Below are 50730 nucleotides of genomic sequence, written 5' to 3' on the forward strand. Positions count from 1 at the left end.
CGGTTGCGGGTGTCGCATGCGTTTCATTCGTTGTTGATGGAGCCGATGCTCGAGGAGTTCGCGCAGGTGTGTGCGGGGGTCGAGTTCGGTGTTCCCCGTGTCGGTTTGGTGTCGAATGTGACCGGCGGTCTGGTGTCGGGGGAGGTGTGTGAGCCGGGGTATTGGGTGGGGCATGTGCGGGAGGCCGTGCGTTTCGGTGATGGTGTCGCGACCCTCGTGGCAGAGGGCGTGACGGGATTTCTGGAGGTGGGACCGGGGGGTGTGCTCACTGCCTTGGTGCCGGAGAATGCCGGCGAAGCACTCGCGGTGTCCGCACTGCGATCGGACCGGCCGGAGCTCGACACGATGCTCTCTGCGCTCGGCCGACTGCACACCCATGGCTTGCACGTGGCGTGGACCGCGCTTTTCCCGGCCGGGCACCGACGGCGGGTAGACCTGCCGACCTATCCGTTCCAGCACCGTCGTTACTGGCCGTCACAAGCGCCGCTACCCGCGGCCGGATCGCCCTCGAATGGCCATCCGCTCCTCGGCGCGACAGTCACTCTCGCCGAACCCGACACGCTGATCATGTCCGGCCGGTGGACCAGGCGGACGCACGCCTGGCTGGCCGACCACGAAATCTCGGGCACAGTGGTCGTGCCGGGTGCCGTGCAGGTCGAGCTGGCGCTCGCCGCGGGTGCTCGGGTCGGGTGCCCGCGGGTTGCCGAATTGACGATGGCGGCCCCGATGCTGCTTCCGGAGACAGGCGGTCTCGAGGTGCAGCTGGTGGTCGATCCGCCGACCGGCACCGGGGACCGCGGTCTGAGCCTCTACTCCCGTCGTGATGATGATTCACCCTGGACCCGGCATGCCACCGGTCTGCTGAGCGGTGACACCCGGTCCGGGGCCGACGCGGGCGAGATGTGGCCGCCCGCCGGCGCCGCCGCCCTGGCGGTGGATGAGCTGTACGCCGGATTCGCCGTGGCCGGTCTGCACTACGGCCCGTCGTTCCGTGGTGTCCGGGCAGCCTGGACTCAGGGTGGCGAGGTCTTCGCCGAGGTGGAGATCCCGGACGAGTTGGTCGATGCGGCAGGACGTTTCGCTCTGCACCCGGCACTGCTCGACGCGGCGCTGCACGGAGCCGGCGCGGCCGACCTCGGATCACTGGCTGAGGGCACCTGGCTTCCCTTCGCGTGGAACGGGGTGTCGTTGTTCGCTGTCGGCGCCGAGCGGCTGCGGGTGCGGATCACTGCGACCGGCACCGGCACACTGACCATCGCTGCTACGGATCCGGACGGACAGCCTGTGTTCCGGGTGGACACGCTCATGCTTCGCCCGGTCGACCGTCGGCAGCTGAGCACGACCGGCGATTCGCTGTTCGGTGTCGAATGGGCCCGTACGGCTGTGCCGATGGCAGCCGGGCTGCCGCGCCACTCCGGGTTGTCGGTGTTGTTCGATGACATCGATACGGGAGGCCGGATCCCGGCCCGGTTCGCCGTCGACTTCGCCTGCGCGCCCGCCGATGCCGACCTTTCGAGGTCGATCGTCGCGGCCACGCATCGTGCGCTGACAGCGATACAGCAGTGGCTCGCCGACGAGCGGCTCAGCGATTCCGAAATGGTCATCGTGACCAGCGGCGCAGCACTTGTCGGCGATGATCACAGCATCGATCCGGCCGCTGCCGCGGTGTGGGGGTTGGTGCGCTCGGCGCAGGCAGAGAATCCGGGCCGATTCCGGCTGGTCGACACCCGCGACGACCTCGTCGTAGTGCCGGAGGCGGACGAACCGCAGTGCGCGGTGCGCGCCGACGGCATCTACGTCCCACGACTCGTCCGGGTCCCCGCCTCCGAAGCGAGCCCGCTCGAACTGGACCCCGCCGGAACCGTGTTGATCACGGGTGGCACCGGCATCCTGGGTGCGGCGCTCGCGCGGCATCTGGTGCGCGCCTACGGCGTCGGCAATCTCGTGCTGACCAGCAGGCGCGGCCCGGATGCTGCGGGCGCGGCCGAGCTGGTGGCCGAGCTGGCCTCGCTCGGCGCCCTCGTTCGAGTTGTGGCGTGCGACGTGGCGGACCGCGACGAGCTCGCGGAGGTCCTGGCTTCGATTCCGACCGCGCACCCGCTGACCGCGGTCGTACACACCGCCGGTGTGCTCGATGACGGTGTGGTCACCGCGCTGACTCCGGACCGGCTCGACGCAGTGCTCGCACCGAAGATCACGGCCGCGGTCAATCTGCACGAGCTGACCGTCGATCATGATCTCGCCGCGTTCGTGCTGTTCTCGTCCGCGGCGGGCATCGTGGGTAACCCCGGCCAGGCCAACTACGCGGCCGCCAATGCGGCTCTCGACGCACTCGCGCACTATCGCGAACGCCGCGGCTCCTCGGCGAAATCACTGGCCTGGGGCCCGTGGGACGGCGGGATGGCGCTGGGACTCGACGCGTCGGCGAAGACCCGCCATGCCCGTTCCGGGGTCTTCGCGCTGACCGAGTCCGAGGGCCTCGCACTGTTCGACATCGCCCTCGCCCTCGACGACGCGGTGCTCATGCCCGCTCGCCTCGACCTCGCGGCGATGCGTGCCCAGCCGCAGGTTCCGGCTTTGCTGCGCAAGCTGGTGCCCGTGAGTAACCGGCGGGTCGCCACCGCCGGCGAAGGCGGCCGGGCGTTCGTAGGCCGGCTGTCCGGCCTACGGCCCGCCGAGCAGTCGGATGCGCTGTTCGAGCTGATCCGGGAGCACGCCGCGGCGGTGCTCGGGCACGATGGCATGCACTCGATCGAACGCGATGCGTCGTTCGCCGATCTCGGTTTCGACTCGCTGATCTCGGTGGAGTTCCGTAATCGGATGGGCGCCGCGACCGGTCTGCGCCTTCCCGCGACTCTGGTGTTCGACTACCCGGCGGTCGCCTCGCTGGCCCGGTATCTCCAGGGTGAGCTGTTCGAACGCCCGGCAGAGGGTGCGGTGCGCGCCGAATCACCCGCCGATCCCGCCGCCGAGCTCGGCGAACCGATCGCCATTGTCGGAATGGCCTGCCGCTATCCCGGTGGAGTGAGTTCACCCGAGGAGCTGTGGCAGCTGGTCCTGGACGGCACCGACGCGGTCGCACCGTTCCCCGACGATCGTGGCTGGCGGATCGCGTCGGGCCCGGACACGGTTCGCCACGGCGGATTCCTGTACGACGTAGCCGATTTCGATGCCGGCTTCTTCGGCATATCGCCGCGGGAGGCGCTGGCGATGGACCCGCAGCAGCGACTGCTGCTGGAGACCACCTGGGAGACGTTCGAGCGCGCCGGAATCGATCCGGCCACGCTGCAGGGCAGTCGCACCGGGGTTTTCACCGGCGTGATGTACCACGACTACACCGGTTTGGTGCAGGACGACGACGACCTCGTCGGCTACCTCGGTACCGGCGGCTCGGCGAGCGTGGCATCGGGCCGGATCGCGTACACGTTCGGTCTGGAGGGGCCTGCGGTCACGATCGACACGGCGTGTTCGTCCTCGCTCGTTGCGATGCATCTCGCCGCACAGGCATTGCGTTCCGGAGAGTGCACGCTGGCGCTGGCCGGTGGTGTGACGGTCATGGCCACTCCGGGTGCGTTCACGGAATTCTCGCGCCAGAGTGGTCTCGCGGCCGACGGCCGATGCCGGGCGTTCGCGGCGAGTGCTGATGGAACCGGATGGTCCGAAGGCGTCGGGGTGCTGCTCCTGGAGCGGCTGTCCGATGCCCGCCGCAACGGGCATCCGGTGCTGGCCGTGGTCCGTGGTTCGGCGACCAATCAGGACGGAGCCTCGAACGGGCTCACCGCGCCGAACGGTCCGGCGCAGCAACGCGTCATCCGTCAGGCCCTCGCCAACGCCGGACTGTCCACTGCCGACGTGGATCTGGTCGAGGCGCACGGAACCGGCACCACGCTGGGCGATCCCATCGAGGCGCAAGCCCTGCTGGCCACCTACGGCAGCGCGCGGCCGCACGACCGGCCGCTCCAGCTGGGTTCCCTGAAGTCGAATATCGGTCACACCCAGGCGGCTGCCGGTGTGGCAGGGGTGATCAAGATGGTGCAGGCGATGCGACACGGCATCATGCCGCGCACGCTGCACATCGACGAACCGACACCGCATGTCGATTGGTCGGCGGGCACGGTGGAGTTGCTCACCGAAGCCCGGACGTGGCCGGAATCGGCTCGCCCGCGCCGTGCCGCGGTGTCGTCCTTCGGTTTCAGCGGAACCAACGCGCATGTGATTCTGGAGCAGGTGGTCGCGACCCCGGTCGGCGAGCCCGCCGAACCCGAGGGGTTGCCGTCGGCCGTCGCCGTGCCGGTCTCCGGGCGATCGCCTGAATCACTACGCGCACAGGCCGATCGACTCGCGGCACTGCTCCGACACGATGCCTCGGTCGGTGCGGTCGAGCTGGCGCACGCTGCGGCCACCACCCGGTCTGTGTTCGACCACCGGGCCGTCGTCGTCGGCGATACGCGCTCCGAGATCGTCGCGGGCCTGTCGGATCTGGCGGCCGGTGAATCCGCGCCGGGGCTCGTCCTCGGCCGGGGGTGCGTTCGTGACGGCAAGACCGTGTTCGTCTTCCCCGGCCAGGGGTCGCAGTGGGCCGGCATGGGGCAGGAACTGCTCGAGCACTCACCGGTCTTCGCTGCGCGCATGGCCGAATGCGCTGCGGCGATGGACCCGATCTCCGGTTGGTCGCTGCTCGATGTGGTGCGCGGCGTCGACGGCGCGCCGCCGCTGGAGCGCACCGACATTCTGCAGCCGGTGTGGTTCGCGATGCTCGTCTCTCTCGCGCAGGTGTGGCGAGAACACGGAGTCGAGCCCGATGCCGTCGTCGGGCACTCGCAGGGCGAGCTCGCCGCGGCGTGTTTCGCGGGGGCGCTGAGCCTGCCCGACGCCGCCCGAATCGCCGTGCTGCGCAGCAAGCTGATCGCGGACCGGCTGTCCGGGCACAGCGGCATGGTGTCGGTCGCGCTGTCGGTCGACCAGACGCGGCGCCTGCTCGAATCCATCGGGTCCGTGCTGGATATCGGTGGGGTGAACGGCCCCGAGACGACGTCGGTCTCCGGTGGTACCGCCGCGCTCGACGAGCTGGTCGAAGCATGTGCGGAGCGGGGGATCCGTACTCGCTGGATCGGGATCGACTACGCCTCGCACTCGCGCCACGTGGAGCCGCTCGAGGCCGACCTTGCGGGACTGCTCGCGGGGATTTCGGCCCGGCCCAGCACGATCACGGTGTTCTCCACGGTGACAGGTGAGGTGATCGACGGCGCGGAGTTCGGCGCCGACTACTGGTATCGCAATCTCCGGCAGACCGTGCTGTTCGAGCCGGTGCTGCGCGCGCTCGTCGATTCCGGGTTCCGGTTCTTCGTGGAGGTCAGCCCGCATCCACTGTTGATCGCGGGAATCGAGCAGCTCGACGCGGATCTGATCACGGTCGGAACGCTTCGCCGTGATGACGGTGGCATGCGCAGACTGCTGACCTCACTCGCGCAGCTGCAGGTCGGCGGCAGGTCGGTCGATTGGCGGCCGGCATTACCGGAGACGGCCCGGCCGGTGTCGCTGCCCACGTACGCGTTCCAGCGCAGCAGGTATTGGCCGAAGGGCGGGCCGCGGCTCACCGATGCCGCGGGGTACGGCGTCAGCGCAACGGCCCACCCGGTGCTGTCCGCCGCGGTGGCCCTGCCGGATTCCGGTGCGGTGCTGTTCACCGGTCGTCTCTCACTCGAGGGTCAGCCATGGCTCGGGGATCACCGGGTGGGCGGCCTGGTGGTGGTGCCCGGCGCCGTGTTCGTCGAATTCGTGGTGCGTGCCGCGGATGAGGTCGGTTGTGCCCTGCTCGAGGAACTGATGCTCGAAGCTCCCCTGGTACTGACCGACGCGGTCCAGCTCCGGGTGTCCGTCGGCGAGCCGGCGGAATCCGGTCGGCGGGTGATCACCGTGCACTCCCGGCCGGAGGATGCCCTCGCCGACGAATCATGGACTCGGCACGTCACCGCTTCGGCGCGATCAGGTGGTGGCGAACCCGGCTCGGTGCTCACGGAGTGGCCGCCTGCCGAAGCGACGGTGCTGGATGTGGCGGAGCTGTACCGAAATCTGACGGCAGCGGGCCTGGAATACGGTCCCGCGTTCCGTGGGCTGCGGGCGGCGTGGCGGCGTGGCGGCGATGTTTTCGCCGAGGTGGTGCTGCCCGATGATCTCGCGGCGGACGCTTTCACCCTGCATCCGGCGTTGCTGGATGCCGCGCTGCACGGCGCGGCGCTGGGAGTGGACGCACTGCAGACGGCGGGCGTTCACGTTCCGTTCTCGTGGAGCGGAGTATCGCTGCACGCGGCCCGCGCGCGGGTGATGCGAGTGGGGATCACCCAGGTCGGCAACGGATTCTCGGTGCACATGGCCGACCCATCGGGAGCTCCGGTGGCGACAGTGGACCGAGTGACCCTGCGTCCTATCGCCACCGAGCAGCTCGCACCCCGGGGCCGCGCGGTCGATTCGATGTACCGGCTCGACTGGACCGAGATGACCGTGTCCCCCGCTGCGGGGCAGAGCCGTTCCTGGCTGGTGCTCGGTGACGACAGCCATGCGGCGAACGACGCGCTACGCCGCGACGGTGACGCAGTGCGCTGTGTCGCAGCTCTTTCCGATATGGACGTGGTGCCGGATACGGTACTGGTCACGGTCGCTGACACGGCCGATCCGGTGGTGGGTACACACGAGTCCGTCGGGCGGATCTGCGAGCTCGTTCGTGCGTGGGTAACCGATCCCCGCTACGCGCGGTCTCGCCTGGTGGTGCTCACCGAGTCCGGCAGCCTGTCCGGAGCGGCGGTGCTCGGCTTCCTGCGGTCTGTGCAGGCCGAACATCCGGGCCGGTTCACGCTGGTGGACTGGGATCGGCTCACCGGCGCGACGCTGTCCGCGGCGATCCGCACGGGCCAGCCGCAGACGAGGGTCCGCGGTGATCTGCTGCACACGCCTCGGTTGCTGCCCGCGACATCGGGTGAGAGACCCGAATTCTCGTGGGACCCGACAGGTACGGTGCTCGTCACGGGTGCCACCGGTGCGCTGGGGGCGGAGGTCGCCCGGCATCTGGTCACCGTTCACGGTGTCCGGGACCTGCTGTTGACGAGCAGGCGGGGCGCCGACGCCACGGGGGCCGCTGAACTGTCCGACGAATTGACCGGGCTCGGCGCATCGGTCCGATTCGCGGCATGTGACCTGTCGGATCGGTCGGCTGTCCGCGACCTGCTCGACGGCGTGCGACTCACCGGCCTCGTGCACGCGGCGGGCGTGCTGGATGACGGTGTGGTCACCGCGATGACACCGGACCGGATCTCGAAGGTATTGCGCCCCAAGGTCGATGCCGCATGGAACCTGCACGAGCTGACCGCGGGTATGCCGCTGACCGCCTTCGTGCTGTTCTCCTCTGCCGCGGGTGTTTTCGGCACACCGGGACAGTCGAACTACGCTGCCGCCAACGCGTTCCTCGATGAGCTCGCGAACCGGCGAGTGGCCGAAGGACTGCCCGCGGTGTCGTTGGCCTGGGGCCGTTGGGGTGCCGGAATGTGGGCCGGCGGTGCGGGCGACGCGGCGAACTCGTTGTCGGTGGCCGAGGGGCTGCGTCTTTTCGACGACGCGGCATCGATCGATGCGGCCCTGCTGGTGCCGATGCGTCTGCCCGTCATCGAGGGCCCGGTCCCGGCACTGCTGCGTGCGGTCGTGCAGGGTTCGGGCAGACGGGTGGCGGCCGGCGACGGCGAGCACTCGGATTCGCTGGTGCGCAGGTTGGCCCGGATGACCCCGGAACGCAGGCTCGAGGAGCTCGGCAGAGCAGTACGAGCCGAAGTGGCTGCGGTACTGGGACATTCGACGCCGGACGCGGTGGAGGCCGGACAGTCGTTCCGCGACTTGGGATTCGATTCCCTCGCCGCGGTGGATCTACGCAACCGGATCGCGATCCGCACCGGGCTCACTCTGCCCCCGACCCTGGTCTTCGACCATCCGAACACCACAACGCTGGCTGCCCATCTCGACCGCGAACTGGGGCTCGGCGCCGATGTGGGCACCGAACTCAGCGCGCATCTGGATCTGATCGAAGAGCTGCTGCGGGAACAGCAGTCGGCCGGATCGGATCATTCGAAGATCCGCGTGCGCCTGCGTGCGCTCGCGAATGCGGGCGGTGACGACGCGGTTGCGTCGCCCGAAGCCGCCGATCTCACCGCTGCTAGCGATGACGAGCTGTTCGACCTGCTCGACAACAACCTGGGGACAGTCTGATGGGGGATGGTATGGACGGCGACGACAAGCTGCGCACCTACCTTCGGCGCGCCACCACCGAAATGCTGCAGGCCAAGCAGCAGCTCGCCGAGTTCGAGGCGGCGACACGGGAGCCCATCGCGATCGTCGCGATGAGTTGCCGGTATCCGGGGGCCGTCGAATCTCCCAGCGATCTCTGGGATCTGGTTGACGAAGGCCGTGACGCTGTCACGGGGTTTCCAGCGGATCGTGGCTGGTCGGCTTTCACCGGCTCGCGTGATGGCGCGGGCGGTTTCATCGACGGTGCGGGCGACTTCGATCCGGAACTGTTCGGTATCTCGCCGCGCGAGGCCTTGGCGATGGATCCCCAGCAGCGACTACTGCTCGAGCTGTCGTGGGAAGTGTTCGAGCGGGCGGGAATCGATCCACTGTCGTTGCGTGGCAGCCGGACCGGTGTCTTCGCCGGGGTGATGTACCACGACTACGCGGCCGGTGCGGCGACTGTTCCGGACGAGGCTGCCGCCTTTCTGGCAACCGGCACCTCCGGCAGTGTGGCGTCGGGCCGAGTGGCCTATACCTTCGGGCTGGAGGGCCCTGCGGTCACCATCGACACCGCCTGTTCGTCCTCGCTGGTGAGCCTGCATCTCGCGGCGAATGCGCTGCGCAACCGGGAATGCGGGCTTGCCCTGGCAGCCGGGGTGACTGTGCTCGCCACCCCGAGCGTGTTCACCGAGTTCTCGCGGCAGGACGGCATCTCCCGCGACGCGCGGTGCAGGCCGTTCGCCGCGGGCGCGAACGGCACGGTGTTCGGTGAGGGAGCCGGAATGCTGTTGCTGGAACGGCTCTCGGACGCGCTGCGCAATGAGCACCCGGTATTGGCAGTGGTGCGTGGCAGCGCGGTCAATCAGGACGGTGCGTCGAATGGATTGACCGCCCCCAACGGGCCTTCCCAACAGCGGGTCATCTGGCAGGCCCTCGACAGTGCGGGGCTGTCCGCCGCCGACGTCGACGCGGTGGAGGCACACGGTACCGGCACCACCCTGGGCGATCCGATCGAGGCCCAGGCGTTGTTGGCGACCTACGGCCAGGACCGGGCGCATCCGCTCCAGCTGGGTTCGATCAAGTCCAATATCGGTCACACCCAGGCGGCCGCGGGTGTCGCCGGCGTGATCAAGATGGTCGAGGCGATCCGGCGCGGGGTGCTGCCGAGGACGTTGCACGTGGATTCGCCTACCCCGCAGGTGGATTGGTCCAGCGGTGGGGTGGAGCTGCTCACGGAGTCGCGTGCGTGGCCCGAGCTGGGTAGACCACGGCGGGCCGGGGTGTCGTCTTTCGGCGTTTCGGGCACGAACGCACACGTGATTCTGGAACAGGCCCAAACTCCCGCACCGCCTGCTGTCGATCGCCCCGATGCCGTGGTGGTACCGGTTCTGGTGTCCGCGCGGTCGAGGACCGTGCTGGCGGCGCAGGCCGCACGGTTGTCGGCGTTCCTCGACGGGTCGCAAAGCCGGACGGCGGATGTGGCGCATTCGCTGGCTGTGACACGCGCGAATCTGCCACATCGTGCGGTGGTGATCGGACGAGAGGTTGCCGAGCTGCGTTCGGGTCTGGCGTCGGTCACCGACCACGCCGGTGCGCCGAATGTCGTCACGGGTGTGTCTCGTCCAGGCCGGGTGGTATTCGTTTTCCCTGGGCAGGGCGCCCAGTGGGTCGGTATGGGGCGGGAACTACTCGGCTTCTCGGAGGTTTTCGCGGCGCGGATGGCCGAGTGCGCCGCGGTCATGGATGCGATGACCGGATGGTCCCTGCTCGAGGTGATCACGGCCGGCGACGAGGCATCGCTCGACCTCGTGGATGTCGTTCAGCCCGTGTCGTTCGCGGTGATGGTGTCGCTCGCGGCGGTGTGGGAGTCCTTCGGTGTGGTCCCCGAAGCGGTGGTGGGCCACTCGCAGGGCGAGATCGCCGCGGCATACGTGTCCGGAGCCCTGTCGCTCGACGATGCCGTGCGAGTGGTCGTCGGCCGCAGCAGGCTGATCGCGGAGCGTCTGGCAGGCCGGGGCGGGATGGTGTCGGTGGCTCTGCCCGCCGGGCGGGTGTCGGAACTGATCGACCGGTTCGACGGACGAGTGTCGGTGGCGGCGATCAATGGTCCAGAGCTGACCGTGGTTTCGGGAGAGAACACCGCTTTGGACGCACTGCTCGCCGAGTGCGCCGGCGCCGAGATACGCGCACGCAGGATCGAGGTGGACTATGCCTCGCACTCGGTGCAGGTGGACGCCATCTCCCCGGACCTGGCGCAGGTACTGGCAGAGATCACGCCGCGGGCTGGACGGATCCCGGTCTTCTCGACGGTCCGTGGCGAGTTGCTGGATGGAGCGGAGTTCGACGCGGCCTACTGGTTCGAGAATCTGCGGCGGCCGGTGGAATTCGCGGCGGCGATCGAGTCGCTGTTGCACGAGGGATACCGGTTCTTCATCGAGACCAGTGCGCACCCCGTCCTGACCTTCGGTGTCGAGCAGGTCGCCGAGGCCGTGGGCGCCGAGGTGGTCGCCGCCGGGACGCTGCGCCGTGCGGACGGGGGACCGATGCGGCTTGTCACCTCGCTGGCACAGGTCCATGTTCACGGGGGACCGGTGCGCTGGGATCCGCTGTTCCCGAGCAGCCGGATCGTCGAGTTGCCCACCTACGCGTTCGAACGCCGGCGGTTCTGGCTTGCGCCACAGGCGCCGGAAATCGCTCTACTGCAAGAAGATCCGGCATCAACTGCGTTCTGGCAGCACGTCGAAGCGCGCGATCTGGATTCCCTCGCCGGACTGCTGGACATCACCCCGGCCCAGGCCGGAATACCCGAATTCGTCACCGCGCTGTCGCAGTGGCGCCGCCGCACCCGGAGCGAGTGCGTCGTGGACACGTGGAGATACCGGGAGTCCTGGTCGCCGATCCAGCCGTCCGCGGCGCATTCGGGAACGGCGACGTGGCTGGTGCTGTCGAGGGCCGGGGCGGATAACAAGTCCTTCGACCCGGTGCTGAGCGCGCTGGAAGCGAGCGGGGCGCGACTGTTGACGATCGAGTTGCCCGGCGGTGTGATCGATCGACCCGCGCTGGCCGAGCGCTTCCGCGCGCTCGAGCGTGTCGAGGGCGTACTGGCCTTGGTCCCCGAGGAAGGGGGAGGCGCAGAGCTTTCCGGGCCACTTGTCTTTGCGTTGACAGTCGCACAGGCCTGGTTCGACGCGAATGTCGCAGGCCGCCTGTGGTTGTCGACCCGGGCGGCGGTCTCCACCGCCGAAACGGATGCGCCGGTCTCGCCGGAACAGGCACAGGTCTGGGGGCTCGGCCGGGTGCTCGCACTCGAGCACCCTCGGGCCTTCGGCGGCCTCCTCGACTGCGCCGCGGGTCTGGGTGACCAGGTTGCGCAGGTCGCCGCCGCGCTGCTGCGCTCGCCCAGCGAGGACCAACTCGCTGTGCGCGCCGACGGCGTCGAAGGACGACGCCTGATCCGGGCACCGCTGGCCGATACGCCGCGGGTGCGCGAATGGCGCCCGCGCGACACGGTATTGATCACGGGCGGTACCGGAGAAGTAGGCGCACATGTCGCGCGGTGGGCCGCGGAGGCGGGTGCCGCCCATCTGGTTCTCACCAGCCGGCGCGGGTCGCGTGCACCGGGTGCCGAGGCGCTCATCGCGCAGCTGCGGGCACTGGGCGCCGAGGTGACGATCGCCGCGTGCGACGTGGCCGACCGTGCACAGCTCGCCGCCGTCCTGGCGGCGATTCCGGCCACCACTCCGCTCTCGGCGGTAATCCATGCGGCTGGGGTCAACCACCGCGGCTCCGCGTCGGAGCTGACCGCCGCCGAACTGGCCGCCGTGCAGGCGGCCAAGGTCCTCGGCGCCGTGCATTTGGACGAGCTGACCACGGATCTGGACGCTTTCGTACTCTTCTCCTCCGGCGCCGCTTCCTGGGGCAGCACCGAGAACGCGGCGTACGCGGCGGCAAACGCGTACCTGGACGGACTGGCCCTGCGCCGTCGCGCCCACGGCCGACCGGCCACCTCCCTCGCGTGGGGCAGCTGGACCGGCGGGATGATCGTCGGGGCGGGAGATCTGCTGGCGCGTCAGGGAATTCGGGCCATGGCGGCGGATCAGGCCCTTGTCGCGATGGTGGCCGCCGTCGAACGGGACGAGGTCTGCTCGACGGTCGCGGACCTGGATTGGCGGCTCTTCGCGCCGGTGTTCACTTCGGTGCGGCCCAGTCCTTTGCTGGTCGCGATCCCCGAGGCGGCGCACGCGCTCGACGGAGGGGCCGACGTGGACGACGCCGATTCGGTGCGCGCGGCCCTGTCGGCCGAACTCGCCAAACACGCACCGCTGGAACGGGAACGCCGGTTGCTCGACCTGGTGCGAATCGAGGCCGCCGCGGTGCTCGGGCACAACGATCCGGCCGCGGTCGACCCCGACAGCAAGCTGCTCGACCTCGGACTGGTCTCGCTGACCGCGGTCGAACTCCGGAATCGGCTCGGTGCGGCGACCGGCGCGGCATTGCCCACCACGATCGTCTTCGACCACCCGACCGCGCTCGCCTTGGCGCGTTATCTGGCATCGGAGCTGGTGATCGAGCAGACGATCGAGCGACCGGCAGACCCGGAGGAAGCCGCTGTCCGGGAAGTGCTGCGCGAAATTCCGCTCGCCAGGTTGCGGCAGGCGGGACTGCTCGACCTGCTGCTCGACCTCGGCACGGGCGAGACCGACCTGCCCGAATTCGACGACGACAGCGAAGCCATCTTGGCCATGGACACCGACGAGCTTGTGCGCATGGCCTTCGAGCGCAGCGAACACGAGTGATGGGAAATAGAAGAAACGTGGATAAGTCAGTGCGCGATGTCGCCGAGGCCCTGCGCCGGTCCCTGCTCGAGAATGATCGACTGCGCAAGCAGAACGAACGAATCGCGGGTGCGGCCGCCGAGCCCATTGCGATCGTTTCCATGAGCTGCCGTTACCCCGGCGGCGCCGGATCACCGGACGATCTGTGGCGGCTGGTCGCCGACGGAACCGACGCGATCGGCGACTTCCCGGCGAACCGCGGATGGGACCTGAGCCGCCTGTTCGATGACGATCCAGAGGCTCGCGGGCACAGTTACTCCAGAGCGGGTGGCTTCCTCGACGAGCCGGGGGTCTTCGACGCGCGTCTCTTCGGGATCTCGCCGCGCGAAGCGCTCGCCATGGACCCGCAGCAGCGATTGCTGCTGCACGCGAGCTGGGAGGTGTTCGAGCGCGCCGGTATCGCGCCGCTGTCGCTGGAAGGACGCAACGTCGGCGTGTTCGTCGGCGGCGGGTCCGGTGAGCATCCGTCCGTACTAGCCGCCTCGGGCGACACCCTCGAAGGCGAGGTGCTCACCAGCAGCGCGAGCAGCGTGCTGTCGGGGCGGATCTCCTATACCTTCGGGCTCAGCGGGCCCGCGGTCACCGTGGACACGGCTTGCTCCTCGTCGTTGGTCGCTGTGCACCTTGCCGTGCAGGCATTGCGCAGCGGCGAATGCGAACTCGCGCTCGGTGGCGGCGTGGCCGTCATGCACAGCCCCGCTCCCTTCATCGAGGTATCCCGGCAGCGCGGTCTGGCCGGGGACGGCCGCTGCAAGGCGTTCGCCGCAGGGGCCGACGGCACCGGATTCGCCGAGGGCGTCGGTGTGCTCCTGCTCGAGCGCCTGTCCGACGCGCGACGCAACGGGCATACGGTGCTGGCCGTTGTCCGTGGCTCCGCGGTGAACCAGGACGGTGCGTCCAACGGTTTGTCCGCCCCGAACGGTGCCGCGCAGCGCCGGGTCATCCGGCAGGCGCTCGGCAACGCGCGCCTCACTGCCGCGGATGTCGACGCGGTCGAGGCACACGGCACCGGAACAGTTCTCGGCGATCCGATCGAGGCGCAGGCCATCATCGACGTCTACGGAAAGGGCCGCCGCGCGGGAAGTCCGCTCCTGCTCGGCTCGATCAAATCGAATATCGGCCATGCGCAGGCAGCCGCGGGTGTCGCGGGTGTCATCAAGATGGTGATGTCGATGCGGCACGGTGTGCTGCCGCAGACCTTGCACGCACAGGTGCCGACCCCGCACGTCGACTGGTCCGCGGGAGACGTCGAGCTGTTGTCGCAGGCACGCGCCTGGCCGGATTCGGATCGGCCGCGCCGCGCGGGCGTGTCCTCGTTCGGCGTGAGTGGCACCAACGCCCACCTCATTCTGGAACAGGCACCCGCTTCAGCAGTCTCGGAGCGGGCCGACTGCCCGCCGGTGGTCCTGCCGTACCTGTTGTCGGGCAAGGATTCCGAGGCGGTTCGCCGACAGGCAGAGCAGCTGCACAGGCACCTGGACAGCCACCCGGAGCAGGAACTGCGTGATGTGGCGCTGTCGCTGGCGGCAGCCCGCTCGCCGCTCGACGAGCGGGCGGTAGTCCTCGCGCAGGACCGCACCGAACTGCGGATCGCGCTGGATGCCCTCGCGTCGGAGCAGCAGGCGGACAACACCCTGCGTGACACCGCCCGCCGATCTCGGGACGGTGTGCTGTTCGTTTTCCCCGGCCACGGATGGCAGTGGAACGGCATGGTCGCCGAATTGCTCACCACCGAGCCCGTTTTCGCCGCTCGGCTCACGGAATGCGCCGCGGTGATCGACCCGATGGTCGGGTGGTCGCTGCTGGATCTCCTGCGCGGGGACGCACCGCTGCCCGATGGCACCGAGGTGATGCAGCCGGTGCTGTTCTCGGTGATGGTGTCGCTGGCCGAACTGTGGCGTTCCTACGGCGTCGAACCAGGTGCGGTGGTGGGGCACTCACAGGGTGAGATCGCCGCCGCCTGTGTGGCGGGCGTGCTTTCGCTGGCTGACGCGGCACGGATCGTCGTGCGCCGGTCGCGGTTGTTCGCCGACGAACTCGTCGGAAACGGCACACTCGCCCTGATCGGTTTGCCGGTCGCCGAAGTGCACCAGCTACTGCGCTCCCATCCGGCGCTGACGGTCGCCGCGGTGAACAATCCGGCCACGACGGTCGTCGCCGGGGACGAAGACCGATTGCTCACACTGGTGGCCGCCTGCACGGCCGACGGCGTCCGGGCTCGGATGCTGCCGGGAACGGTCGCGAGTCATTGCGATCGGGTGGAGCCGTTGCGGGACCGATTGCTCGACGATCTCGCCGGAATCGAGCCGGTGCCCGGCACGATTCCCTTCTACTCCGCGGTCACAGCCGAGACCCGCGATGCCGCCGAGCTCGGGCCGGAGTACTGGTACCTCAATGCCCGCGAACCAGTCGAATTCGATCGCACCATCCGCACCGCGATCGACCACGGTTTCCGGACGTTCGTCGAGTTGAGTGCGCATCCCTGGCTCACCGCGGGTATCGAGCAGACCGCCGAGGCCGTCGGCGCCGAGGCCGTGGTGACCGGGACGCTGCGCCGCGACGACGGTGGTGGACGGCGCTTTCACAGGTCGCTGGCCGCGATGCAGGCGACCGGTGTGCCGGTCGACTGGAAACCGCTCTTCGAACGGGTCGGCGCTCGCCTGACCGAACTCCCGACCTACTCGTTCGATGAGACCCGGTACTGGATGGAGATTTCCGCGCGACCGGGCGATCTGGGTGCGATCGGTCTGCTGGCTGTCGATCACCCGCTGCTCGCGGCGGCGGTGTCGCTCGCCAACTCCGAGGCGACCGTGATCACCGGGTTGCTCTCGGAGCGTACGCATCCCTGGCTGGCCGATCACGCTGTCGGGGACACCGTTGTGCTTCCCGGCAGTGCGTTCGCCGAGCTCGCGCTGCGCGCAGGTGCGCTCGACGGCTTCGACCACATCGAGGAAATGACGCTCGAGTCGACGCTGGTCCTGCCCGCCGAGGGCGCGGTGCGGCTGCAGGTCGTCATCGCGCCCGTGGACGAGCACGGCCGCCGCACGCTGTCGATCCATTCACAGATCGTGGGCGACGATGACGTGTCGTGGCGCAACCACGCGAATGCGATACTCACCCAAGCGGATTCGGTCGTCGATGACGATTCCGAGCCCTGGCTCCCGGCCAATGCCCAACCGGTAGCCGAGGCCGAACTCGACGGCCTTTACAGCACCCTGTCGGCCCTTGGCATGATCTATGGTCCGGCGTTCCAGGGACTGGCCTCCGCGTGGCGTTCCGGCGACGAGGTCTTCGCCGAGGTGAATCCGGTTGCCTCGCTTCGCGATGTCGACCGGTTCGGTGTGCATCCGGCCTTGCTCGACGCCGCGTTGCACGCGGTTGCCTTCGGCTCCTTCACAACGTCCGGGGGCCGACCGCTGCTGCCTTTCGCCTGGCGTGGTGTCACGTTGCATCGCAGCGGGTCGTCGACGCTCCGGGTCAGACTCGGAAAGGCGGCCACTGGGACCGGTGTGTCGGTGCGGATCACCGACGACGAGGGCCGCCCCGTGCTGACCGCGGAGTCGATCGTCCTGCGCGAGATGCCGGCCTCGGCACGTCAGACCGACGATCTGCTGCACGTGCGCTGGCAACCGGTCACGATGGGCGAAGACCCGGTCGGTGACCGAGCCGCGCTCGGCGCGGACCAACGGACCGTCGCCGCAGCAGAACTCGGCGCACTGGCCGATACCTCGACGGTGCCGGAATTCGTGCTCGTACCGGTACAGCCGGCGCGCCAGGATGCCGACGGCGCGCACGCGACGGTGGAGCAGGGCCTCGACCTCGTCCAGACCTGGCTCGCTACACCGGAATTCGACGATTCCCAGTTGGTGTTCGTCACTCGCAACGCCATGACCACCGCCGACGAATCGAGCGCGCGTGACCTCGCGGGCGCGGCGCTGTGGGGACTGATCAGGTCCGCGCAGTCCGAACACCCCGGCAGGTTCGTGCTGGTCGATATCGATGACGATGCGAGGTCGGCGGAGCTGCTCTCGCTCGCGGTGCGAAGCGGTGAGCCGCAGCTGGCTGTTCGAGACGGTGTGGCCGTGGCCCCCCAGCTCACCCGGGAGCAGGGCGCGGACCGGCCGGACACGGTGCCCTTGGATCCCGACGGGACGGTGTTGATCACCGGTGGCACCGGAACCATCGGCGCCGAACTGGCACGGCATTTCGTCACCGCACACGGCGTCCGGAACCTCGCCCTGGTCGGCAGGCGCGGTATCGAAGCACCGGGCGCTGCTGCGCTGCGCGATGAGCTCGCGGCGCTCGGCGTCGAGGTAGCCGTTATCGCGTGCGATGTGGCCGATCGGGTCGCGCTGAGCGACCTGCTCGACCGGTTGCCCCGGCTGACCGCCGTGGTGCACGCCGCGGTGGTGCTGGACGACGGCGTCGTCACCGCGCAGACGCCGGAGCGGATCGCCTCGGTGTTGCGCCCCAAGATCGATGCGGCGTGGCATCTGCACGAACTGACGCGTGAGCGCGACCTCGTGGCCTTCCTCCTCTTCTCCTCGGCCGCTGGAACATTGGGGACCCCGGGGCAGTCCGGGTACGCGGCCGCCAACGCCTATCTCGACGCGCTCGCCGAACTTCGGCGGACACAGGGACTTCCGGCCCTCGCCTTGGCCTGGGGACGATGGGCCCGGGCCGACGGGCTCACAGCGGATCTCACCGCGGCCGATGTCGAGCGACTCGACCGGTCGGGAATCGTGGGCATGACCCCCGCGGAGGGCCTCGCGCTGCTCGACGCGGCGCGGGCGGTCGATCGCGCCGCTGTCGTCCCGATGCGAGTGGATCCCGTCGCGCTTCGTGCTCAGCTGGAGGAGGGCACGGCGCATTTCCTGCTGCGCGGCCTGGTCCGATCGGTTGCCCGGGTGCGCAGAGGCGCCCGAGCCGGCAGCCGGTCCCTGCTCCGTAAGCTCGCTGGCCTGTCCCGTCCGGAACAGCAGCAATATCTGCTCGATCTGGTCGTGGGTGAGGTCGGGGCCGTCCTCGGTTACGACGGTGCGCGGCAGGTCGGCCCCACCGCGGCCTTCGCGGATCTGGGTTTCACCTCGCTGACGGCGGTGGAGTTCCGGAATCGGATGGCGACCGCGAGCGGCTTGCGATTGCCTGCCACACTCGCGTTCGACTATCCGAATTCGGCCGATCTCGCCGGGTTCCTCCTGGACACCGTGATGGGCGGGCCCGCCACCGCACAGACACCACAGAACGCGGTGACCGCGTTCGATGAACCCATCGCGATCGTCGCCATGAGCTGCCGCTATCCCGGTGGCATCGACTCGCCGGAGGCGCTGTGGCGGCTCGTGGCCGAAGGCGGCGACGTGATCGCGCCGTTCCCGCTGGACCGCGGCTGGGACATGTCGGATCTCGGCGCCGCGCGATCGCGGGGTGTGGAGCTCACCCGCGAGGGCGGATTCCTCGATGGCGCGGCGGATTTCGATCCCGGCCTGTTCGGAATCTCGCCCAGGGAAGCGATCGCCATGGACCCGCAGCAGCGGGTAGTGCTCGAGCTCGCCTGGGAGGCGTTCGAGCGAGCCGGTATCGCTCCGCTGTCCTTGCGGGGTAGCAGTACCGGCGTCTACGCGGGCGTGATGTATCACGACTATGGTGCCCAGGTTCGGGAACTGCCGGAGGGTGTCGAAGGCTTCCTGGCGACAGGTGTCTCGGGAAGCGTTGTCTCCGGGAGGATTTCGTACACCTTCGGTTTGGAAGGGCCCGCGGTCACGGTCGATACGGCCTGCTCCTCCTCGCTCGTCGCGATGAACTCCGCTGTTCAGGCGTTGCGTACCGGCGAATGCGACATGGCGCTCGCGGGCGGTGTCACCGTCATGGCCACCCCGGGCACATTCATCGAGTTCTCGCGGCAGCGTGGCCTGGCCGCTGATGGCCGCAGCAAGTCGTTCGCGGCGAGCGCGGACGGCACCAGTGTGTCCGAAGGCGCCGGTCTGGTACTGCTCGAGCGGCTGGCGGACGCACGCCGCAACGGGCATCCGGTGCTGGCGCTCGTGCGCGGCACGGCGGTGAATCAGGACGGGGCCTCGAACGGCCTGACCGCGCCCAACGGGCCGTCACAGCAGCGAGTCATCCGGCAGGCGCTGCGCAATGCGGGACTGTCCGTCGCGGATGTCGACGTGGTCGAGGCCCATGGGACGGGTACCACGCTGGGTGATCCCATCGAAGCGCAGGCGGTGATCGCGACCTACGGACAGGACCGTCCCGAGGATCGTCCGGTCTGGTTGGGCTCGCTGAAATCCAATATCGGTCATGCTCAGGCCGCGTCGGGTGTCGCGGGTGTGATCAAGATGGTCGAGGCGATGCGCCATGGTGTGGTGCCCAAAACCCTGCACCTCGACGCACCGACGCCGCACGTCGATTGGGCAGCGGGTGCGGTCCGCCTCGCGACCGAGGCGGTGCCGTGGCCGGAGTCGGGTCGGCGGCGCCGGTCCGGGGTCTCGTCATTCGGGGTCAGCGGTACCAATGCGCATGTCGTCCTGGAGCAGGCTCCGGAACCGGAAACGGAAACGGCTGTGGCGCAACCCGAGTCGCTGTCGGGATTGCCGTTCGTATTGTCCGCGAGAACCACGGGCGCGCTGCGGGAACAGGCCGCGCGGTTGGTCGAGTTCCTGGACGAGCCCACGTCCTTGCGCGATCTGGCGTGGTCGCTCGCGACCACCCGCGCCGCCCTCGACGAGCGCGCGGTGGTGATCGGCCGGGACCGGGCCGAGCTGGCCGCGGCGCTGAATTCCGTGGCCGGTGGGGATTCCGCAGCCGAGGTGGTCACCGGTCGGGTGCGGTCCGGCAAGACAGCGTTCGTGTTCCCCGGTCAGGGCGCCCAATGGGCAGGTATGGGGCGCGAGCTGATTCGGACGAGTCCCGTGTTCGCCGCGCGGATCACCGAATGCGCCGCTCTGATGGACCCGCTCACCGGTTGGTCATTGCTCGATGCCCTTGCCGGCGGGCAGGATTCATCATTGGACCGGGTCGATGTCGTGCAGCCGGTGTCGTTCGCGGTCATGGTGTCGCTGGCTGCCGTGTGGGAGTCCTTCGGAGTCGTGCCGGATGTCGTGGTCGGGCATTCACAAGGCGAGATCGCCGCGGCGTGTGTCGTGGGGGCGTTGAGCCTCGCCGACGGTATCCGCGTCGTCGTCAGCCGCAGCCGGATCATCGCCGAAGAGCTGTCCGGGCGCGGTGGCATGGTCTCGATCGGTCTGCCGGTGGCTCGGGTCGAGCAATTGATCGCCCCGTTCGGTGCCGAACTGTCGGTCGCGGCCCTCAATGGTCCAGCGGGCACCGTGATCTCCGGCGGCAATGCCGCGCTCGACGAGGTCATCGCCGAATGCCGTGCCGCCGGGGTTCGGGTTCGCCGGGTGGAGGTCGATTACGCGTCCCATTCGGCACAGGTGGACGTGATCGCCGAGCGATTGAACGACGAGCTGTCCGGCGTGGTTGCCAAGCGAGGGCGGATGCCCGTTCTGTCGACGGTGCGAGGGCGGCTGATCGACGGCTCGGAGCTCGACGTCAGGTACTGGATCGACAATCTCCGGCAGCCGGTGCGATTCTTCCCGGCGATCTCGAAGCTGCTCGCCGAGAACTACCGGTTCTTCATCGAGGTCAGCTCACATCCGGTGCTGGTGCCCGCGATCCAGGAGGCGATCGAGGCGGCGGACCAGCCCGCACTGGCGGTCGGTTCGATCCGGCGCGACGACGGCGATCTCGATCGCATGATCCGATCGCTGGCCGAGGTCCAGGTATGCGGCAGGCAGGTGGATTGGAGTCCGCTGCTGACCGGCGCAGTTCGTGTCGCCCTGCCGACCTATCCGTTCGAGCGTCAGCGGTACTGGCTGGAATCATCGCCTGCTCGGCAGAATCCGGGCGCGGGCGACCTCGACGCCGAGTTCTGGGACGCAGTCGAGAGCGAGGATGTGGCGACCCTGGCAGCGGGTCTCGAGATCGATGCCGAGGTGGCCACCGAGGTCCTGCCTGGCCTGGTTACCTGGCGCAGGCGCAAGCGGGACGCCTCGGTACTGGATTCCTGGCGTTACCGGGTGGATTGGCATCCGGTCGAGGTGTCGGGCACGGCGCCGGGGCGCTGGCTGGTGGTCGTGCCCGCCGGGACCGCTTCCAACAGCGACGTGGTCGCGGTGGCCGGCACCCTGGCCGACGCGCACGTCTTGGAGGTGGAAACCACCGACCGGCACGCACTGGCCGAAGCATTGGCCGCGTTCGATACCGTCGAGGGAATCGCGTCCGTGGGCAACTCCACGACAGCGACGCTCGCCCTGATCCAGGCACTGGGTGATGCGGGCGTGGCGGCGCCGCTGTGGCTGGTGACCTGCGGGGCGGTCGCCACGGTGGCCCCCGATCCGGTACAGGCCGAACTGTGGGGCCTCGGCCCGGTTGCCGGGCTCGAGCATGCCCAGCGCTGGGGCGGTCTCGTCGACCTGCCCGCGACTCTCGACGACCCGGCACTTGCCCGGCTCCGAGCGGTTCTCACCGGGACACATGGCCAAGATCAGGTCGCGATCCGCGCGAACGGTGTGCTGGCCCGCCGGATCGTGCCCGCACCGACCGGGAAGACCGTCTCCGAGACCCCGGCCTGGCGCACCAGCGGCACGACCTTGATCAGTGGCGGTACCGGAACCCTCGGTGCGCTCACCGCACGGTGGGCCGTCCAGCACGGTGCCGAGCGGGTGGTGCTGGTCAGCCGTCGCGGCACGGCGGCCGACGGAACTTCCGAGCTGGCCGCTGAACTGCGTGCGCTCGGCGCGCAGGTCGCCATCGTGGGCGGCGATATCACCGACCGTGCCGCGGTCGCGGCAGCAGTGGCGCTCGCCGATGACGACGATCTTCCGCTGCGGATGGTCGTGCACACCGCCGCCTCGCTCGAGGTCGCGTCGCTCCCCGGGACGACGGTCGAGGAATTCGACGCGATGATGTGCGCCAAGGTCGACGGCGCGGTCCATCTCGACGAGCTGACCGAGGACATCGAGCTCGACGCGTTCGTGCTCTATTCCTCGGTGGCCGGCGTCTGGGGCAGTGGCGCCCATGGTGCGTACGGGGCCGCCAACGCACACCTCAACGCGCTGGCCGAGCGTCGGCGCGCCCGCGGACGTACCGCGATCAGCATCGCGTGGGGCGTGTGGGGCACACCGAACATGTGGGACAGCCGCAACATCGTGGAGGGGATGGTCGTGGGCGAGCGGCAAACCCGGCACGGTTTGCCCCCGATGGACCCGGACCTCGCGCTCGCGGGAATGCACACCGCACTCGACGACGACGAGACCTTCCTGCTGCTCGCGGACGTCAAGTGGGAGAACTTCGTTCCGCTGTTCACGATGAACCGGCCCAGCCCGTTGCTCGGGGCGCTGCCACAGGTTCGGAGCATTCTCGCCGAGCACGGGTCGGCCGGTTCCGCTGTCGCGGTCGAATCGCAACTGCGAGAGAGACTTTCGAAGGTATCCGGCGCGGAGCGTGAGGCGCTGGCGCTCGAGCAGGTTCGCACCGAGGTGGCGGTAGTCCTCGGTCACGCGAGCGCGAAGGACGTCGCGCCCGACCGCGCCTTCCAGGAGCTCGGTTTCACCTCGCTCACCGCTGTGGAACTGCGGAATCGTCTCGTCGAGGCGACGGGCCTGAAGTTGCCCTCGACCATGGTCTTCGACTATCCGACCGCGAAGGACCTGGCCCGCTACCTGATCGCCGAGGCATTCGGCATCGAGGCGACAGACGCGCCGGCCGCGATCGAGCCGGCGGCGATCGATGACAATCCGATCGTCATCGTGGGCATGGCCTGTCGCTACCCGGGCGGTGTCGGCTCACCCGAGGACCTGTGGCGTATCGCGGCCGACGGCATCGATGCGATTTCCGGATTCCCCACCGACCGTGGCTGGGACGTCGAGAACCTTTACCACCCCGATCCCGCGCATGTGGGCACCTCCTACGTGCGCCACGGTGGCTTTCTCGAGGCGGTGGCCGATTTCGACGCTGGGTTCTTCGGTATCTCGCCGCGCGAGGCCACGGTCATGGATCCGCAGCAGCGCCTGCTGCTCGAAACCGCGTGGGAAGCCTTCGAACACACGGGAATCGACCCGCTCACGATGCGCGGCAGCCGGACCGGTGTCTTCGTCGGAGCCAACCCCGCGCCGCAGGCGGGCGGGGGACAGGTGGGGGCGCTCGACGGGCTGGCCATGACAGGCAGCCTGTCGAGCGTGCTGTCCGGCCGGGTGTCGTACGTGTTCGGTCTCGAGGGGCCCGCGGTCACCGTGGACACCGCATGCTCCTCGTCGCTGGTCGCCATGCACCTCTCGGCGCAGGCCCTGCGCACCGGCGAATGCTCCCTCGCGCTCGCGGGTGGTGTGATGGTGATGTCGTCGCCAGCGGGGTTCATCGGGTTCTCCCAGCAACGCGCTCTCGCGAAAGACGGTCGGTGTAAGGCATTCTCGGCCGCCGCGGACGGCATGGCGTTCGCCGAAGGGGTCGGTTGGGTCGTGCTCGAACGGCTTTCCGACGCGACTCGCAACGGGCATCGCGTGCTGGCGGTACTTCGCGGCTCGGCCGTGAACCAGGACGGCGCCTCGAACGGCATGACGGCGCCGAACGGCCCCGCCCAGCAACGGGTCATCCGCGACGCGTTGCACCGCGCCTCCCTGTCACCCGACGATATCGACGTCGTGGAGGCGCACGGCACCGGCACCGCGCTGGGCGACCCGATCGAGGCGCAGGCGCTGCTGGCCACCTATGGTCGCGGCCGGTCGGCGGACCGGCCGGTGTTGCTGGGATCCATCAAGTCCAATATCGGCCACAGCCAGGCCGCCGCTGGGGTGGCAGGGGTCATCAAAGCGGTCGAGTCGCTGCGACGCGCGGTGGTGCCTGCCACCCTGCACGCTGAGGAGCCGACGCCGGAGGTGGATTGGTCGGCGGGCGCGGTCGAGCTGGTGACCAGGACCCGGCCGTGGCCGGAGACCGGCCGCACCCGGCGAGCGGCGGTGTCGTCGTTCGGAATCAGCGGAACCAACGCGCACGTGATCCTGGAGCAGGCGCCCGAGCAGCCGGTCGCGGCGGTGGTCGCAGACCCGGACCTGACATCGCTGCTGCCGTTCGTCGTCTCCGGCAGGTCGGCGGCGGCGTTGCGGGCGCAGAGCTCGCGGCTGCGGTCCTATCTGGACGATGCCCCGGAGGCCTCGCGGGCGGATCTGTCCTGGTCGCTGCTCACTACGCGAGCCGCGCTGGATCATCAGGCGGTTGTCGTCGCCCGAAATCGGGCCGAGTTGATCGAGGGACTTTCCACGGTCGCACGCGGCGATTCGTCTGCTCATGCGGTCGTCGGGCGGCGACGACCGGGCAAGCTCGCCTTCGTCTTCTCGGGACAGGGCGCTCAGCGAGCGGGCATGGGCCGTGAGCTGTACGCGGCATTCCCAGTCTTCGCCGACGCGTTCGACGAGGTCTGCACGGTGGCCGACCCACTGCTGGGCAAGTCGTTGCGCGACATCGTGTTCGAGCCCGAGCAGGCCGGGGAGCTGGATCGGACGGAATTCGCGCAGCCGGGCTTGTTCGCGGTGGAGTACGCGCTGTTCCGGCTGCTCCGGTCGTTCGGTGTCGTCCCTGATCTGATGATCGGTCACTCGGTCGGCGAGATCACCGCGGCCTGTGTCGCGGGTGCGCTGCCGGTGGCGGACGCGGCACGGTTGGTGGTGGCGCGGGGCCGGTTGATGCAGGCATTGCCGGAAGGCGGTGCGATGGTGGCCATCCAAGCGAGCGAAGCCGAAGTGACGCGGGAACTGTCCGATTCGGTGAGTCTTGCCGCGGTGAACAGTCCGGGGGCGGTCGTGGTGTCCGGTGTTCGCGCGGCGGTCGAAGCCGTCGCGCACCGCTTCGCCGCCGACGGGCGCAAGACCACCTGGCTCGCGGTTTCCCACGCGTTCCATTCGCACCTGATGGAGCCGATGCTGGACGAATTCGAGCGCGTGTGTGCCACCGTCGAATTCACCGAGCCCGCGGTGCCGGTGGTATCCAACCGGACCGGCGAGTTGATGACGGCCGAGCAATGGGGGTCGGCGAAGTACTGGGTCGAGCACGCCCGCGAGGCGGTACGGTTCGCGGACGGCATCGCCACCCTGGCCGCGCACGGCGTGAACAGTTTCCTCGAGGTGGGGCCGGACGCGACATTGACCGGCGCTGTGGCCGCCGATCTCGAGTTCGATCCCGATCAGCCCACGGTCATCGTCTCGGTGCTGCGTGCGGCGCGGGACGAACCGCAGACCGTGTTCGCCGCTCTCGCGGAATTGTTCGTGCACGGACACACCGTCGACTGGTCGGCTGGTGTCGAGCCGAGTGCGTGTCACCGAGTCGAGTTGCCGACGTACGCCTTCCAGCACCGGCGCTACTGGCCGGAACTGGTCGCCACGGAGACCGCCCGCGGTGACAGCGCCGACGCCGGGTTCTGGGAGACCGTCGAGAACGGTGACCTCGGATCGCTGGCCACCTCTATGAACGTGGACGCGGCGGTGCTGGGCGAGGTGCTGCCCGGCCTGATGGAATGGCGCAGGAGACGTCTGGACGATTCGGCGGTCGCGGACTGGCGCTACCGGGAGACCTGGGCGCCGGTCACCGTCGGCGAGACAGGTCCTCAGGGCAGTTGGCTGGTACTGCTGCCCGAACACATCGATCAGCAGCTGTCCGAGACGATCATCGGCGCACTCGGCCGTACCGCGGACGTCGACTCGATGGTTGTGCCGGCGGGGATCAGCCGAGCGGCGCTGGCCGAGCTCCTCGGGCAAGCACGCGCTCTCGACGGCGTGCTCTCCTTGCTGGCCTTCGACGAGCGAGCCGACGAAGAGCATCGGGTGCTCGTGAACGGCTTCGTGAGCACGGTGGTCCTCGTGCAGGCCCTGCACGATGGTGCATCGGACGCCCAGGTCTGGTGTGTCACCAGGGACGCGATGTCCGTGGTCGCCGGAGACCTTGTTCTCGGTGTCGCGCAGTCCCCGATCTGGGGCCTCGGCCGGGTTGCCGCGCTCGAGTATCCGCAACGGTGGGGTGGTCTGGTCGACCTTCCCTCGAACCCGGACCCGGCTGCTGTGGCGAATCTGGTCGGCCTGCTGGGGGACAGCTCGAGAGAAGACCAGATCGCGCTGCGCGGCCCGAGGGCCTACGGGCGCCGCCTCACCCGTGCGCCGGATCCCGTCACGACCACCGGCACGCCGTGGAAGCCAGCGGGCACGGTGCTGGTGACCGGCGCGACCGGTGCCCTCGGCAGCAGGGTCGCGCGGTGGGCGGCGGCCAATGGCGCACAGCACCTGCTGCTGATCAGCCGTCGTGGGGCGAATTCCCCCGGTGCGGCCGAACTGGCGGCCGACCTGCGCGACTCGGGTGCGACAGTCACACTGGCCGCCTGCGACGCCGCCGATCGGGACACACTGGCGACGCTGCTCGCTGCGATTCCCCCGGAACACGCACTCACGGCGGTGGTGCATGCCGCGGGCGTGCCGGTCGAAGGCATGCTCGCGGATACGACAATCCCCGAATTCGCAGACGCCGTGTCGGCGAAGGTGGACGGCGCGCTCGCCTTGCACGACCTGACCAGCGGGCTCGAACTGGCGGCCTTCGTCTTGTTCTCCTCCGGCTCGGCATCGTGGGGGAGTGCGAGCAACGCCGCCTACGCCTCGGGTAACGCCTTCCTCGACGGTCTCGGCAGACATCGCAAGGCAGCCGGTCTTGTCGCGACGACGGTCGCGTGGGGCAACTGGGGCGGCGGTGGCATGACAGCCAACGACTCCGCGCAGGAAGCGTTGCTACGCCGCGGCGTTCGTCCGATGAACCCGGAACTGGCATTCGGCGCGCTGCTGCACGCCGTCGAGCACGGCGAGACCCAGCTGACCGTCGCCGACATCGACTGGCAGCGATTCGCGGGGCCGTTCACCTTCACCCGGCCGAGCCCACTGATCAGTGGAATCCCGGAAGCGGCACGGGCCTTGCAGGATCAGGACGGCGATCTGGAATCCGGTGCCGGGTCGGAGTTGCGTCAGCGCCTGGCCGGACTGCCACGCACGGAGCGCCGCCAACTGCTGTCGACCGTTGTCAGCGATCAAATCGGCACGGTACTCGGGTATTCCGGCGCGCATTCCGACGATCTGGATCGGCCGTTCACCGACCTCGGGTTCGACTCGGTGACCGCGGTCGAGTTGCGCAACCGGCTGTCCAGCGCTACCGGAACGACCTTGCCGGCGACCCTGGTCTTCGACTACCCGACGCTGACCGCCGTTGCCGACTTCCTCGTGGCCGAGCTCGACGGTGGGTCGGGTGAGCTGTCGATCCTGGACGAATTCGACAGGCTCGGAAGGGAAGTCGCGGTGAACTGCGATGCCGAGACGCGGGCGAAGCTCTCGATGCGGCTGCAGACGCTGCTGGCGAAACTCGGCGAGGCCGAGGCGGAGGAGACCGAAGACGTGGCCGGCCTCGACGCCGCTACCGATGACGAGATCTTCGATCTCATCGACAACGACCTGGGCGTGTCGTGAACCGCGGGTTCGCGCAAGACGATCTGAAGGGCAGAGAAATATGAACGACACGACAGCCGGGGGAATCCTCTTCGCGGCCAACCCGGATTCCGGTTTGATCAATCCGTTGCTGGTGATAGCCGGCGAACTCGCCCGGCGAGGCGAGCCCGGCCTGTGGTTCGCATCGACCGACGACCGGAAGGGCGACATCGAGAGGCAGGGTGGACTCGAACCGCTCCAGTTCGTCTCGGTAGGTTCGCGCAAGCCCGAACTCGACCCGTCGAACTGGAGCGACGAAACCTATCGGGCACTGTGCTCGGGATCCATGATCGGTCGGTTCAGCGCCTTCCTGGACGCGGTATCCGACTCCGACGACGTCTGGACCAAGTACACCAACCTGATGGAACAGCTGGACCGGCTACGGCCGGCGCTCGTGGTCGCCGATTCGTCGAGTACCTGGGCGATGGACGCTGCCCTGATGCACGGGATCCCCTATGTGATGACAGTTCCCATCCCGGTCAGCAGCGTGTACTTCGAACGGCTTCCGCTGGCGTACCCGGCGCCGTTCAGCGGACTGCCGAGAAACATGAGCATCGCGCAACGGATCGCGAATATCTCGTTCTATGTGGGAAGTCGGATCGCGCTCTTCAAGCCGTCGCTGATGCGCAAAGCCGCGCCTCTCGCTCGGCGGCGCAAGGAGGCCGGTGTTCCCAACCCGCACGGCCTTCCGTCGAAATACTCCGATCTCGCTCATGAGGTGCTCGGCTTCACTGTTGCCGATTTCGAAGTTCCGTTCGATGCGATGCCCGAGCACCTCCGATTGGTCGGTGCGATGATCCCGGCGGGCGGGCACGAGAGTCCGCAGGCAGACAACGAGCTCGACGCCTGGCTCGACGCCTGCGAATCGATTGTGTACATCGGATTCGGCACGATCATGCGGCTGGACCGGGCCCAGCTCGGCACGATCCTCGACGTCGTCGCGGCTCTCGGGCCCGATCATCACGTCCTCTGGAAATTGTCGTCCGATCAGCAGGCGCTGCTGCCGAAGCGTCTGCCGGAAAATCTCCGAATCGAGTCGTGGGTCCCTTCGCAGCTCGGTGTGCTGGCACACCCCAATGTGAAGGTATTCTTCAACCACGGTGGCGGAAACAGCGTGAACGAAGGCTTGTTCTTCGGCAAGCCGCTGTTGGTGATGCCGTTCTGGGTGGATTGCCATGACTACGCCGCTCGAGTCGTCGAGAGCGGAGCCGGACTTGCGGTTCTCAATGACTCGAACCTCCAGCCATCCGGCATCGAGCACAAACTGACTCGATTGCTGAACGAGCCGGAATTCCGTGAAAGGGCTGTCGAGTGGGGTGAAAGTCATCGGCGCGCGGGCGGAGCCTCGGCGGCCGGTGATCTTATTTCCGCGGCACGGCAGGGTACCTCCGGCGTCATCGGGTAAATGCCGCATGGGCGCCGTGAACAATCGTATTTCCAGCGCCCTCGAGAAATTGTCAATACATTTCTGATCATGTACTCATGGGCAGGATGAGGGGGACCGCAGGGGTGTCACTGTAGGGGTGGGTGTCGATATATTTCAGTTTGTATGTGTCGGACGAATCGGCATCGGATCGATTCGATGCCGATGGTCCGTGCATTACCTGAGCGGACCGGGCCTAACCCCTCACACCGATGGTTGGAGACAGAAGAGCGCCATGACTAAACGTGCATTGATCACCGGTATCACAGGCCAGGACGGCTCCTACTTGGCTGAACACCTTCTCGAGCAGGGTTATGAGGTGTGGGGTTTGGTGCGCGGGCAGATGGAACCTCGCCTGCCGCTGGCGCCGCATCTGGTTCCGAGTGTCCGGTTCGCACGCGGTGACCTGCTCGACCAGGGAAATCTGGTATCCACGGTCGAAATGGTTGCCCCCGACGAGGTCTACAATCTCGGCGCGATTTCCTATGTCCCTCTGTCGTGGCAGCAGGCTGAGATCACCGCGGAGGTCACCGGTATGGGAGTCCTTCGCATTCTCGAAGCCATCAGAATCGTCAGTGGCGTGCGAGCCTCGCAGGCGCAGTCGGCCAATGGATCGCAGATTCGCTTCTATCAAGCATCCTCCTCGGAAATGTTCGGCAAGGTTCGTGAAACTCCGCAGAACGAGTTGACGCCCTTTCATCCGCGTAGTCCCTATGGGGTCGCCAAGGCGTACGGGCACTACATTACCCAGAATTATCGCGAGTCCTACGGAATGCATGCGTCCTCCGGAATTCTCTTCAATCACGAATCGCCTCGCCGGGGCGCGGAATTCGTGACCCGAAAAGTGACCCTGGGTGTGGCGCGTATCAAGCTCGGTTTGGCACAGGAGCTGCGACTCGGAAATCTGGACGCACAGCGAGATTGGGGATTCGCGGGCGACTACGTACGCGCAATGCATCTCATGGTGCAGCGGGACGAGCCCGGCGATTATGTCATCGGCACCGGCCGGATACACACCGTCCGCCGTTTCGTGGAACTCGCGTTCTCGGCTGTCGGATTGGACTGGAACGACTACGTGACCGTCGATCCGGCACTGGTTCGTCCGGCTGAGGTCGATCTCCTGTGCGCCGATTTCGGAAAAGCGCAGCGAGAGCTCGGCTGGCAGCCCTCGGTTTCGTTCGAGGATCTGGTGACCGACATGGTCGAGTCCGACGTGAAACTGCTGTCGTCGTCCGCCGGTGTCCGAGTGGCTCCAACTGTCTAGTCGCAGAACCCGATGGGTTTCTGACACTGGTCGAACAAATGGGAAAGGTCTCTGCTGTGGGTAACGAGGACAAGCTCCGTCAGTACCTCAAGCGCGTTACGGCTGATCTGCGAGCTACTCGCAAGCGGCTGCAGGAAGTCGAGTCGGGATCGGACGAGCCTGTGGCTATCGTCTCGATGAGCTGCCGGCTGCCGGGCGGCGCGGATTCACCCGAGGCGCTGTGGGAACTGGTGTCCTCGGGCGTCGACGCGATCGGTGAACCACCCGTTCATCGGGGCTGGGGCCGCGATGGGGCGGGTGGTGAACGCGCGGCGGCCCCCATCATGGGTGGATTCGTCTACGACGCCGCGGATTTCGACGCGGAGCTGTTCGGGATTTCACCACGAGAAGCTCTGGCGATGGACCCACAGCAGCGATTGCTCCTCGAGGCTTCCTGGGAGGTGCTCGAGCGCGCAGGTATCGATCCGTTGTCGGTGAGAGGTAGCCGGACCGGCGTGTTCGTGGGCGGGACATCGCATGATCACGCGGTGAAGGCGGCTTTCGGCGGTGCCGACACCGAGGGATATCTGCTGACCGGTAGCGCAGGCAGTGTGCTGTCGGGCCGGGTGTCGTACACGCTCGGGCTGGAGGGGCCGGCGATCACGATCGACACCGCGTGCTCGTCGTCGTTGGTGGCCTTGCACCTGGCGGCACGCGCGCTGAACAGTGGCGAATGTTCGCTGGCTATCGCAGGCGGTGTCGCCGTGATGTCGACACCGAGCGTGTTCGCCGAGTTCTCGACTCAAGACGCGCTGTCCTCCAGCGGCCGCTGCAAGTCTTTCGCGGCCGCTGCGGACGGCACCGCGTGGGGTGAAGGCGTGAGTCTTGTTCTGGTGGAGCGACTCTCGGACGCACGTCGAAACGGCCACCCGGTGCTGGCGATCCTGCGCGGCAGTGCGGTCAACCAAGACGGTGCCTCGAATGGCCTGACCGCGCCGAACGGCCCGTCGCAGCAGCGGGTTATCCGTGAGGCGTTGGACAACACCCGATTGAGCGCCGCCGATGTGGATGTCGTGGAGGCGCACGGCACCGGAACGGTGCTGGGTGATCCGATCGAGGCACAGGCCCTGCTGGCGACCTATGGTCCGGGTCGCCCGGAAGATCGCCCGCTGCTGTTGGGGTCGATCAAATCGAACATCGGTCACACGATGGCGGCCGCGGGTGTGGCAGGCGTGATCAAGATGGTGGAGGCACTGCGCCGCGGGCAGGTGCCCGCCACGTTGCACGTGGACGAACCGACGCCGAAGGTGGACTGGTCCTCGGGCGGGGTCGAGTTGGTGACCGAATTGCGGCCGTGGCCGACGGTGGACCGTCCGCGCCGCGCCGCGGTGTCCTCTTTCGGTGCGTCCGGCACCAATGTGCACCTCGTACTCGAACAATCACCGGTGCTCGAGGAGGTACCGATCGAGCGCGCCGGCGAACCTCCGGTCGTGCTGCCGATCGTGGTGTCCGCGCGTTCTCGCCAGGCCTTGGCGGCACAGGCAGGCAGGCTCTCGGCGTTGCTGGCGGATCGTCCCGATGTCGATCTCGCGGACGTGGCCGGCTCACTGATGTCGACACGTGCGCTGCTGCCGCATCGGGCGGTCGTCGTCGCCGGCTCCACGACGAACCCACAGGCCGGGCTGCTGGCGGTGGCGAACGGGGAGAGTGCGCCGAATGTGATCGGTGGGGTGGCGCGCCCGGGTCGTGTGGTGTTCGTGTTTCCGGGGCAGGGTGCCCAGTGGGTAGGGATGGGGCGCGAATTGTTGTCGAGTAGCGAGGTTTTCGCTGCTCGGATGGCTGAGTGTGCGGCGGTGATGGATCCGTTGACGGGTTGGTCGCTGTTGGATGTTGTTGTCGGCGATGGTGATTCGCTTGATCGGGTGGATGTTGTGCAGCCGGTCAGTTTCGCGGTGATGGTGTCGTTGGCGGCGGTGTGGGAGTCGTTCGGTGTGGTGCCGGATGTGGTGGTGGGGCATTCGCAGGGTGAGATCGCGGCGGCGTGTGTGTCGGGTGCGTTGTCGTTGGTGGATGCGGTGCGGGTGGTGGTGGGGCGTAGTCGGGTGATTGCGTCGGCGTTGTCCGGTCGGGGTGGGATGGTGTCGGTGGCTTTGTCTGTCGGCCGGGTGGAGGAATTGATTGCGGGGTGGGGGGATCGGGTTTCTGTCGCGGCGATGAATGGTCCTGAGTCGTCGGTGGTTTCGGGTGAGGTCGCGGTGTTGGAGGAGGTGGTTGCCGAGTGTGAGCGTCGGGGTGTTCGTGTGCGTCGGGTGGATGTGGATTATGCGTCGCATTCGGTGCAGGTGGATTCGGTTGCGGTGGAGTTGGCGGGGGTGTTGGCCGGGGTGGTGCCGCGGGTGGGTCGGGTGCCGTTGTTCTCGACTGTGCGGGGTGAGTTGTTGGATGGGTCGGAGTTGGATGGGGGGTATTGGTTCGAGAATTTGCGTCGGCCGGTGGGTTTCGCTGGTGCGGTGGAGTCGTTGCTGGGTGGGAATTATCGGTTCTTTGTCGAGGTGAGTTCGCATCCGGTACTCGTCCCCGCGATTCAGGAGGCGATCGAGGCGGCCGACCTGCCCGCGATCGCACTCGGAACGCTGCGCCGTGACTCCGGCGGATTCGACCGCATGACCACCGCGCTGGCGACGGCGTTCGCCCACGGCGCAGCGGTCGACTGGAGTCCGTTCTACGCCGGTGCGGGCCGGGTCGAATTGCCCACCTACGCGTTTGCGCGCCAGCGGTATTGGCTTGAACAGACCGCGGCAGTAAAGCCTTCGTCGGAGCCCGCTTTCGATGCGGAGTTCTGGGAGGTGGTCGAACGTGGCGATGTCACGGCACTGGCCAGCGGTCTGGGCGTCGACACAGAGGCGGCGACCGCAATTCTTCCCGGCCTGGCCACCTGGCGGCGTCACCGGCACGATTGCGCGACCGTGGACTCCTGGAGATATGCCGTTGATTGGCAGTCGATCCAGGTCACGGGTGGAGCGTCGCGCTCCTGGCTTGTTCTCGTTCCGGCTGACCTGGTGGGTGACGCCGACGTGCTCGCCGTGGCGCGGACACTCGGCGACGCACAGGTGCGCGAGATCTGCACCGAAGACCGCACCGAACTGGCGACTGTGCTGGCGGAATTCAGCGGCATCGACGGTGTGGTCAGCTTCGGAAACACTACGACCACAACACTTGCACTGGTTCAGGCATTGGGCGATGCGGGGGTCGGCGCACCACTGTGGTTGGTGACTCGCGGCGCGGTGGCTGTCGCAGCTCCAGATCCGCGGCAGTCCGAATTGTGGGGCCTGGGACCGGTTGTCGGGCTGGAGCATGCGCAGCGCTGGGGCGGCCTGGTGGATCTGCCTACGACCCTCGACGATCGGGCGCTCGAGGAATTCGTAGCCGTGCTGAGCGGGTCCCATGGTGAGGATCAGGTCGCGATTCGCGAAAACGGCGTTCTGGCACGGCGAATTGTGCCGGCTCGGGCCAATTCGGATGTGGCCGCTCCGACCTGGCAGACCAGCGGTACAGCGTTGATCACCGGCGGTACCGGCTCGATCGGCGCTATTACCGCAAGGTGGGTCATCGAACGCGGCGCGCAGCGGGTGGTGCTCGCGAGTCGGCGCGGAGTTGCGGCCGCAGGTACCGACGAACTGGCCGCCGAACTGCGTTCGCTCGGTGCGGAGGTCGAGATCGTGGCCTGCGATATCGCCGACCGCGACGCCGTGGCTGCCCTGGTCGCCCTGGCACATGCGGACGAGGCTCCGCTTCGGACTGTGATCCACGCTGCCGCGTCGCTGGAGATCGCGACCCTACCCGGCACGACGGTCGACGAATTCGAGGCCATGATGCGTGCCAAGGTGCAGGGCGCGATTCATCTGAACGAACTCACCGAAGGCATCGACCTCGATGCTTTCGTGCTCTTCTCTTCGATCGCGGGTGTCTGGGGTAGCGGGGCGCACGGTGCCTATGGTGCGGCGAACGCACACCTCCACGCCCTGGCACAACAACAGCGCGCTCGCGGTCGCGTTGCCCTGTGTATCGCTTGGGGCGTATGGGGCACGCCGAACATGTGGGACAGCAGCAATCTCGTCGAAGGGATGGTGTTCGGCGAGCGGCAGACGCGGCATGGCATGCCCCCGATGGATCCCGATCGGGCACTGGCCGGCATGCATATCGCCCTGGACCGCGACGAGACCTTCCTGCTGATCGCGGATATCGACTGGGCCAACTTCTTCCCGCTTTTTACCGTAGCGCGCCGAAGTCCGTTGCTCACAACGGTTCCCGACGTTGCGCGAATCCTGGTAGAACAGGAGCCGACTCGTACGTCTGCCGGTGCCGATTCGATATTGCGAGAGCGGCTTTCGTCCATGACCGAGCGGGACCGAATCGGCTTTGTCCTGGAGCAGGTGCGAACCGAGGTTGCCATAGTCCTCGGTCACGCTGGCGCTGACGCGGTTGATCCGGATCGTGCTTTCCAAGAACTCGGTTTCAATTCCCTCACAGCGGTCGAACTGCGAAATCGTCTGGTCGAGTCGACCGGGATGAAGCTGCCGTCCACCATGGTTTTCGACTACCCGACCACCCGTGATCTGGCCCTGTATCTGATCGCCGAGGCCTTTGGAATCGATCCGGTGCAAATGCCGGAATCAGCTGCGCCGTCGATTCCGGTCGACGATGATCCGGTTGTTATCGTGGCGATGGCCTGCCGCTACCCGGGCGGTGTCGCATCACCGGCCGAGCTGTGGCAGCTGGCTATGGATGGCGTGGACGCCATCTCCGGATTCCCCACCGATCGCGGGTGGGGTGTCGACACCGAATACCACGCGGATCCGGAGCACCCTGGTGCCTCCTACCTTCGGCAAGGCGGATTTCTGTACGACGCTGCTGATTTCGATGCCGACCTGTTCGGCATCTCGCCACGAGAGGCACTGGCAATGGATCCGCAACAGCGGATCCTGCTGGAGTCATCCTGGGAGTTGTTCGAGCGGGCTGGGATTGATCCGCTGTCGATGCATGGCAGTAGGACCGGGGTGTTCGTCGGCGGGACATCGCAGGACCACTCCATCAAGGCTGTATTCGCTGGGGCCGACACCGAGGGATATATCGTCACCGGCAGTGCGGCGAGCGCTTTGTCCGGGCGAGTCTCCTACGAGCTGGGCCTTGAAGGGCCCGCGATTACGGTGGATACCGCATGCTCGTCATCTTTGGTTGCCCTGCATCTCGCGGTCGAATCGGTGCGCAGGGACGAGTGCACGATGGCGATCGCCGGCGGAGTGACCGTCATGTCCACTCCGAGCGCTTTCGGCGAGTTCAAGCGTCAGGGCGGTCTGGCGAGCAGTGGCCGGTGTAAGGCGTTCTCGGCGTCGGCGGATGGCATCGGTTTCGGGGAGGGCGTCGGCCTGGTGCTGTTCGAGCGCCTCTCTCATGCTCGCCGTAACGGGCACCAGGTCTTGGCTGTGGTCCGTGGTAGTGCAGTGAACCAGGATGGTGCCTCCAACGGTTTCTCGGCTCCGAACGGGCCGTCCCAGCAGCGGGTCATCCGTCAGGCGCTGGCGAGTTCGCGTTTGACGGCGGCTGACGTCGATGTAGTGGAGGCGCACGGCACAGGCACGACATTGGGTGATCCGATCGAGGCGCAAGCTCTGCTGGCGACCTACGGCCGAGAGCGCTCGGCGGACCAGCCCTTGTGGCTGGGGTCGATCAAGTCGAACATCGGGCACACGATGGCGGCGGCGGGTGTGGCTGGTGTGATCAAGATGGTCGAGGCAATGCGCCGGGGGGCGATCCCTCCGACATTGCACGTCGATTCACCTACACCGCAGGTGGATTGGTCTTCGGGCACGATGGAACTGCTGACCGATTCCCGTCCGTGGCCTGAGCTCGATCGCGCCCGACGGGCGGGTGTGTCGTCGTTCGGGATCAGCGGCACGAACGCGCACATGATTCTTGAACAGGCTCAGAACGAGCCGTCCGCGCCGCAGTCGCAGGTACGCCCTGTCGATCATGCTTTCGCGTGGGCGCTGTCGGCTCGAAGTGCCGCCGGGCTACGAGCCCAGGCACAACAATTGCAGGCGTATGTCGAGGCCGATCCGAGTGCCGAACCGGCGGATATCGCGTCAGCGCTGGTGCATTCGCGGGCTGCCCTGGGAAGCCGCGCGCTGGTGGTGGCGGCCGACCGGAGCGAGTTCATATCCGGGCTGGCGGCGCTGTCGGTCGGAGATCCCGCGGTGGGCGTGGAGTCCGGGGATACGATCGAGGGCCGGACGGTGTTCGTGTTTCCGGGGCAGGGTGCCCAGTGGGTAGGGATGGGGCGCGAATTGTTGTCGAGTAGCGAGGTTTTCGCTGCTCGGATGGCTGAGTGTGCGGCGGTGATGGATCCGTTGACGGGTTGGTCGCTGTTGGATGTTGTTGTCGGCGATGGTGATTCGCTTGATCGGGTGGATGTTGTGCAGCCGGTCAGTTTCGCGGTGATGGTGTCGTTGGCGGCGGTGTGGGAGTCGTTCGGTGTGGTGCCGGATGTGGTGGTGGGGCATTCGCAGGGTGAGATCGCGGCGGCGTGTGTGTCGGGTGCGTTGTCGTTGGTGGATGCGGTGCGGGTGGTGGTGGGGCGTAGTCGGGTGATTGCGTCGGCGTTGTCCGGTCGGGGTGGGATGGTGTCGGTGGCTTTGTCTGTCGGCCGGGTGGAGGAATTGATTGCGGGGTGGGGGGATCGGGTTTCTGTCGCGGCGATGAATGGTCCTGAGTCGTCGGTGGTTTCGGGTGAGGTCGCGGTGTTGGAGGAGGTGGTTGCCGAGTGTGAGCGTCGGGGTGTTCGTGTGCGTCGGGTGGATGTGGATTATGCGTCGCATTCGGTGCAGGTGGATTCGGTTGCGGTGGAGTTGGCGGGGGTGTTGGCCGGGGTGGTGCCGCGGGTGGGTCGGGTGCCGTTGTTCTCGACTGTGCGGGGTGAGTTGTTGGATGGGTCGGAGTTGGATGGGGGGTATTGGTTCGAGAATTTGCGTCGGCCGGTGGGTTTCGCTGGTGCGGTGGAGTCGTTGCTGGGTGGGAATTATCGGTTCTTTGTCGAGGTGAGTTCGCATCCGGTACTCGTCCCCGCGATAGAACAGGTTGCCGATGCCGGTGACCGGACTGCCGCAGTAATCGGCACGTTGCGGCGAGGTGATGGCGGGCAGCGGCGATTGCTCCAATCGCTCGGGCAGGCATGGGTGCACGGTTTGAACGTCGACCGGTGTGCGGTCTTCGGCTCCGACTCGCCTCGTCAGCGGGTCGAGCTACCGACGTATGCCTTTCAGCGGCAACGCTACTGGTTGGAATTCAGTGCCGCCGGGGATACCGAGTCGACACCGCAGCAGCCTGATTCTCCGGAGTCGGAATTCTGGCGACTGGTGGAGAGCGGAGATCTGGAATCCCTTGCCGACCTTGTCGGTGTCGACCCCGCATCGGGCCCGAGCGGTGTTGTCGCCGCGCTACCACAATGGCGTAATCGTGCTCATACTATGGCGATCGGAGATGCATGGCGCCACATCGATGCCTGGCGGCCGTTCGAGATCACGACAGGTTCTTTGGAAGGCCGATGGCTGCTGGTGCTGCCGAGTGAGCATGACCGGCTTCCCCTCGTCGCGACGATCCTGGAGGCTTTCCGGCCGGCTGATTGCGCTCTCGTGGCGGTATCGTCCGACGACGACCAGCTCTCCCTTGCCGAAAAGATTCGGGGCGTACTCGGATTCGACCGGTCGGTGCACGGAGTATTGTCGCTGTTGGCGCTCACCCGCGCCTTCGATCCATCGCACCCAGACGTTTCGGCGTCGGTTTCGGCGAACCTGTATCTGACTCAGGCCTTGGCGGATCTCGATCTCGATGCGCGCCAGTGGTGGCTGACCTACGGTGCCGTCGTCGCCGGTGGTGATGATCCGGTGCCGACCGCCGCGCACGCCCAGTTGTGGGGACTCGGAAGAGTGGTGGCACTGGAACAACCCCGAACGTGGGGCGGCGTGATCGATCTGCCCGCGACTGTCGATGCGAACGTCGTCGCATCGGTGGCAGGGGTCGTGTCGGGTGACCACGGTGAAGATCAGGTCTCGGTTCGGGGTGAACAGGTATTCGGTCGCCGCTTGGTGCCGAGTGCTCCGGATCGGCGGCGGTGGGCTCCCCGAGGCACGGTTCTGATCACCGGAGGAACCGGTGCGCTCGGCGGGCATGTGGCCCGGTGGGCAGCAACCCATGGAGCGGGCCACATCCTCCTGGTCAGCCGGACCGGCGGTGAGGCGCAGACAGCATCCGAGCTCACGACCGAGTTGCGGGACCTGGGCGCGGAAGTGACGTTCGCTGCCTGCGACGTCTCCGATCCAGCGGCTTTGGCGGCTGTGTTCGATCAGATTCCCGCCGAACACCCGTTGCGGGCGGTGGTGCACACCGCCGGTGTCGTGTCCTCCGGCAGGCTCGCCGAGACCACCGTCGAGCAGATCGCGGTCTCCAACGCGGCCAAGGTGGCCGGTGCGCGCAACTTGGACAGGCTGACTCGCGACTGTGAACTGGACGCGTTCGTGTTGTTCTCCTCAGGCGCCGCGTCGTGGGGTAGCGCAGGCAGTGCTGCTTACGCGCTGGGGAACGCGTATCTGGACGGACTGGCGTTGGAGCGCAGGGCTTGCGGCCTGCCTGCGACTTCGATCGCGTGGGGTCTGTGGGGAGGCGGAGGTATGGCCGAGGGCGCCGCCGAGATGATGCTCGGCCGCCGCGGGTTGCGGCATATGATGCCCGAGGCGGCGGTGTACGCGTTGGCGGCCGCGGTTGTCGGTGACGACACTCTGGTCACCGTGGCCGATGTCGACTGGGCTTGGTTCGCCCAGACCTTCACGATCGCACGTCCCAGCCGACTGATCGCCGAAATTCCCGCGGTGCGTGAGTCGTTGCTCGCGCAGCAAGAGGTCGCCGGACCCAGCGCCTCCGACTGGACAGCAGGACTGGCCCGCCTGTCGGTATCCGAGCAGCTGGAGCAGCTCACCGCAGCGGTTCGCACAACGGTCGCCACCGTACTCGGGCATCAGAACAGCGACGCGGTCGATCCAGGACGTCTCTTCCTGGAGCTCGGCTTCGATTCCCTGACAGCTATCGACCTGCGTAACCGGCTCAGCCAGATACTCGGCTTGGATCTGCGGTCCTCGTTGGCATTCGATTACCCCACGGTGACATCGCTTGCCGAGCAATTGCAGACGATGCTCACCGACGGTGAACAACCGTCGTCCGTGGATTCGTCGATGCTCAGCATCACCTCCCTCTACCGCGACGCCTGTGGTGCGCACCGTTATGTGGAGGCCAATGAAATGGCTATGGCGGCGGCGCTGCTTCGTCCGACCTTCACCACCGCCATAGAGATGAGCATGACCAGGGAACCGCTGAAACTGGCTTCGGGTACCCAGGAACCCGTGTTGATCGGCATTCCTGCCACGAGTCCGTTGTCGGGGCCGTACGAATTCTCCCGCATTGCAAAGCACTTCCAGGACCAACGCGAGTTCTGGGTGTTGCCACTGTCCGGATTTCATCCCGGCGAGCGACTCCCGGCGACCTGGGAGGTTCTCGTCGATACAGTGGTCGACGCCGTGCTTCACGTCGCGGATGGACGACCGTTCGTTCTGGTGGGTCGTTCGGCCGGAGGAACAATCGCCCATGGCGTCGAGGTCGGTCTCGAGAAGCGTGGAGCCCGAGCGGAGGGCGTAGTTCTGCTGGATACCTTCGAGATCGGAAGTAAGGAAACACTCCTCGTTCAGCCGGGTGTGCTACGCCACCTCTACGACCAGGAGAACAAAGTTGGCAAGATGGACGACATCCGTTTGACGGCGATGTCTGGATACTACCGACTGCTGGCGAATTGGGAACGGCGCGAAATCACCTGCCCAACGTTGTTTGTGGCGGCTGCCGATGCTGATGCAGACACCGGAGTCTCGGCAGTATGGTCACTGGAACACGAATTGGCCACAGTGCCGGGCGATCATTTCAGCATGACTGAGGAGTATTCGATCGACACCGCCACCGCAATCGAGAATTGGATCCGAAGCGAAGGGATGTAGCGGAGCTGGTCGGATCGAGCGGCGACGCGGCGACCCCCGGCTGGACGACAGTTCACAATGCGGAACTGTGGTCCAGCCGGAGGGCTGGGTACAACGGTTGGCGCAAACGGCGAATGCACCCTCCCGCGAATTCGTGGGAGGGTGCATTCGCCGTTGTCGGTTCAGTCGCCCCGGTGCTCGAGCAGTGCGTCCGGCAGTGGCTTCTGGTCGAGGAGCTCGGCCGGGACCGGATTGGGGTTGGGCTGTGAGTCAGGAGACATGTTCTGGCAGTACAGCCCGACGAGTACCCCTCGCGGATCGCGAATGTGGGCGATATCGGCGGTGTTGTCCTCGTTGGTCGTAGGGGGCACCGTGATCGTGCCGCCGGCTTCTTCGACCAGGCGGCAGGCCACCTTCAGATCGTCTACCTGGAGGATGATTGCGAGATACTCGTCGGGAACATCGACGCCCTCCGGAGTCAGTTCAGTGTCCCAGGATGTGCCGAACGGCATGGCGCTGCCGGCCGGGGTGTTGGCGAAACCATAGGGCTTGCCGGGCCCATCGAATCCATCCGTAAACGTCCACCCGAAAGCCTTTTCGTAGAACTCCTGGGTCTTCACGAGATTCTTACTGCCGATTTCGAAAGAGATTACTCGACCGATGTTGTTCGTCATATGCGCTAGTCTTTACGGGCCGTGGCGGGATTGTCAACCGCGTTGCGAGACAGTTCTATCCGAATAATTTAGGGGTATCGCAGGGGTGTTCGGATAGGGGGAATTTCTAATAGCGTTGGCTGCGGGTAAATCCGCGAAGGAATTTTTAGCCCTTCGAACCATGCCTGATGTCCGCGATGATTCAGAGGTCACCAGATGCTCAATCTCGACAACGCTCAGACTTCTTCGACGTCGATCGATTTGGCCGGACGTTACACAACGAATTCCGGAGCGAGCGTAATCACGGGAACTCAAGCAATCGTCCGTCAATTGGTCGAACAGCACGAACGAGACAACCGTGCCGGGCAGAGAGTCGCGACCTTCGTATCCGGGTATCCAGGTAGTCCGCTGGCGGGTCTGGACCGCCTGCTCGCCGGTATGCGCGAACTGTCCACCGAGCACGATCTGCATCTGGTGCCCGGTGTCAACGAAGAGCTCGCCGCCACATCGGTATGGGGCAGTCAGATCGAATTGCCGAGCGGGTCACGCACTCACGACGGTGTTGTCGGTGTCTGGTATGGCAAGGGACCCGGCCTGGACAGGGCCGGCGATGCGATGCGCCATGCTGCCCTGTACGGTGCGCATCCGACCGGCGGAGTCTTGGTGCTGGTCGGTGATGATCCCGCCGCGAAGTCCTCGAGTGTGCCCGCTGCCAGCGAGCGGGCTCTGGCCGCTCTCGGGATGCCGGTCTTCTTCCCACGCAATGCGGAGGAGATTGTCGCGTTCGGGCTGTACGGGGTGGCGCTCTCGCGAGCCTCTGGCTGCCTGTCGTCGATGAAGATCGTCGCCGACGTGGCCGATGGCTTGTGGACCCTGGATCGCGACTTCGCCACCTTCGACATCGCCGTCCCTCGGATCGAATGGCAGGGTTCACCCTGGACCTACCGTCAGCGGATATGCGCGGCCCCGCCGGACAGTTTGCTCGCGGAGGCGGACCTGCACGGGCCACGGTGGGCGATGGTCGAAGCCTTCAACGCGGCCAACGATATCGATTGCATGGAGGTGGACCCCTCTGACGCTTGGCTCGGCATCGTCGCCGTCGGTACCGCGTACGACAGTGTTTGTGAGGCGCTCGGCAATCTGGGACTCGACCGAGACGACCTCGAACGGGCCGGGGTGCGAATCCTGCGCATCGGAATGCCGTACCCGCTCGGTCACGACAAGGTACGCCGGCTCGCACGTGGGGTGCGAACGGTCCTAGTGATAGAGGAGAAGACCGCATTCGTCGAGCTTCAGGTAGTGCGTGGCTTGTACGGCCGCGCCGAGGCGCCCGAAGTTATCGGCAAGCAAGGCGCGGATGGTCGGAACCTGATTCCAGCTGACGGGCAACTCACCGCTGAGCGGCTGACCGAGCCGCTCCATCGAGTTCTTGCCCCGCACGTCCAGGTCCGCGCCCCCCGGCCTGCCCGGTTGGACCTGACGGTGCTGCCTACTAGCCGTACGGCGGCGTTTTGTTCGGGATGCCCACACAACCGGTCGACGGTCGTGCCGGCGGGTTCGCTGGCCGGCGGCGGTATCGGGTGCCATACCTTGGTGACGATGTCCTCGCGACCAGAGTCCCAGGTCGTTTCGATGACTCAAATGGGCGGGGAAGGCGCGCAGTGGATTGGGCAGGCGCCCTTCACCGATACCGGGCACATCTTCCAGAACATCGGCGATGGGACCTACTTCCATTCGGGGCAGCTTGCCGTACAGGCATGCGTTGCTGCCGGAGTCGATATCACCTACAAGATCCTGTACAACTCGGCAGTTGCCATGACAGGCGCGCAGGCCGCCGAAGCTGCGGTGGGCATTCCGGACCTGACCCGAAAGCTCGCGGCGGAAGGGGTTTCCAGGATTATTGTGTGCTCCGATGATCCTGGTCGCTTCGAGACCGATCAGCCGGCGGTCGGCACAGCGGTGTGGCATCGCGATCGGCTCGATGAAGCGCAGCGGTTGCTGCGCGATATCAAGGGCGTCACCGTCCTGATCTACGACCAGGAGTGCGCCGCGGAGGCGCGTCGTCAGCGCAAGCGTGGGCTCGCACCTCAACGCCGGACCCGGGTGCTGATCAATGAGGCTGTCTGCGAGGGGTGTGGCGACTGTGGGATCAAGAGCAACTGCCTGTCGGTGCACCCGGTGGACACGGCCTTCGGCCGAAAAACCCGCATCGATCAGTCCAGCTGCAATACCGATTACACCTGCCTCGACGGCGACTGTCCGTCGTTCGTCACAGTGGAGTTGCCGGAGCGCTCGACGACGTCTCCGGTTCCCGTGCCACCGGCGTTGTCCACTCCGCGGTTGCCACCGGTCGACGGTGAATTCAACCTGTTTCTGGCCGGGATCGGCGGAACAGGAATCGTCACCGTGAATCAGGTTCTCGGTGTCGCCGCGCACGCCGACGGGTTCCGGGTGTCGGGTCTGGATCAGATCGGGCTCAGTCAGAAGGCTGGACCGGTTACCTCGCACCTTCGCCTCGGTGCAGGAAAAGCGTCGTCCACCAACAGAATCAATCCCGCGGCGGCGGATTGCCTGCTGGCTTTCGACCTACTGACCGCGGCTGAGGGCAAAAACGCTGTGTACGCCGATCGGGAACGGACGGTGACAGTCTCTTCGATCAGTGCGACTCCGACCGCCGCGATGATTCGCGACTCCTCCGTTGCCTATCCACCGACGGTGGAACTGCTCGAACGACTCGAGTCCACGTCGGCACGAGCGTTCGACATCGACGCCTTGGCTGCGTCCATGGCCTTGTTCGGAGCCGTCGAACCCGCCAACTTCCTGTTGGTCGGTGCCGCATATCAGTTCGGAGCGATTCCGATTTCGGAGCAAGCGATCGAGGCCGCGATCGAGGCCAACGGGGTTGCGATCGAGATCAATCGAGCGGCTTTCCGCTGGGGCCGCGCCGCGGTGATGTGTCCCGAGGCTTTCGAAGAGGCGGTGGCGCAGCGTCTGACACCACCGGCGCGTAGCGCACTGCCGATACCACACCACTTGCTGGGATCGATATCCATCGACGGCTCGGTTCGCACACTGGTCGAAGGTCACGCGGCCGAGCTCATCGCGTTCCACAACGAGAAGGCCGCCGTTCGCTACCTCTCAGTGGTCCAACATGTGTGGAATGCCGAGCGAAAACTGGGCCTGCGTACCGAGTTCAGCGAAAGCGCCGCGCGCGGTCTGTTCAAGCTGTCTGCATACAAGGACGAGTACGAGGTCGCTCGGCTTCTCACTGACCCGGCCTTCCTTCGGGCGGTCCGAGCCGACTTCCCGGATTCCACCGAACTCACCTATCGATTGCATCCACCGATGCTGCGTTCGCTCGGTATGACGAAGAAGCTGGGACTGCGTCCTCGGTCGCACCCGACCTTGCGGCTTCTCGCGCGGGGAAAGGTCTTGCGAGGAACGCCTTTCGATCCCTTCGGCTATGCCCGTGTCCGGCGGTTCGAGCGTGCCCTGCTCGCGCAATACGAGCAGATGATTCGGGAGGCCGCTGAGGGATTGGCCCCGGAAACCTACACGGTCGCGGTCGCCGCGGCGCAGGCGGCTGATGTCGTGCGCGGCTACGAGGCGGTCAAAATGCGTAGTGCCGAGGAGTATCGCCGGGTGCTGCGTGCGTTGCACATCGAGACGCCCACCCTGGGGCCGTTTCTCGTGTGAGGGATGTCGCGGGCAGGCAAGAGGCCTCACTCGGAGTGAGTGAGGCCTCAGCGAACGGGTGTTCAGTAGTGCAGGGCAACAGCTGACGGCAGCTCGTCGGCGCGGCCCCATTTCGATTCCGAAATACGGATGACAGCGTGTAGCGTGCCGGCGATTCTGCTGACGATAGCGGGGCTATCGGCCGCCTCGATACTCAACTGATCATCGTAGGTATGGAAGACGACCGCACCGTCACCGAGTGCTTCCAGCCGTCTCTTTTTGACCCGGTCAGCGTTGCTGATATGGGTGATATAGAAGTCGGTAATCTGCAGGCCCAGCGGTGTGCGCATCGGTGGTACGCGTCCCACGTTGGTGCCGAAGACCATCCCGGGCGGCATGAGGAAATTGTCACTACCGCCAGGTATTTCGGCGAATTGCAGCGGTCCCTGTTGAACGATTCCTGCCGCGAGCCCGGCGTCCAGCGTCGCGCAGATCTCGCGGGCCAGTTCGAGTACCCCTGCGTTGTATTCGGTGGGTTGGTAGAAGCCTGAGCCGATGACATTGGTGCCTTCGGTCACGTCGATGGGCGGAGCTACCTTGGTGCGCAGATCGACCGGGTAGCAGTACAGCAGCTCGGTCAGCCTCATTCCACGAGTTTCAGCGTGGGCCAGCAGAATTGCTCCGCCGATCACGCCGTTGATAGTTACCTGCTCGTCGTGGCACAGTGTGGTGAGCGCGGCCGTTTGTTCCTTGGACAACCGGATGCGTGTCGTCCCCAGACCTGTGAAATCGTCACCGAGCAGTGGATCAGGTTGCCTCGCAAGCAGATTCAATGCCGGTATGGCCGCGGTATCGGTACTCACGCCGGCGGGGCTCGACAAGCTCGTGGCTTCGGGGGTAGGTGCGTCAGCGAATGTTGGTAGCGCAAGTTTCTTGACGCCGCGGGCAATCAGAAGATCTTCGACGGGTAGCGGGTACGCGCGCACCTGTTCCGCAACCTGCCTCCCCGCGGTGATTTCGGTGTAGTATGACCACAACTCGTCGAATACCGCCAGCCCGTGCTGGCCGTCGGCGATGCTGTGATGTACGAACAAGGTGGTGCTCGCGGTCTCCTTTCCGCGCACCACCGCTAGCCCACTCAATGACGTACTTTGATCCAACGTTGTCTCACCGGCCAGCCGTTCTGGATCGCCGTCGATGACCGAGACCTCCGGAAGGGTTCCGGACGTCGCGAACGAATATCCGGACGCGGTAACTTCTATTCGTGCGCCCAGAATCGGATAGTTGTGTAGCAATGCTCTGTATGCCTTGGCTAAGACGTCGAGATCCAATTGCCCGGATAAGCGAACCACGTACCCTGCAAAGTACTCGACGTGCGCGAAGTATCTTTCGCTCGGCGCCAACGGTCTGATGTCAATATTTTCGGTCATAGGTGATCTTCTTGTTCGGGGCCATGCGGGGAATGCGCCGCAGACAGATTCGATTCCCGTGGATGGCAAGGGTTCTTAGTCAGGTTCTACGACCCGGTCGGCCTGGAGAACACGACCGGGATCCATGGCAGGGAGCGCGTACCGGGTGCGAACTCGACGACCATCTCTGGATCGGCGGCAATGCCGAGGGCCTTGAAGGCTGAGCGGCTGTAGGCGCGCAGTGTGCCGATGAGGGAGTCGTGGAGGAACGGTGGCACCGCTGACGGCGGTGACACCATCATTACTGCGATCGAGGTGGGGATGAACATCAGTGGAGCGAGCAAGATGCCGAGAGTCGAAGGGCGTTCCAGGTCGATCACCAGAAACTTCTTGCCTACCCGAGTTGCGTCGGCGATAACCTGAACAGCGTCTTGGGGCGGAAGATGGTGCATGGACACGGCGAACACTACGAGGTCGAAACTGTTCTCCGGCTCATCGATCTTGGTGGCATCGATCAGTTTCACCGTGCAGCGGGGGTGTTGGCCCAGGGGGCTTGCGGCGATGTTCGACACCGATGCCGGATCGAGATCGCTCACGGTCACTTCGGCAGTGGGGTGAAGTTTCAGTATCTCGGCGGAGACTCCGCCATGTCCCGCGCCGAGCTCCAGGATCCTCGGGTTGTCCAGGTCCGAGACCTGGTCCAGCACCATCTGCGCGTTGAGCGTGTGAAGGCCGAAGCGTTCACCGAAGCGGTCGAGGGTCCCGATCACCTTCTGCTTGAGTTCATCGGAGATGTCGTATCGGTCGGTTATTTCTGGCCGTTGCGTTTGTAGCCGACGATTGATCCACGATGCGTCCGGTCCGCCACGCGGCATCCGAGCGATTTCCTCGGCGGTGAGCTTTCCTTGTGTCATGTTCCCTCTTTGTCGCGAATCTGGCTGTTAAAGAATTTCACTGCGCGCTGGATTGCAGATTCTTCTGGAGTTCTCGCAATCTGGCCGAGAACGATGCGACGTGCGCTTCTAGGCCTGCCGGCTTGTTCCCGGCCTCGGTTGCCCGGCGGATATCGCTCCGCGCCTCCTGGAGTTGGCGCGCCGACATGTGAGCTGTGCCGTGGGTTTCGAAGATATAGTCGCGTTCGCCGTAGTAGTCGCAGTCGCTCAGCATGAATGCCAGCTTCATTCCGCAGGAGTTGTCGAATGTCTCGCGATAGGCCACGACATCGGCTGCGACGGAGCGGATCGAGATCGACGTCCGCTTTATCTTCTGGTTCTGTGTCCGGTGGATGATGTCACCACGGAGGACGAGGAGATCGCCGGGAGCCAGCAGGGGGGTATGCGCGATCGAGTCGATGTCCACTCGGAAGGTGTGCGAGCCGCCGGCATTGTCGTCGACGCGGGTCTTACCGGTGTATCGAGCAGCGCCGGAACCGACTGCGATATCGGACAGTTCGGGATCGGAACTTTTCAGTTTCGAGAACGGGACGACGGTAACATTCGAATGGGAGATGTCCTCCTTGTCGAGGACGAGGTACAGGTTCGTGTACCGCAGATGCTGGCCGAAATCGTAGAATGATCCGTGTTCCTGATGAAAAGGAAAGTTTACCGAGTGCTCCGGGTCCTCGGGATCGACCGAGAAGATTCCACTGTGGGTGAGGATCATGTCGGTGCCGAACAAGTCGAGCTGAAGTTTGTGCAACTTCTCCTGCACTACGGCCGGGATCTGCGAAGGATCCTCGATCGCCGTCACCAGGCGCTTGCCGAAGTATCCAGCGCCCGCGCCATGTCCTACTTCCTCGGCGAATCGCAGTAGATCTGCAATTTCCCGATCGTCGAGAAATTTCTCGATGTGAACGAACCCGTCCGTGTCGAGTGCGGTTTTCATAGTCCTCTTCCAGGGTCTCGAGCAGTCAATCCCAAGCTATTGGTGTAGTTTCAAGTATTTTGAAACGGGGCAACTCGATGTAAGTATTGGTACCGGCTTCGAGCGTTGTCAACCAAGACTGCGAGTTAAGCGGTCAACTGGTATGTGAATAGGGGTGTGACAGGGGTGTCGAACTAGGGGGAAATCCTTCTAGTCTTATTGCGACTGAAAAAGAAGATGTCCATCCGATCTGCGTCTCACAGTGGATGGAATGCGGCCCTGGGCCGGCCGCCGACACCCTATGGCGGGAGCCTTCAAGCCGATGACAATGCATTCTGTGGATTCTCTGACGTCTCCTCTGATTTTCGTGCTTTCCGGTTTCGATCGAAATGCTCTGAGCCGCCGCGCGACGAATATCCGCGAGTTCTTGTCGGAGCACCCGGGGCATGAGCTCCGAGACGTCGCCTACTCACTGGCCGGTACCGATCCGCAGGACGAGTTCCGGGCCGCGATGGTCGTGACGAGCCGAGCGCAGTTGCTGAGTGAGCTCGAGGGGATCGCGCAGGGGCGACCGCTCCCGGGAACCGCGATCGGCCAGGCCCGCCACGGTGGCGGAGTCGTCTTCGTCTACCCGGGTATCGGGGCGGAATGGCCGGGAATGGCCGCGGCGCTGCTCGAGTCGTCGCCGGTCTTCGAAGCGGAGGTCCGTGCGTGTGACGAGGCGCTGACGCCCATTGTCGGCTGGTCGATCCTGGATGTGCTCAGGGGGGTACCGGGCGCGCCACCGCTGGAGCGTCAGGACGTGATTCAGCCGGTTTCGTTCGCGATGTCGGCCGGGCTCACCGCACTGTGGCGCGATGCGGGGGTCGAGCCGGATGCCGTGCTCGGCTACAGCCTGGGCGAGATTCCCGCGGCATACGCGTCGGGTGGTCTGTCGCTGCCCGACAGCATGCGGACGGTGGCGCACTTCAGCCTCGAAGTGGCGGCCTTCGTCGGTCAGGGCGCGATGCTGAACGTCGCGTTGCCGGTCGCCGAGATCGGTCCCTATCTCGATCGGGCTCCCGGCCGGGTGGAGGTGGTTGGCTTCAATGGCCCGCACGCCACGGTGATTTCCGGTGATCCGGACGCCGTCATCGCGGTGCGCGCCGAGCTCGAGCACGAGGGTATCCGGTCTCAGGTGGTGCCCTTGGGGGTCGCGGCGCACACCTCGCGGCTGAGTGTCGTTCGGGACTCGCTGATGAAGTCGCTGGAGCCGATTCGCCCGCGGGTGTCGCGTGTTCCCTTCTGCTCGACGGTGATCGGCGATGTGTTCGATACCGAGCGGCTGGGCGGCGACTACTGGAGTCGCAACCTGCGCGATGTCGTCCGGTTCGACGAGGCCGTGCACAACATGCTCGGCTACGGCTATCGCCACTTCCTGGAGCCGAGTCCGCGGCCCGCGCTCGCGACCGCTATGCACGGCATCTTCGAGGCGAAGGGGACCGATGCTGTCGCGCTGGGGACCCTGCGCCGGGACGGCGGGCAGCTGGACACCTTCCTCTCCGCGGTTGCTCGCGCCTATGTCGAAGGCGTCCGGGTGGACTGGACACGCCACTTCGCGGGATCGGGTGCGCGTCGAATCCTGGTGCCGGACCTGATGGAGACATCGCGGGCAGATGGTGCGGCGCTCATCTCCGGGGCGCCCGTGGACCGTGGCGAGATCGGAAGTGTGCGAGAGATCGTCGACCTGATCCGTGCCGAGTGTGCCGCAGTGCTCGGTCGCGAGGTCGACGACCCGGAAAGCTCTTTCAGCGAGCTCGGGGTCGACTCCCTCACCGCGGTTCGACTGCGTGACCGGATCAATGCCGTGACCGGCTCGGCCCTTTCCGCGACAGTGGTCTTCGACTACGCGACGCCTACGGCGCTGGCGCAGCACATCGTCGATGCGGCGAGCGGTGCCGCCGCCATCGCCGAGTCGATCATCGAATCGGAGGCGGGCGACCCCGACGACCCGATCGCGATCGTCGCGATGAGCTGCCAGTTGCCGGGCGGTGTCACATCACCGGAAGCGCTGTGGCAGTTGGTGGAACAGGGCAAGGACGTCATCGCGGCATTCCCGCCCGATCGAGGCTGGAATCCGTCGCAGCTGCGCGAAGCCCGAACGACGCAGGGTGGGTTCCTCTACGACGCCGCGGATTTCGACGCAGGCCTTTTCGGTATTTCGCCGCGTGAGGCGTTGGCGATGGATCCGCAGCAGCGGTTGTTGCTGGAGTCGTCGTGGGAGTTGTTCGAGCGGGCCGGTATCGCTCCGGATTCGTTGCGGGGCAGCCGGACCGGTGTGTTCATCGGTCTGGCGGGCCGGGACTACGGCGGCGACATGATGAACCAATCGGAGCAGACCGCAGGCCATCTGCTCACCGGAACCTTGATGAGCGTCGCTTCCGGCCGACTCGCCTACACCTATGGCCTCGAGGGGCCGGCGCTGACAGTGGATACGGCGTGTTCGTCGTCCCTGACGGCCTTGCACCTGGCCGTGCAATCCCTCCGTCGTGGTGAATGCTCACTGGCCGTGGCGGGTGGGGCCACAGTTATGGCCACTCCGGCGGTGATGCTCGAGTTCTCCCGGCAGGGAGGGCTGGCGGCTGATGGTCGGTGTAAGTCGTTTTCGGCTGGTGCTGATGGGACTGGTTGGGGTGAGGGTGTTGGTTTGGTGTTGGTGGAGCGTTTGTCGGATGCGCGGCG

At 66.4% G+C, this 50730-nt stretch carries 12 protein-coding genes; 8 read left to right on the forward strand and 4 right to left on the reverse strand.

Features of this window, described 5'->3' with window-relative positions:
- The first annotated feature begins 45 nt into the window (after positions 1 to 45).
- The 6 genes from ACFTS5_RS33375 to ACFTS5_RS33400 all read left to right on the forward strand — a co-directional run bounded on the left by ACFTS5_RS33375 (position 46) and on the right by ACFTS5_RS33400 (position 40430).
- Entirely contained in the window at positions 46 to 8250 is an 8205-nt protein-coding gene (locus tag ACFTS5_RS33375; protein WP_378639143.1) for an SDR family NAD(P)-dependent oxidoreductase, read from the forward strand.
- Positions 8250 to 13067 (forward strand): type I polyketide synthase, encoded by a 4818-nt coding sequence (locus ACFTS5_RS33380; protein WP_378639146.1) that lies wholly within the window; start codon positions 8250 to 8252, stop codon positions 13065 to 13067. Before ACFTS5_RS33375 ends, ACFTS5_RS33380 begins: the two co-directional genes overlap by 1 nt.
- A gap of 17 nt (positions 13068 to 13084) precedes the next feature.
- Complete coding sequence (locus ACFTS5_RS33385; protein WP_378639148.1) at positions 13085 to 27655, forward strand: type I polyketide synthase; 14571 nt, start codon at positions 13085 to 13087, stop codon at positions 27653 to 27655.
- 40 nt (positions 27656 to 27695) lie between these two features.
- Positions 27696 to 29078, forward strand: a complete 1383-nt coding sequence (locus tag ACFTS5_RS33390; protein WP_378639151.1) for a glycosyltransferase — start codon at positions 27696 to 27698, stop codon at positions 29076 to 29078.
- 253 nt (positions 29079 to 29331) lie between these two features.
- Positions 29332 to 30360, forward strand: a complete 1029-nt coding sequence (locus tag ACFTS5_RS33395) for a GDP-mannose 4,6-dehydratase (RefSeq protein WP_378639154.1) — start codon at positions 29332 to 29334, stop codon at positions 30358 to 30360.
- A 56-nt stretch (positions 30361 to 30416) separates the two neighbouring features.
- On the forward strand, positions 30417 to 40430 hold the full coding sequence (locus ACFTS5_RS33400) for a type I polyketide synthase (RefSeq protein ID WP_378639156.1): 10014 nt from the start codon (positions 30417 to 30419) through the stop codon (positions 40428 to 40430).
- A 161-nt stretch (positions 40431 to 40591) separates the two neighbouring features.
- On the opposite strand, the gene ACFTS5_RS33405 is transcribed toward ACFTS5_RS33400, so the two are convergent.
- Positions 40592 to 41083: a VOC family protein gene (locus ACFTS5_RS33405; RefSeq protein ID WP_378639159.1), complete on the reverse strand. Its 492-nt coding sequence runs from the start codon at positions 41081 to 41083 to the stop codon at positions 40592 to 40594.
- A gap of 195 nt (positions 41084 to 41278) precedes the next feature.
- On the opposite strand from ACFTS5_RS33405, the gene ACFTS5_RS33410 reads away from it, so the two are divergent.
- Entirely contained in the window at positions 41279 to 44758 is a 3480-nt protein-coding gene (locus ACFTS5_RS33410) for an indolepyruvate ferredoxin oxidoreductase family protein (protein ID WP_378639162.1), read from the forward strand.
- A 62-nt stretch (positions 44759 to 44820) separates the two neighbouring features.
- Here the strand turns inward: ACFTS5_RS33410 and ACFTS5_RS33415 are convergent, their stop codons facing one another.
- The 3 genes from ACFTS5_RS33415 to ACFTS5_RS33425 form a co-directional block, all read right to left on the reverse strand.
- Positions 44821 to 46167 carry a hypothetical protein gene (locus ACFTS5_RS33415; protein ID WP_378639164.1) on the reverse strand — a complete coding sequence of 449 codons (1347 nt, stop codon included), beginning with the start codon at positions 46165 to 46167 and terminating at the stop codon, positions 44821 to 44823.
- A gap of 86 nt (positions 46168 to 46253) precedes the next feature.
- Positions 46254 to 47060 carry a class I SAM-dependent methyltransferase gene (locus ACFTS5_RS33420; protein WP_378639167.1) on the reverse strand — a complete coding sequence of 269 codons (807 nt, stop codon included), beginning with the start codon at positions 47058 to 47060 and terminating at the stop codon, positions 46254 to 46256.
- A 37-nt stretch (positions 47061 to 47097) separates the two neighbouring features.
- Positions 47098 to 48030, reverse strand: a complete 933-nt coding sequence (locus ACFTS5_RS33425) for a hypothetical protein (RefSeq protein ID WP_378639169.1) — start codon at positions 48028 to 48030, stop codon at positions 47098 to 47100.
- A gap of 307 nt (positions 48031 to 48337) precedes the next feature.
- On the opposite strand from ACFTS5_RS33425, the gene ACFTS5_RS33430 reads away from it, so the two are divergent.
- The coding region (locus tag ACFTS5_RS33430; protein WP_378639171.1) for a beta-ketoacyl synthase N-terminal-like domain-containing protein at positions 48338 to 50730 on the forward strand (2393 nt) is incomplete at its 3' end.

The sequence above is a fragment of the Nocardia sp. NPDC056952 genome, from assembly GCF_042674185.1.
Taxonomy (GTDB): domain Bacteria; phylum Actinomycetota; class Actinomycetes; order Mycobacteriales; family Mycobacteriaceae; genus Nocardia.

Excerpts from the sequence above, each read along its gene's own strand:
- ACFTS5_RS33415 (WP_378639164.1), bottom strand. The coding sequence starts at position 46,167 with ATGACCGAAAATATTGACATCAGACCGTTGGCGCCGAGCGAAAGATAC.
- ACFTS5_RS33380 (WP_378639146.1), top strand. The coding sequence starts at position 8,250 with ATGGGGGATGGTATGGACGGCGACGACAAGCTGCGCACCTACCTTCGG.
- ACFTS5_RS33390 (WP_378639151.1), top strand. The coding sequence starts at position 27,696 with ATGAACGACACGACAGCCGGGGGAATCCTCTTCGCGGCCAACCCGGAT.
- ACFTS5_RS33420 (WP_378639167.1), bottom strand. The coding sequence starts at position 47,060 with ATGACACAAGGAAAGCTCACCGCCGAGGAAATCGCTCGGATGCCGCGT.
- ACFTS5_RS33410 (WP_378639162.1), top strand. The coding sequence starts at position 41,279 with ATGCTCAATCTCGACAACGCTCAGACTTCTTCGACGTCGATCGATTTG.
- ACFTS5_RS33375 (WP_378639143.1), top strand. The coding sequence starts at position 46 with ATGCTCGAGGAGTTCGCGCAGGTGTGTGCGGGGGTCGAGTTCGGTGTT.
- ACFTS5_RS33405 (WP_378639159.1), bottom strand. The coding sequence starts at position 41,083 with ATGACGAACAACATCGGTCGAGTAATCTCTTTCGAAATCGGCAGTAAG.
- ACFTS5_RS33425 (WP_378639169.1), bottom strand. The coding sequence starts at position 48,030 with ATGAAAACCGCACTCGACACGGACGGGTTCGTTCACATCGAGAAATTT.
- ACFTS5_RS33395 (WP_378639154.1), top strand. The coding sequence starts at position 29,332 with ATGACTAAACGTGCATTGATCACCGGTATCACAGGCCAGGACGGCTCC.